General features: G+C 71.4%; 55 protein-coding genes and 1 pseudogene (1 of these 56 running past the window's edge). 31 read left to right on the forward strand and 25 right to left on the reverse strand.

Annotated elements, in window-relative coordinates; genetic code table 11:
• Positions 1-343 (reverse strand): annotated as a pseudogene (locus BLR04_RS18985) (histidine kinase); the annotation flags it as partial.
• 306 nt (positions 344-649) lie between these two features.
• On the opposite strand from BLR04_RS18985, the gene BLR04_RS18990 reads away from it, so the two are divergent.
• From BLR04_RS18990 to BLR04_RS19005, 5 genes are all read left to right on the forward strand, one after another.
• On the forward strand, positions 650-1,195 hold the full coding sequence (locus BLR04_RS18990; RefSeq protein WP_090766758.1) for a hypothetical protein: 546 nt from the start codon (positions 650-652) through the stop codon (positions 1,193-1,195).
• A gap of 33 nt (positions 1,196-1,228) precedes the next feature.
• Positions 1,229-2,128: a DUF4097 family beta strand repeat-containing protein gene (locus tag BLR04_RS18995; protein WP_090766761.1), complete on the forward strand. Its 900-nt coding sequence runs from the start codon at positions 1,229-1,231 to the stop codon at positions 2,126-2,128.
• A 20-nt stretch (positions 2,129-2,148) separates the two neighbouring features.
• Positions 2,149-2,292: a hypothetical protein gene (locus BLR04_RS40745; RefSeq protein WP_176903174.1), complete on the forward strand. Its 144-nt coding sequence runs from the start codon at positions 2,149-2,151 to the stop codon at positions 2,290-2,292.
• Positions 2,292-2,837, forward strand: coding sequence for a DUF1707 SHOCT-like domain-containing protein (locus tag BLR04_RS19000; RefSeq protein WP_090766764.1), 546 nt, complete (start codon positions 2,292-2,294; stop codon positions 2,835-2,837). The genes BLR04_RS40745 and BLR04_RS19000 overlap by 1 nt, the downstream gene beginning before the upstream one ends.
• 342 nt (positions 2,838-3,179) lie before the next feature.
• Complete coding sequence (locus BLR04_RS19005) at positions 3,180-4,805, forward strand: amidase family protein (protein ID WP_218129059.1); 1,626 nt, start codon at positions 3,180-3,182, stop codon at positions 4,803-4,805.
• 39 nt (positions 4,806-4,844) lie between these two features.
• Here the strand turns inward: BLR04_RS19005 and BLR04_RS41390 are convergent, their stop codons facing one another.
• The 7 genes from BLR04_RS41390 to BLR04_RS41405 all read right to left on the reverse strand — a co-directional run bounded on the left by BLR04_RS41390 (position 4,845) and on the right by BLR04_RS41405 (position 8,857).
• A complete protein-coding gene (locus BLR04_RS41390) occupies positions 4,845-5,177 on the reverse strand; it encodes an alpha/beta fold hydrolase (RefSeq protein ID WP_218129060.1) in 333 nt (110 codons plus the stop codon).
• Positions 5,177-5,590: an alpha/beta fold hydrolase gene (locus BLR04_RS41395; protein WP_218129061.1), complete on the reverse strand. Its 414-nt coding sequence runs from the start codon at positions 5,588-5,590 to the stop codon at positions 5,177-5,179. The genes BLR04_RS41390 and BLR04_RS41395 overlap by 1 nt, the downstream gene beginning before the upstream one ends.
• A 268-nt stretch (positions 5,591-5,858) precedes the next feature.
• Entirely contained in the window at positions 5,859-7,079 is a 1,221-nt protein-coding gene (locus BLR04_RS19015) for an RNA-guided endonuclease InsQ/TnpB family protein (protein ID WP_090766767.1), read from the reverse strand.
• Positions 7,076-7,645, reverse strand: a complete 570-nt coding sequence (locus BLR04_RS19020; protein WP_090766769.1) for an IS607 family transposase — start codon at positions 7,643-7,645, stop codon at positions 7,076-7,078. Before BLR04_RS19020 ends, BLR04_RS19015 begins: the two co-directional genes overlap by 4 nt.
• 56 nt (positions 7,646-7,701) lie before the next feature.
• The gene (locus BLR04_RS19025) at positions 7,702-8,061 is read right to left on the reverse strand and encodes a hypothetical protein (RefSeq protein WP_090766772.1); all 360 of its coding nucleotides are present in this window, start codon (positions 8,059-8,061) and stop codon (positions 7,702-7,704) included.
• A 50-nt stretch (positions 8,062-8,111) separates the two neighbouring features.
• Positions 8,112-8,378: an alpha/beta hydrolase family protein gene (locus BLR04_RS41400; RefSeq protein ID WP_090766776.1), complete on the reverse strand. Its 267-nt coding sequence runs from the start codon at positions 8,376-8,378 to the stop codon at positions 8,112-8,114.
• A gap of 218 nt (positions 8,379-8,596) precedes the next feature.
• On the reverse strand, positions 8,597-8,857 hold the full coding sequence (locus BLR04_RS41405; RefSeq protein WP_143022102.1) for an alpha/beta hydrolase family protein: 261 nt from the start codon (positions 8,855-8,857) through the stop codon (positions 8,597-8,599).
• Between the two features lie 294 nt (positions 8,858-9,151).
• Here BLR04_RS41405 and BLR04_RS19040 point away from each other — a divergent pair, with 294 nt between their 5' ends.
• From BLR04_RS19040 to BLR04_RS19065, 6 genes are all read left to right on the forward strand, one after another.
• Complete coding sequence (locus BLR04_RS19040) at positions 9,152-10,561, forward strand: MFS transporter (protein WP_245740335.1); 1,410 nt, start codon at positions 9,152-9,154, stop codon at positions 10,559-10,561.
• A 46-nt stretch (positions 10,562-10,607) separates the two neighbouring features.
• Complete coding sequence (locus BLR04_RS19045) at positions 10,608-11,213, forward strand: TetR/AcrR family transcriptional regulator (RefSeq protein WP_090766784.1); 606 nt, start codon at positions 10,608-10,610, stop codon at positions 11,211-11,213.
• A gap of 253 nt (positions 11,214-11,466) precedes the next feature.
• The gene (locus BLR04_RS19050; RefSeq protein WP_090766787.1) at positions 11,467-11,763 is read left to right on the forward strand and encodes a hypothetical protein; all 297 of its coding nucleotides are present in this window, start codon (positions 11,467-11,469) and stop codon (positions 11,761-11,763) included.
• Positions 11,764-11,973: 210 nt separating this feature from the next.
• Complete coding sequence (locus BLR04_RS19055) at positions 11,974-12,681, forward strand: ThuA domain-containing protein (RefSeq protein ID WP_090766790.1); 708 nt, start codon at positions 11,974-11,976, stop codon at positions 12,679-12,681.
• Positions 12,666-13,760, forward strand: coding sequence for a Gfo/Idh/MocA family protein (locus BLR04_RS19060; protein ID WP_090766793.1), 1,095 nt, complete (start codon positions 12,666-12,668; stop codon positions 13,758-13,760). The genes BLR04_RS19055 and BLR04_RS19060 overlap by 16 nt, the downstream gene beginning before the upstream one ends.
• Positions 13,761-13,866: 106 nt before the next feature.
• Positions 13,867-15,063 carry a cytochrome P450 gene (locus BLR04_RS19065; RefSeq protein ID WP_090766796.1) on the forward strand — a complete coding sequence of 399 codons (1,197 nt, stop codon included), beginning with the start codon at positions 13,867-13,869 and terminating at the stop codon, positions 15,061-15,063.
• A 3-nt stretch (positions 15,064-15,066) separates the two neighbouring features.
• On the opposite strand, the gene BLR04_RS19070 is transcribed toward BLR04_RS19065, so the two are convergent.
• A complete protein-coding gene (locus BLR04_RS19070) occupies positions 15,067-15,876 on the reverse strand; it encodes a peptidoglycan recognition protein family protein (protein ID WP_090767282.1) in 810 nt (269 codons plus the stop codon).
• A 315-nt stretch (positions 15,877-16,191) separates the two neighbouring features.
• On the opposite strand from BLR04_RS19070, the gene BLR04_RS19075 reads away from it, so the two are divergent.
• From BLR04_RS19075 to BLR04_RS19095, 5 genes are all read left to right on the forward strand, one after another.
• A complete protein-coding gene (locus tag BLR04_RS19075; RefSeq protein WP_176903175.1) occupies positions 16,192-17,298 on the forward strand; it encodes a sensor histidine kinase in 1,107 nt (368 codons plus the stop codon).
• Positions 17,295-17,954: a response regulator gene (locus BLR04_RS19080; RefSeq protein ID WP_090766804.1), complete on the forward strand. Its 660-nt coding sequence runs from the start codon at positions 17,295-17,297 to the stop codon at positions 17,952-17,954. The genes BLR04_RS19075 and BLR04_RS19080 overlap by 4 nt, the downstream gene beginning before the upstream one ends.
• A gap of 80 nt (positions 17,955-18,034) precedes the next feature.
• The gene (locus BLR04_RS19085) at positions 18,035-18,736 is read left to right on the forward strand and encodes an ABC transporter ATP-binding protein (RefSeq protein ID WP_090766807.1); all 702 of its coding nucleotides are present in this window, start codon (positions 18,035-18,037) and stop codon (positions 18,734-18,736) included.
• Positions 18,737-18,741: 5 nt separating this feature from the next.
• On the forward strand, positions 18,742-19,533 hold the full coding sequence (locus BLR04_RS19090) for an ABC transporter permease (protein WP_143022103.1): 792 nt from the start codon (positions 18,742-18,744) through the stop codon (positions 19,531-19,533).
• Positions 19,530-20,270, forward strand: a complete 741-nt coding sequence (locus BLR04_RS19095) for a hypothetical protein (protein ID WP_143022104.1) — start codon at positions 19,530-19,532, stop codon at positions 20,268-20,270. Before BLR04_RS19090 ends, BLR04_RS19095 begins: the two co-directional genes overlap by 4 nt.
• Before the next feature lie 79 nt (positions 20,271-20,349).
• On the opposite strand, the gene BLR04_RS19100 is transcribed toward BLR04_RS19095, so the two are convergent.
• The 6 genes from BLR04_RS19100 to BLR04_RS19125 all read right to left on the reverse strand — a co-directional run bounded on the left by BLR04_RS19100 (position 20,350) and on the right by BLR04_RS19125 (position 25,864).
• A complete protein-coding gene (locus BLR04_RS19100) occupies positions 20,350-21,654 on the reverse strand; it encodes a PP2C family protein-serine/threonine phosphatase (protein WP_245740336.1) in 1,305 nt (434 codons plus the stop codon).
• A gap of 89 nt (positions 21,655-21,743) precedes the next feature.
• On the reverse strand, positions 21,744-22,694 hold the full coding sequence (locus BLR04_RS19105; RefSeq protein WP_218129062.1) for an NAD(P)H-dependent flavin oxidoreductase: 951 nt from the start codon (positions 22,692-22,694) through the stop codon (positions 21,744-21,746).
• 16 nt (positions 22,695-22,710) lie between these two features.
• Entirely contained in the window at positions 22,711-22,947 is a 237-nt protein-coding gene (locus BLR04_RS19110; RefSeq protein WP_090766815.1) for a DUF2630 family protein, read from the reverse strand.
• A 182-nt stretch (positions 22,948-23,129) separates the two neighbouring features.
• Positions 23,130-23,933 carry an SAM-dependent methyltransferase gene (locus BLR04_RS19115; protein ID WP_090767291.1) on the reverse strand — a complete coding sequence of 268 codons (804 nt, stop codon included), beginning with the start codon at positions 23,931-23,933 and terminating at the stop codon, positions 23,130-23,132.
• 90 nt (positions 23,934-24,023) lie between these two features.
• The gene (locus BLR04_RS19120) at positions 24,024-25,007 is read right to left on the reverse strand and encodes an endonuclease/exonuclease/phosphatase family protein (RefSeq protein ID WP_090766817.1); all 984 of its coding nucleotides are present in this window, start codon (positions 25,005-25,007) and stop codon (positions 24,024-24,026) included.
• Positions 25,008-25,081: 74 nt separating this feature from the next.
• On the reverse strand, positions 25,082-25,864 hold the full coding sequence (locus tag BLR04_RS19125; RefSeq protein WP_218129063.1) for an SDR family NAD(P)-dependent oxidoreductase: 783 nt from the start codon (positions 25,862-25,864) through the stop codon (positions 25,082-25,084).
• Positions 25,865-26,282: 418 nt separating this feature from the next.
• On the opposite strand from BLR04_RS19125, the gene BLR04_RS19130 reads away from it, so the two are divergent.
• The 7 genes from BLR04_RS19130 (at position 26,283) to BLR04_RS19160 (ending at position 36,289) form a co-directional block, all read left to right on the forward strand.
• Positions 26,283-26,807: an RNA polymerase sigma factor gene (locus BLR04_RS19130; RefSeq protein ID WP_090766820.1), complete on the forward strand. Its 525-nt coding sequence runs from the start codon at positions 26,283-26,285 to the stop codon at positions 26,805-26,807.
• Positions 26,804-27,286 (forward strand): hypothetical protein, encoded by a 483-nt coding sequence (locus tag BLR04_RS19135; RefSeq protein WP_090766823.1) that lies wholly within the window; start codon positions 26,804-26,806, stop codon positions 27,284-27,286. Before BLR04_RS19130 ends, BLR04_RS19135 begins: the two co-directional genes overlap by 4 nt.
• Positions 27,283-28,026, forward strand: coding sequence for an ABC transporter ATP-binding protein (locus BLR04_RS19140; RefSeq protein WP_090766827.1), 744 nt, complete (start codon positions 27,283-27,285; stop codon positions 28,024-28,026). Before BLR04_RS19135 ends, BLR04_RS19140 begins: the two co-directional genes overlap by 4 nt.
• Positions 28,023-28,655 (forward strand): ABC transporter permease subunit, encoded by a 633-nt coding sequence (locus BLR04_RS19145; protein ID WP_090766830.1) that lies wholly within the window; start codon positions 28,023-28,025, stop codon positions 28,653-28,655. Before BLR04_RS19140 ends, BLR04_RS19145 begins: the two co-directional genes overlap by 4 nt.
• An 89-nt stretch (positions 28,656-28,744) precedes the next feature.
• Entirely contained in the window at positions 28,745-31,339 is a 2,595-nt protein-coding gene (locus tag BLR04_RS19150; protein WP_090766832.1) for a DUF6493 family protein, read from the forward strand.
• A gap of 242 nt (positions 31,340-31,581) precedes the next feature.
• The gene (locus BLR04_RS19155) at positions 31,582-33,666 is read left to right on the forward strand and encodes a prolyl oligopeptidase family serine peptidase (protein ID WP_090766835.1); all 2,085 of its coding nucleotides are present in this window, start codon (positions 31,582-31,584) and stop codon (positions 33,664-33,666) included.
• Between the two features lie 343 nt (positions 33,667-34,009).
• A complete protein-coding gene (locus tag BLR04_RS19160) occupies positions 34,010-36,289 on the forward strand; it encodes a HelD family protein (RefSeq protein ID WP_090766839.1) in 2,280 nt (759 codons plus the stop codon).
• Positions 36,290-36,394: 105 nt separating this feature from the next.
• Here BLR04_RS19160 and BLR04_RS19165 read toward each other — a convergent pair whose 3' ends face one another.
• Complete coding sequence (locus tag BLR04_RS19165) at positions 36,395-37,435, reverse strand: NAD(P)-dependent alcohol dehydrogenase (RefSeq protein WP_090766841.1); 1,041 nt, start codon at positions 37,433-37,435, stop codon at positions 36,395-36,397.
• A 379-nt stretch (positions 37,436-37,814) separates the two neighbouring features.
• A complete protein-coding gene (locus BLR04_RS19170; RefSeq protein WP_245740337.1) occupies positions 37,815-38,273 on the reverse strand; it encodes a MarR family winged helix-turn-helix transcriptional regulator in 459 nt (152 codons plus the stop codon).
• Between the two features lie 99 nt (positions 38,274-38,372).
• On the opposite strand from BLR04_RS19170, the gene BLR04_RS19175 reads away from it, so the two are divergent.
• Positions 38,373-41,597: an efflux RND transporter permease subunit gene (locus BLR04_RS19175; RefSeq protein WP_090766845.1), complete on the forward strand. Its 3,225-nt coding sequence runs from the start codon at positions 38,373-38,375 to the stop codon at positions 41,595-41,597.
• A gap of 185 nt (positions 41,598-41,782) precedes the next feature.
• Positions 41,783-42,391, forward strand: coding sequence for a flavin reductase family protein (locus BLR04_RS19180; RefSeq protein ID WP_090766848.1), 609 nt, complete (start codon positions 41,783-41,785; stop codon positions 42,389-42,391).
• Here BLR04_RS19180 and BLR04_RS19185 read toward each other — a convergent pair.
• The 4 genes from BLR04_RS19185 to BLR04_RS19200 all read right to left on the reverse strand — a co-directional run bounded on the left by BLR04_RS19185 (position 42,367) and on the right by BLR04_RS19200 (position 45,858).
• A complete protein-coding gene (locus BLR04_RS19185; RefSeq protein ID WP_090766851.1) occupies positions 42,367-43,782 on the reverse strand; it encodes a sensor histidine kinase in 1,416 nt (471 codons plus the stop codon). The genes BLR04_RS19180 and BLR04_RS19185 overlap by 25 nt on opposite strands.
• Positions 43,783-43,971: 189 nt before the next feature.
• Positions 43,972-44,520, reverse strand: a complete 549-nt coding sequence (locus BLR04_RS19190) for a YciI family protein (protein WP_090766854.1) — start codon at positions 44,518-44,520, stop codon at positions 43,972-43,974.
• Between the two features lie 75 nt (positions 44,521-44,595).
• A complete protein-coding gene (locus BLR04_RS19195) occupies positions 44,596-45,549 on the reverse strand; it encodes an aldo/keto reductase (RefSeq protein WP_090766857.1) in 954 nt (317 codons plus the stop codon).
• Positions 45,550-45,663: 114 nt separating this feature from the next.
• Positions 45,664-45,858 (reverse strand): DUF4236 domain-containing protein, encoded by a 195-nt coding sequence (locus BLR04_RS19200; protein WP_245740338.1) that lies wholly within the window; start codon positions 45,856-45,858, stop codon positions 45,664-45,666.
• 121 nt (positions 45,859-45,979) lie between these two features.
• Between BLR04_RS19200 and purB the strand changes: the two genes are divergently transcribed.
• From purB to BLR04_RS19215, 3 genes are all read left to right on the forward strand, one after another.
• Complete coding sequence (purB, locus tag BLR04_RS19205; RefSeq protein WP_090766863.1) at positions 45,980-47,410, forward strand: adenylosuccinate lyase; 1,431 nt, start codon at positions 45,980-45,982, stop codon at positions 47,408-47,410.
• Positions 47,407-48,141: a GNAT family N-acetyltransferase gene (locus BLR04_RS19210; RefSeq protein ID WP_090766866.1), complete on the forward strand. Its 735-nt coding sequence runs from the start codon at positions 47,407-47,409 to the stop codon at positions 48,139-48,141. The genes purB and BLR04_RS19210 overlap by 4 nt, the downstream gene beginning before the upstream one ends.
• 142 nt (positions 48,142-48,283) lie before the next feature.
• Positions 48,284-49,318: a DUF4037 domain-containing protein gene (locus tag BLR04_RS19215; RefSeq protein WP_090766870.1), complete on the forward strand. Its 1,035-nt coding sequence runs from the start codon at positions 48,284-48,286 to the stop codon at positions 49,316-49,318.
• Between the two features lie 111 nt (positions 49,319-49,429).
• Here the strand turns inward: BLR04_RS19215 and BLR04_RS19220 are convergent, their stop codons facing one another.
• The 3 genes from BLR04_RS19220 to BLR04_RS19230 are packed head-to-tail and all read right to left on the reverse strand — an operon-like array spanning position 49,430 to position 51,992.
• Positions 49,430-50,434, reverse strand: a complete 1,005-nt coding sequence (locus BLR04_RS19220) for an ABC transporter substrate-binding protein (RefSeq protein ID WP_090766873.1) — start codon at positions 50,432-50,434, stop codon at positions 49,430-49,432.
• Positions 50,431-51,237, reverse strand: a complete 807-nt coding sequence (locus BLR04_RS19225) for an ABC transporter permease (protein WP_090766876.1) — start codon at positions 51,235-51,237, stop codon at positions 50,431-50,433. Before BLR04_RS19225 ends, BLR04_RS19220 begins: the two co-directional genes overlap by 4 nt.
• Positions 51,234-51,992 (reverse strand): ABC transporter ATP-binding protein, encoded by a 759-nt coding sequence (locus BLR04_RS19230; protein ID WP_090766879.1) that lies wholly within the window; start codon positions 51,990-51,992, stop codon positions 51,234-51,236. The genes BLR04_RS19225 and BLR04_RS19230 overlap by 4 nt, the downstream gene beginning before the upstream one ends.
• Positions 51,993-52,534: 542 nt before the next feature.
• Between BLR04_RS19230 and BLR04_RS19235 the strand changes: the two genes are divergently transcribed.
• The gene (locus tag BLR04_RS19235) at positions 52,535-52,993 is read left to right on the forward strand and encodes a MarR family winged helix-turn-helix transcriptional regulator (RefSeq protein ID WP_090766882.1); all 459 of its coding nucleotides are present in this window, start codon (positions 52,535-52,537) and stop codon (positions 52,991-52,993) included.
• 28 nt (positions 52,994-53,021) lie between these two features.
• Here the strand turns inward: BLR04_RS19235 and BLR04_RS19240 are convergent, their stop codons facing one another.
• Complete coding sequence (locus tag BLR04_RS19240) at positions 53,022-53,783, reverse strand: MerR family transcriptional regulator (RefSeq protein ID WP_090766885.1); 762 nt, start codon at positions 53,781-53,783, stop codon at positions 53,022-53,024.
• A gap of 162 nt (positions 53,784-53,945) precedes the next feature.
• Between BLR04_RS19240 and BLR04_RS19245 the strand changes: the two genes are divergently transcribed.
• Complete coding sequence (locus BLR04_RS19245) at positions 53,946-54,494, forward strand: ATP-binding protein (protein WP_143022106.1); 549 nt, start codon at positions 53,946-53,948, stop codon at positions 54,492-54,494.
• A gap of 209 nt (positions 54,495-54,703) precedes the next feature.
• A protein-coding gene (locus BLR04_RS19250) for an ATP-binding protein (RefSeq protein ID WP_245740339.1) crosses the window boundary here: on the forward strand, positions 54,704-55,844 show its 5' portion. Its footprint extends 1,220 nt past the window's final position; 1,141 of the gene's 2,361 nt are visible here — the first part of the coding sequence; the start codon lies at positions 54,704-54,706; its stop codon lies off the right edge, out of view.

Consider the following 55,844-nt stretch of genomic DNA (forward strand, 5'->3'; position numbering starts at 1 on the left):
GCACCACGTCGTTGACCGACTCCAGATGCTGGATGTTGACCGTCGAGACGACATCGATCCCCGCCGCCAGGATGTCGTCGACGTCCTGCCACCGCCTGACGTTCACCGACCCCGGCACGTTCGTGTGCGCCAGCTCGTCGACCAGCACCACCCTCGGACGACGCGCGATCACCGCCGCCACGTCCAGCTCCCCGAACACCGCCCCACGATGAGACACCATCCGGCGCGGCACCACCTCCAGGCCCTCCAGCAGCGCCGCCGTCCGCTCCCGCCCGTGCGTCTCCACGAAACCCACGACCACGTCCCGGCCCCGCTCCCGAGCCCGCCGCCCCTCACACAACATCGCGTACGTCTTGCCCACCCCGGGCGCCGCGCCGAGGTAGACCCGCAGCCTTCCGCGCACCTCAGCCACCACCTCGCGCGAGGACGCGGGAACACCGGGACCGCACGTCGCTCACTCTCCTTCTCGGGCCGCCACGAGGGACGGCCGACATGGCCAGCCAACCGCACGCTTCGGCCCGGTTTCGTCCATTTGACGGCATCAATACTGCGCCGAACGGAACCTTGACATCACCTCCTCGCTCGCGTGACACCGTGTGGCGTCATTCAAGCCTTGCTGTGGCGTCATGAATGATGTCATAGTGACGTCATGGAGCTGGCACCCTATGTAGACAACCTCCGCCGCGAACTCGCGGTCGCCGCGGGCGCGGGCGGCGAGGAGGCGCGCGCGCTGGCCGAACGGCTCGCCGCCGCCCTCGACGCCGCCACCCGGCTCGCCCTGCTCGAGGCACTGTCCGCGGCTGCCGACGAGATCACCCGTGACCTCGCCCCCGGCTCGGTCGAGGTCCGCCTGCGCGGCCGCGACCCCGACTTCGTCGTGACGCCACCCCCGGCAGGACGGCCGTACGAGCCCGAGGCGGAACCCGCGCCGCCAGCGCCGTCGTCTCCGCCCGCGCCGCCGGACGGTGACGACGGCGGAACGGCACGGATCTCGCTGCGTGTCCCCGAACACCTCAAGCCGCGCATCGAGGAGGCCGCCGCCCGTGACGGGCTCTCGGTCAACGCCTGGCTCGTCCGCGCCGTCACCGCCGCGCTCGACCCCGCCTCCAACCCCACGTCCAACCCCGCCCCCGGCCGGTCCGACCGGCGCGGCACCCAGCAGAGCCGCAACCGCTACACCGGCTGGGTGCGCTAGATGAACGGCCGAACCCACCCGAAGGGAACCTCCATGCCCGCCTTCGACACCCCCGGCCCGATCGTCGCGCTGATCGACGTGCCGGCCGCCGACGTCCGCGTCGACGCGGGCGAGCGGGCCGACACGGTCGTCGAGATCGTCCCTCGCGACGAGCACGACGAGGCCGACGTCCAGCTCGCGCGGCAGATCCGGGTCGACTGCGCCGACGGCCGCCTCCTCGTCAAGGGGTCAGCAGGCGCGGCCGCGCGCCCCGGCGGCCTCTCGCTGGACCAGCTGATCGGATCGCCGGCGAGCTGGGTGCGCTCACTGCTCGGCAGCGGCGGCAGGGTCAAGGTGATCGTCAGCCTGCCGGCAGGCTCGCGCGTCGAGGGCGGCTCGGCGGCGAGCCTGCGCTGCCGGGGCCGCCTCGGCGACGTCCGGTTCACCACCTCCGACGGCGACATCCGGGTCGAGGAGGCCGGACGCCTGCGGGTGAAGAGCAGCAACGGCGACATCTCGGTCGGCCACGCCACCGGGCACTCCGATCTCACCACCACCCACGGCAGCATCACGGTCGGCGAGCTCGACGGCACGGCCGCCGTGAAGACCGCGCACGGCGAGGTGACCCTCGGCCGGGTGAGCGGCGAGCTGCGGATCAGCTCCGCGCACGGCGACGTCCGCGTGGACCACGCCCTCGCGGGCGTCGTCGCCAAGACCGCGTACGGCAGCCTCAGCGTCGGCGAGATCGTCTCCGGCACGTTCGTCATGGAGACCGCCGGCGGCGGGCTGGAGCTCGGCATCCACGACGGCACCACCGCGTGGCTGGACGTCAGCTCGCAGTACGGCACGGTCGACGTCTCCCTCGACGCCGCCGACGGGGCCGCGCCTGGGGCGCTCACCGCCGAGGTCCGCGCCCACACCGCCTACGGCGACATCGCCATCCACCGCTCCTGACCCCCGCAGAGGAGACCGCCATGACCGCCGCCATCCAGGCCGAGGGCCTGGTCAAGACGTACGGCGAGGTGACCGCCCCGGACGGCGTCGACCTGTCCGGGTGGAACCTCGTCCCCGTGTCCGTGCCGCCGGTGACGCGGCTGTACGGCAGGAGCGCCCGCTGATGGACGAGATCGCGACGAGGGTGCCAGAGGCCGAACGCGACCGGGCCGTCCAGCTCATCCAGGAGGCGTACGCGCAGGGGCGGCTCACCTCCGGCGAGCTGGAGCTGCGGCTGGAGGGCGCGCTGACGGCCACCGCGCGGGAGCAGCTGGAGCCGATCCTCGCCGACCTGCCGGGCGGGCCGCCCGAGGACGACACGGTGGAGCTCGGCTCGACGGGCGGCGCCATCGTCCGGACGGGTGACTGGCAGGTGCCGCGTCTGCTGCGGGTGCACTCCGGCTACGGCGGGGTACGGCTCGACCTGTCGCAGGCGTTCATCGCCCGGCCGCTGGTCGACATCGAGCTCCACCTCGCGTACGGCTCCGCCCTCATCATCCTGCCGCGCGACGCGAGCGCGGACGCCGACGGCGTGCGCACCGGCTGGGGAAGGGTCACCAGCAAGGTCCGCGCCTACGGGGGCCACCCCCACCTCCGCGTAACCGGCGAACTGGCCCACGGCACCCTCACCATCCGCCACCCCCGCACCTGGCGCACACCCCGCCACTGAGCCACCACCCGGCCGTCCGGGGAGATGGGGGATGGGGTGCGGGGCGGCCCGGCCCACCCACGGTCCCCCGGACCGGCCCCCGGCCCTCCGCCCCCCAGCACGGTGCTCAGGTGGCGGGGAGGTGAGGGATGGGGATGTGAGGCGGCCTGGCCGCCCTCGTCCCCGGCCTTGCCCCCAGCGCGCGCCGAGGCCGGTGGTTCGGCGGTGGGGGCGAGGGGGCGGACGAACGTAATGGATCCGCAATAATGGGACAACTTCCCCGTCGCACGCTTCCCGGGTGATCATCATGTGCCTCGTGCTTCCGGAGCCCGAGGTGACACCCACCGGAAGGACACGCACCCCATGAACCGTCCCGGTGTCCTGTCAGTGCGACGCCGTCTCACCACCCGCGCCACCGTCCACCTCGCCTCGTTCGCCACGCTCGCCGCCGCGGTGACAGTGGCGGCGATGTCCCCGACGCAGGCCGCCATCACCGGGAGCCGCCCCCACGTGAACCTCGAAACCGCCACGATCCCGCAACTGCAGGCCGCGCTGAGCAGCAGGAAGATCACCTCCGAGCAGCTCACCGCCGACTACATCGCCCGCATTCGCGCACTCAACACCAGCGGCCCCGGACTGAACGCCGTCCGCGTGCTCAACGACCGCGCCCTGGAGGAGGCCAAGCAGGCCGACAAGGAGCGCAAGAAAGGCACCGTGCGCGGCCCGCTGCACGGCATCCCCGTCCTGGTGAAGGACAACATCGACGTACGGCACCTGCCGACCACCGCTGGCTCGCTCGCCCTGGCCGACTCCCGCCCCGCGGGAGACGCCTTCCTCGTCGAACGGCTGCGCGCGGCCGGCGCCGTCATCCTCGGCAAGACCAACCTCACCGAGTTCGCGAACTTCACCACCTCCGGCATGCCGTCCGGCTACAGCAGCCTGGGCGGGCAGGTGCTGAACCCGTACGACGTGAGCCAGACCCCGAGCGGCTCCAGCTCGGGATCCGGCGTGGCGGCGGCGGCAGGCCTGGCCGCGGTCACGGTCGGCACCGAGACCTCGGGCTCGATCCTCAGCCCGTCGGTCGCCAACTCCCTGGTCGGCGTGAAGCCGACCGTGGGGCTGGTCAGCCGGACCGGCATCGTGCCGATCGCCGCCTCCCAGGACACCGCCGGCCCGATGGCCCGCTCGGTGTACGACGCCGCCGCGCTGCTGACCGCGATGACCGGCGTCGACCCCGAGGACCCCGCGACCGCGACCAGCAGGGACGTGGCCGGCACCGACTTCACGGTCGGGCTGCGCGAGGACGCGCTCAAGGGCGTGCGCATCGGCGTCGCGAGCGACCCGGCAGGCAACCAGGGCGCCGCGTTCGACCGGGCCCTCGACGTGCTGCGCGCGCAGGGCGCGACGCTCGTCGACGTCACGGTCGACACCGACGGACTGCCGCCGAGCATCCTCACGTACGAGTTCAAGCGCGACCTGAACGCCTACCTCGCGCGGCTGCCCCGCAACGCCCCGATGCGGACCCTCGACGACATCGTCGCCTACAACCTCGCGCACGCCGCCGAGGGCACCGTCAAGTTCGGGCAGACCCTCCTGGTGGAGTCGAACGAGATCGACCTCGACGACCCCGCCACGAAGGAGGCGTACGAGTCGGACCGCGACCGCGGCATGGCCACCGCACGCGAGCGCATCGACGGGGCGCTGACCGCCGCGGACGTCAGCGCGATCGTGTTCGCCGGCAACGGCTCGGCCGCGATCGGGGCGCGGGCGCAGTACCCGTCGGTCGCCCTGCCCATCGGCTACGACCCCGCCAACGGGCGGCCGTTCGGCATGACGTTCCTCGGGACCGCCTACACCGAGGCGGCGCTGCTGTCGTACGCGTACGCCTACGAGCAGGCCGCGCAGGAGTGGCGTCCGCCGTCGGCGGTCAACCCGTCGCTGTTCCGCTGCGCGAGCCCGGCCAGGCCGCAGCGCACCTGCGCGCCCTGACCGCCCGCCGCGCCGTCCCCTCCAGGGGCGGCGCGGCGCTCACCCGGCCGTGGCCCAGAAGCCCTCCAGGACGGACGCGACCTTCCCGGTCCTGTCGTACATCCACCAGTGGTTCATCCCGTCGAGGACCGCCACGCGCGCGCGGAGCCGGTCGGCCACCTGCCGGGACCTTTCCTCGTCGTCCACCCGGTCGTCGGCCGGCACCAGGATCAGCCCGGGGGCCGGCGTGGCAGCCTGGGCGAGGGCGCCCCAGCCGGCGTGGGCGTTCGGCACCGCCGAACGGTAGAGGCCGAGGATGCACGCGCTCATGACCTCGTCGAGCGCCGCGACCATCTCAGCGGCGGCCTCGGCGGGGACGCCGCTGCCGGTCATCAGCCTCCCGGCCTCCTCCCGGCCTCCTCCGGGCTGGACTCCCGCCGCAGCCGCAGCGTCTCCTCGCCCTGATCACTGATCAGCGCGGCCGCCCACGGATGCCAGGCGTAGTCCGGGTGGAACACGCCGCCCACGTCGCAGACCCAGCTTCGCAGTGGCACCTCCCCGGCGGTGGCCACCCGCAGCGTGAGCAACGCTCCCCAGTCGTGGCCGACCAGGTCGACGGGTTCCGGGAACTTCCTCAGCTCGTCCGTCAGCCACGCGGCGTACCGGTCCTTGGTGGGTGTGAAGCCCGGGGGCAGGGCGGTGCCGAAGCCCGGCAGCGTGAGCGCCTCCGAAGGGCCCTTCACGGCTTCCCGCAGGGGATTCCACACCACGGCGGTCTCCGGGACCCCGTGTACGAACACGCGCATGCCGTTCCTCTCCGACTGGATGTCCTGCAATCCCGAGTAAACCGGGTGAGCCGAGCCGATCTACAAGCGAGTCAGTCCGTACGTGCGGTGGCTCCGCGTCGCACCAGCACCGCGGTGAGTCCGCAGGCGACGCACAGGGCGATCAACCGTTCGGAGAATCTCAGTGATCCTCTTGCCTGATTCGCTGGCATCTGCCAGGCCGGAGCCTGGTCTTACGTCGCCTCCACAGGCGTTTATCGTCTCCGGGGAACTGCCCGGCGACGTGAAGCTAGGCCGCGTTCTGCTCGAGGTTCATCGCCTCGAGCAGGTTGCGGGCGGCGTTGACGTCCCGGTCGTGGACGAGTCCGCACCCGCACGTCCACACCCGATCGGCAAGGGTCAACTCCCGGTTGATGGTCCCGCAGCCGCCACACAGTCTCGAGGACGGGAACCAGCGGTCAGCCGCCCACACGCTCGACCCGTACCACTGGGCCTTGTACTCGAGTTGGCGGAAGAATTCGCCGAACCCGAGGTCGGAGATCGCTCGAGCGAGTCTGCGGTTGGCGACCATGCCGGTCACGTTCAGGGTTTCGACGGCGATGGCCCGCTTGGATCTCGCGAGCATCGTCGTCGTCTTGTGCAGGAAGTCCGCACGCCGGTTGGCCACCTCGAGATGAACCTTGGCGAGCCGCTTCACGGCCTTGGCTCGGTTGCTCGAGCCGCGCTGCTTCGCCGAGACCGACCTGCCCGCCCTGCGCAGCTTCCGCAGCGCGGCCTTGAGCGGCTTGGGGGCATGCAGTTCGGTGACGGTGCCGTCGTCGTCCACGATGGTGGCGAACGTCTTCACCCCGACGTCGATCCCACACGCTGGTGCATCACCCGGGACCGTACGGCGCTCGTTGATGTCGGCCCGGTCGATCTCAATCTGGAACGACACCCACCAGCGGCCCGCCTGCTCCCGGACGGTGGAGCCGATCACTCGGGCGTGCCCGTCCGCGATGCGGTCGGTCAGCCACGACATGTCCTCGAGGGTGCGCACCTTGCCCACACCGGGCATGCGCACCAACCGGGCCGCCTCGGGCCGGGCGCGGTCGGCGTCGTAGCGGAACCTCGATCCGTGCTTGCGCTTGCGCCAGTCCGGGAAGCCGACCTTGCGGCCCTTGCGCTTGCCGGACCTGGAGTCGAAGAAGTTCTTGAACCCGGCCGCCCGGACCCGGCACGCCTCCTTCGGCACTCTGGAGGACAAGCCTTCTTCGGTGAACCACCGATAGCGGTCGCGGTGCTCCAGGCGCCACATCCGCTCGAGTGCGGGGGCCGACCAGGGGATCGGAGTCAGGTCCTTCTCGGGGATGCCGTAGGTTTTCTCCGCCTCGCGCTGCTCGATCGCGGCCTTCACCTTCTCGAGGCAGAAGTTCTCCACCACCCGCGACAGGCCCGCGTGCCGGCCGAGACGGGTCCGCTGCTCGAGCGTGGGTGCCAGTTCAATGCGGAAGCCCTGACGGGAGGTCACACGACCTCCCGAGCGGCACAAAGGGCAGCTTTGGCGCGACGTGCTGCAGAGCGCCGCCCGTACAGGCGGGCGCAGAAAGAGGTGAGGACTTCGGTCATGTCCCGCACGAGGTCATCGTCCACTTCGGCGTCATCGATCACGACGATGCGGCGGCCGTTCGCTTCGAGTGCGGCAGACAGGTGCTCGAGCCCGAACCGGGCCAGCCGGTCGCGATGCTCAACCACGATCACCGAAACGGACGAGTCGCGCAGCAGCCTGGCCAGTTTTGGCTGCCTGCCGTTCAGTCCGGACCCGACCTCGGTGACCACATCCGCGATGGTCAACCCCATGCCTGTAGCGCCTGTGACGACCCGCCCGGCCTGCCGCTCGAGGTCGGCCTTCTGGTCGGCACTGGAGACGCGGCAGTACGCCACAGTCCTGCCGTCCCGGTCGGCAGCCTGCTCGAGCACCAGGTACCGGCCGGTCGCGGTTTTGACGACCGGGACCGGCATCGTCCCGTCCCGTGCCCACTTCCAGGCGGTCTGGTAGTGGACGCCGTTCCGCCGGGCCCATTCGGAGAGCTTCACACACAGATGCTCGCGGCTAAGGACTGAGGAACGCTGATGGTTTCGCTAGCAGCTAACTACCCCATGACGGCCGGGTTGACGAACGCGGGCACCAGATCGACCGTGCCGGTCTCGGAGTCGCACAGGGGATTGCTCAACGGCCACATGCTCGACGGCTGCCTGGCGAGCGGGGCATAGCCGTACCCTGCCTGCAGGCACGGATCCTCGGGGTCCTTGTAGAAGAAACCGCCGTAGAAGTAGCCGGCGCCGTAGACCGCCGCCGCCGCGCAGGCGGAAGCGGCGCTCATCCTCCACCAGATGCGCCGCGGCCGACCACGCCTCACGAGCGCGTGCACCACCAGACCGATCGCCAGGACGGCCAGGATCGGCCAGCCCAGGGACAGCCCGACGAGGAGGAGGAAGGCGATGGTGATCACTGTGCAGTGATACCAGGGGTGCTGGGGGCCGCGGGCGGGTTCGTGCCGGGTCAGACGAGCCGGCGGCGGAACCAGGCGACTGTGCGGCGGATCGTCTGGTCGTTGAACTCGGGCGACAGGAAATGCCCCACGCCGGGGTATTCGACGTAGCCAAGGCGTGCGGGGTCGGTGGTGTGGTGCGGCATGAGGAGATCGTGAAAGGCGCGAATGCCGGAAGTGGGGACGTACTCGTCGTTCTCGGCAGCCTGCGACAGGATGGCGACGGGGAAGAAGCGCTCCGGGTGCCGGTGCGGGCTCTCGGCCCGGGGAGTGCCCATTCCGGGCTGCCGACGATCGGCGTGGCGGCGCGGAGCCGAGGGTCGATCAGGACGGCGAGGTAGGAGATCTCGCCCCCTAGCGATCGCCCGCCGATACCCACGCGGTCCGGCCGCGCCCACCCGCGATCACAGAGCGCGTCGATGACGGACGGAACCTCGGCGGCGGTGCCCTGGACGACGCGGATGAAGGCCGACTCCGTGGCCTCGAAGCCGGCCTCTCAGCGCTCGTCGGAGAAGACTTCGTCGAAGTCGGGTCGTCGGCGCGCACCGTGCCCGACGGCGTCGAGCCCGATCGTCAGGAATCCGCCTTCTGCGATGCCGGTCAGGTAGCCGGTCATCCTCTCCTTGTGGCCGGAGAAGCCGTGGTAGAAGAGCACCGTGCCGCGCTCGGCGGCACGTTCCGGCTCGCCATGGAACCGGACCAGTGCGGGCACGCCCGCTATCTCGTCGACCTTCTCGCGCACTTCGCCAGGAGTCATATGGCGAGTCTTGATCACCGAAGTGACCACGGCAAAGGGTTATCGGCAGGCTCGGCGCAAGAGGAACTCGCGCATCCCGGCCTGCCACCGGTACGAGGTCGCGCCAGGTGGTGGTGGCCGTCCCGGTCAACCGGTGGGTCATGGTGTCGGTCATCGACGCCCAGGTGGGCGCGACCGCGATGACCAGGCCGATCGCCTCCAAGAAGCATGCTCCGCTCAAATCGAACACTGATGTTCGGGATAAAGATGTATGCTTCATCAAGCCGTACATGAATGTTCGACTTAAGGGGCCCAGTGATACACCCTTCTCTTGACGCGCGGCACGAAGCCGCTGCCGACCCGCGCCGCTGGCCGGCGCTGGTCCTGCTGTGCGTCGCGCAGTTCATGCTGATCCTGGACGTCACAGTGATCAACGTGGCGCTGCCCAGCGTCGGCTCGGCCCTGCAGCTCGACCGCGCCTTACTCACCTGGGCGGTCACCTCGTACACGTTGTGCTTCGGCGCGCTCATGCTCCTCGGCGGGCGACTGGGCGACGTGTACGGCACCCGTCGCATCCTGCTGACCGGCCTGTCGGTGTTCGTGGTCGCCTCGCTGGTCACCGGGCTGGCCACGAGTGGCCCGATGCTGATCGGCGGCCGGGTCGCCCAGGGAGTGGGCGCGGCGCTGCTGTCCCCGTCGGCGCTCGCCACCGTCACCCGGCTCTTCCACGGCGCCGAGCGGAACAAGGCACTCGGCGTCTGGGCCGCGCTCGGCGGAGCCGGGTTCGCGGCGGGCGCACTGCTGGGCGGCCTCCTGACCGCGGGACCCGGTTGGCGGTGGGTGTTCTTCGTGAACGTCCCGGTCGGCCTGGCCGTCCTGGTGCTGCTGCCGCGTACGATCGCCGCCGACCCGCCCGCGCACGCGCGGGGGGTGGACCTGCCGGGCGCGATCCTGGTCACCGCCTCGACCGCGGCCGCCATCTACGGCCTGGTCAACGCGGGAGACGCCGGGTGGGGATCGGCCGGCACCCTGCTCGCGCTGGGCGGCGCGCTGGTCGGCTACGCGGTCTTCGGCCTTGTGGAGCGAAGGTCCGCGGCGGCCCTGATGGACGTGCGGATCCTGACGCGCCGGCCGGTGGCCGTCGGCGCGTTCCTCATGCTGATCGGCACCGCGCTGCTGCTGGCCATGGTCTTTCTCGGCTCGTTGTACCTGCAGCGGGTGCAGGGACTGCCGGCGCTGGTCACGGGTGTCCTGTTCCTGCCGGTCGCCCTGGTGAGCGGGGTGGCAGGACACGGGGCGGGGCACCTGGTCGGCCGCCACGGCGCACGTGGCGCGGCGGTCACCGGACTGCTGCTCGCCGCTGTCGGCGTCACCCTGCCGGCCCTGCTGGACGGCACTGCCTGGACCATCACCGGTCTGGCGATCGGATCGGGCGGCGTCGTGCTGGCCCTCGTCTCGGCCACCACGACCGCGCTCGGCTTCATCTCCCACCACGAAGCCGGGCTCGCCTCGGGGATCGTCAACACCTTCCATGAGGTCGGCGGGTCGATCGGGGTGGCCGTCGTGTCCACCGTCGCCGCGACCGGCATCGAGAACGGCTCGTCGGCCGGATTCGGCGCCGCCTACGCCACCGCGGCGGTGGCCGCGGCCCTGGCTGCCCTGGCCTGTCTCGTCCTGGTCCCGGCGGGCAAGGCGGACATGCCCGCGGGCGTCCACGTCCACTGAGCCTCGCGTTCGAGGCCGGCCACCAGCCACCCGTAGGATCTCGACCATGGTTTCCGCAGGCGACGGCCGTACCCGGCAGGACAGGGGAACAACGCCACGGAGGGGGGACGCCGAGCGCAACATCGCCGCCATCCTCACCGCCGCGTTCGATGTGCTGAGCACCGACCCGGCCGCGACCATGGCGGACGTGGCCCGGGCCGCGGGCGTCGGCCGGGTCACCCTGTACGCGCACTTCTCCTCCCGTGCCGAACTGCTCCAGGCCCTCGTCCAGCAGGCGTTGGAGGAAACCAGGCAGCTCCTCGAGGACGCACTGGCCGTCGATCGGCCGGCCGACCAGGTCCTGGCCGGGATCATCCACACCTCCTGGCGCACGCTGGACCGCCACCGCAGGATCCGCAGGGTGGCCCTCGCCGAGCTCGGCTCCGAGTGGGTCGCCGGCCAGCACGATCAGGTGTTCCTCCGGCTCACCGATCTCCTCGCGCGTGGCCGTGATCAGGGCGTTTTCCGCAGTGACCTGCCGCTGTCCTGGATGACCACCACCGTGTACGGCCTTCTGCACGCGGCCGCCGACGAGGTGGACACCGGACGTGTCAGCTCAGCCGACGCCCCCCACCTGATCATCAGCAGCCTCCTCCCCGCTCTGGCGGGCTGAACGTCACCGGTCCGCGGCGGCGCCGACAAGCGCCTCCGCGCACACCGCCAAGCCGGAAGACGCCCTCTCGCGACCGGTGGTCGAGCGAACCAGGCGAGCCGCGTCAATGTACGAAGGGGGCAATGGGGGGCATACGCCGTGGGCGGTGATGCGGGGGAGTGATGGGGGCGGAACTCAACGGGGGGGATCAAGGCCGGCCTGGGGAGCGGCTGGGAAGCTTGCGGCGGGCGAGCGTCGTCGGCCGGCGTTCGGCGTGCTGTGGGTGCACGGGCCGGGCGGGGTGGGCAAGACCGCGTTGTGCGGCATGTTCGCCGAACGAGCACGCGCGGCGCGGCGTCCCGTACGCGTGTGCGACGCGCGGGACGCCGACCTGAGCCGCGAAGGGCTGAGGGCGCTGGGCGAGCCGGTGGCCGGCCAGCTCACGATCATCGAAACCTTCGAGCGGTGCGCGCCGGTCGAGTACGACGCGCTGTTCGCTCAGGCGGGACTACGCAGGACCCGGCCGGCCGAGGCGGGCAACATGGTGGCCATGGAGGCCGTGGCGCACTGAGCGGCCCGTGGTGACCGGGCTTCCCGGCGGTGGCGCGCCGCCGCCGGGAAGCCCGAGCTGACCTGGCGGTGCGCGCGGGTTCTGTCGCGGCCGAATTTTGCTCTGCGGTGACCTCTATGAGAGGTGTGGGGGGAGACGGCATGATTGTCCAGGCGTGCCGTTTTCTGTGGTAGCGGCGCGCCGGCGAGTTCCTCAAGTGATTGGGAGAGCATGGCAGGCGAACACAGGCGTACGGCCCTGGTGGTGCGAGGCGGCTGGGAAGGCCACGCACCGGTGGAGGCCACCGACCTTTTCGTGCCACATCTGGAGAAGCACGGATACGAGGTGCACCTGGCGGACAGCCCCGCCCCGTACGCGGACCCGGCGTTCATGGCCGGGGTCGACGTCATCGTGCAGTGCTACACGATGGGCACCATCGAGCGCGCCGAGCTGCAGGGCCTGCGGGCGGCGATCGAGGCGGGCACCGGCCTGGCCGGCTGGCACGGCGGCATCGCCGACTCCTTCCGCAATTCCTCCGACTACCTCCACCTCATCGGCGGCCAGTTCGCCTGCCACCCAGGCAAGCACCCGGCCGAGGAGGGCGCCGGCACCGAACAGCACAACTTCGTCCCGTACACGGTCAACATGCTCCCCGAGGCGGCCGACCACCCCATCACCGAGGGGATCGGCGACTTCGACCTCGTCACCGAGCAGTACTGGGTGCTCACCGACGAGTACATCGACGTGCTCGCGACCACGACGCAGAAGGTACGCCCCTGGGACCCCTGGCACCGCGAGGTCACCTCGCCGGCGATCTGGACCCGGCGCTGGGGCCAGGGCAAGATCTTCGTCGCCACGCCCGGCCACAGCGTCGACGTGCTGCAGCACGACAGCGTACGGACCGTCATCGAAAGGGGCATTCTGTGGGCCAGCCGCTGAACATCGGCATCGTCGGCTGCGGCGCCATCGTCGGGCAGTACCTCGCGACGATCGCGCGGCTCCCGCAGCTGCGCCTGGTCGCCGTCGCCGACCTCGACCTCGAACGGGCCAGGCAGGCGGTCAAGGACCACCCGGACGTCGCCGTGACGGACGTGGCGCAGCTGATGGCCGACCCGCGGATCGAGCTGGTGCTCAACCTCACCGTGCCCGCCGTCCACGCCGAGATCGCGCTGCTCGCCGTCGCCGCGGGCAAGCACGTCTACGGCGAGAAGCCCCTGGCCGCCACCTCGGCGGACGCGCAGCGGGTGCTGGAGGCGGCCGCCGCCGCCGGCGTGCGCGTGGGCTGCGCGCCCGACACCGTCCTCGGCACCGGTACGCAGACCGCCCGCATGGCGATCGACGACGGGCTGATCGGCGCGCCGATCGCGGCGACCGCGACGATGGTGACGCCCGGCCACGAACGCTGGCACCCCAACCCCGACTTCTACTACGCCCCAGGCGGCGGGCCCCTCCTCGACATGGGCCCGTACTACATCAGCAGCCTGATCACCATGCTCGGCCCCGTGACGAGCGTCATCGGGGCGGGCAGCCGGACGCGGGCCAAGCGCAGGATCGGGTCGGGGCCGCGTGAGGGAGAGGAGGTCCCCGTCACCGTGGACACCCACATCAGCGGCGTCCTCGTGCACGCGTCCGGGGTGCTGTCCACCCTGGTGATGAGCTTCGACGCGGTGGCGACCAGGGCCGCCAACATCGAGGTCCATGGGGAGAAGGGCTCGCTGGTCGTGCCCGACCCCAACCACTTCGACGGCGAGGTGCAGCTGTCCCGCCTGGGCGGGCCTGGCTGGACGCCGCTGCCGGTGTCGGCCGGCTACCAGGGGGCCGGCCGCGGCGTGGGCCTGGCCGACTTCGCCGCCACCCCGCCGGGACGTGAGCCCCGCGCGGGCGGGCAGCTGGCCTTCCACGTCCTCGACGTGATGGAGTCGCTGCTCGCCTCGGCGGGTTCCGGCCGCGCGGTCACCGTCGAGAGCACCTGCGAACGCCCCCGGCCCGTCCCGCTGACGGACGCCGCCACGGCGTGAGACCCGGCCCGGACGCCCCGCGCGGGGCGTCCGGGCGAAGGGTGCACAAGGGCGCAAGCTAGCATCGATTCGTGCGATGACCTGCGCGAACTCGATCGGGGATGACATGAGCGAATCACCCGCCCTGCCGCTGTACATGCGACGTTCCGCCTTCGACCCCGACCCGGCACTGGCCCGGGTCCGCGAGGGAGAGGGGGTGCGCAAGGTCCCCACGATGTTCGGCGTCGACGCCTGGATGGTCACCCGGTTCCCCGACGTCCGCGAGGTGCTCGGCGACCACGCCCGCTTCAGCAACGCCCACCGGGCCGTGCTGCGGTCACCCGACATGCCGGAGCTCACCGACGAGGAGCTCACCACACTGCAGGCCGGCAGCCTGCTCGCCTTCGACCCGCCCGAGCACACCCGGCTGCGCCGGATGCTGACGCCCGAGTTCACCATGCGGCGCATCCGCCGCCTCGAACCCCGTATCCAGGCCATCGTGGCCGAGCACCTCGACGCGATGGAGGCCGCCGGCCCGCCCGCCGACCTCGTGCGGGCCTTCGCCATGCCCGTCCCGTCGCTGGTGATCTGCGAACTGCTCGGCGTCCCGTACGGCGACCGCGACGACTTCCAGCGGCGCACCGCGCGGATGCTCGACCTGTCGGTGCCCGGACGGGAACGGCTGGCCGCCCAGATGGAGTCGCGCGCCTACATGAGCGAGCTGGTCGCCCGCGCCCGGATCGAACCGGGCGACGACCTGCTCGGCATGCTCGTCCGCGAGCACGGCCACGACCTGCGCGCCGACGAGCTCGCCGGCATCGGCTCGCTGCTCCTGCTGGCCGGGCACGAGACCACCGCCAACATGCTCGGCCTCGGCACACTGGCCCTGCTGCGCCACCCCGACCAGCTCAGCCTGCTCAGGCAGAAGCCCGAACTGATCGACGCGGCCGTCGAGGAGCTGATGCGCTGGCTCAGCATCGTGCACTCCGGCGCCGTCCGGCTGACCACCACCGAGGTCGAGGTGGCGGGCACCCGCATCCCCGAGGGGGAGCTGGTGGTGTGCGTGCTGCCCGCGGCCAACCGCGACCCCGAGCTCGTGCCCGATCCCGACCGGCTCGACATCAGCCGCGGCGACCTCGGGCACGTGGCCTTCGGCCATGGCGTGCACCACTGCCTCGGCGCGCCGCTGGCCAGGATGGAGATGCACGTCGCCTTCCCGGCGCTGTTCGAACGCTTCCCGCGGCTGCGCGAAGCCGGCCCGCCCGCCGAGTTCCGCTCCCACACCGTCGTGTACGGAGTGACGTCGCTGCCGGTCGCCTGGTAGCGCCTAGACGCGCAGCAGCGGCGCCCACGTCGTGGGCCCGACGAGCCCGTCGACCGGGATGCCCTCGGCCTGCTGGAACCGGCGTACCAGGTCCACCAGGCCGGGGTCGCACACCGTGGACTTCAGCCACCCCTCCAGCCCCTCGTCGGCCTGCGCGTATTCGGTGGGCGGCACGTGGCCGCGGGCGAACAGGCAGCCTCTGACGGTCTTGACGTCGAAGTTGTCGTCACCGGGCTTGACCAGCGGAAGTTCTCTCATGATCTCCTCTGTCCACGAGCCGGGCGGCGGGCCGTCGCTGATCAGCGCGGCGACCTGCGCCCGGAACTCGGTCATGTCGATGGAGTGCGGATCGGGCTTGGAGGTGTTGACCTCGCGGTGCGCCCGTACGCGGGAGGCCGGCAGCCCGTACTCGCGGCACAGTTCGGCGCACAGCCGGACGTAGGCGTCGCGCTGGGCCTGCGGCCACGGCTGCCGTCCGTCGTTCTCCGCCTCGATGCCGAGCGAGGTGGAGTTGGCGTGCCGCGGCGAGGTGGACGGCGCGTTGTGCCAGCAGCGGCCGGCCGCGATGACGTAGATGCGGCCAGACCTGCCGAGCCCGAAGTGCGACAGCGGGCCCTCCAGGTCGGGGCGGCCGTCGCGCACCACGGCGAGCGACGGGTAGTCGCCGCCGCCCGCGGGGCCCGCGGTGTGGTGGCAGACGACGCCCTGCACCTCGGGCTGCGGCCCGTGGCCGCGCCGCCGCCACCCGTCCACCTCGGTCACCGGGCAGCCGGTACGGCGGGCCACGTCGGCGAGCTCGGTCAGGTACGGCATCGGGGAACCTCCGGTGTGCGTCTCGACGGTGGGTGCCACTGTCTCGCTTGCCGGAAAGCGGCGGCCCTATGCGCGGTGAACGGTCACGCGAGGCCGTACGGACGCCGTGACGTGCACGGACGCGTTCAGGATCCGATCGGCGCGCGGCCCCGGGGGCGGGCAGTGCTGACAGTTTTCCAGCACGCCGCACGCCCAGGGAACGGCGGGTTTCCCGATTCGGCGCCGTTCCGGCGCAACGGCGCCCACGTCCTGCGCCGGTCGCTAGGGTGTCCGGAAAAGTACATGTTTCCGGACGGGAGCACGGGTGGCGTGTTGATGAACCCCCGTTCCAGCGGCCACGGCGCCATGCGGCGGTCGCTCATGGACGCGGCGGCGGCGTCCGCCGTCATCGGGGTGTTCTGGCTTCCTCCGATCATCGCGGTGGCCGGGTCCTGGCGCTCGGTCGCGGGGCCGGCGCTGGCCGCCGTCGCGGTGGCCGCGATGCTGCTGCGCCGGCGTCTGCCGATGGCGGCGACGACGGCAGCGGGCGTCGTGACGGTGGTGGCGAGCGTGCTGGGTATCTGTCAGGATCCGATGCTCGCCACGGCCTGGTGTCTGTACACGGTGGCGCTGACGCGCGCATCGCGGGTTCGCATGTCCGTCCTCGTTCTGGTCGGTGCCGTCGCCGTCCTGGCGAGCGTGACAGGTGTCCCGGAAGGATGGGGGCAGCGTGTGGTGCTCGCGGCCGCGGCCTTGAGCGTGTCGTGGCTGCTGGGGGTCGCCGTCGGGAGGAAGGCCGAGGCCGCCCGGGAGAGCGAACGCGCCCGGGCCGTCGAGCAGGCCGTTCGCGTGCAGCTCGACGTCGCTCGCGACGTGCATGACGTGGTGGGGCACGCCCTCGGCGTGATCAGCGCCGAGGCCGGGGTGACCCGGGGTCTCGCGGACGCGAGCGAGCAGGAGCTCCGTGACGCTCTCGCCGACATCGAGAACCACGCGCGGTCGGCGTTGGAGGACGTCCAGTCACTCGTCCGCTCGCTCCGGGCAGGCCCGGGCGTGCCGCCGGGCCCCGGCCTCTCGCGGCTGCCGTCACTTCTCGCCGCCGCGCGTGCCGCAGGGGTGCTCGTGGACGCGCGCATCACGGCGCCCGAGCAGGTCGACGAGGTCGTCGAGGCGGTCGCGTTCCGTGCCGTTCAGGAGGCGCTGAGCAACGTGGTACGGCACGCGCCGGGCGCTGCCTGCACCGTGGAAGTCCATGCGGACGCCGACGAGCTCGTCGTACGCGTCCGCGACGACGGCCCCGGCAAGGGGAACGGCGTGTCCGGGTTCGGGTTACGGGGCATGCGGGAGCGAGCGCGGCTGGCCGGCGGCACCGCCGGCTGGCGTGACCTGCCGGACCGAGGCTTCGAGGTCGAGGCGCGGCTGCCGCTGGGAGGCCCGCGATGACGCCGGTCAGTGTGTTCCTGGCGGATGACGACAGCCGGTTCCGTGCCGCGTACCGGAAGTTGTTCGAGCGCACCGAGGGTTTCCGTGTCGCAGGGGAGGCGGCCGACGGCGTGGAGGCAGCGCGGCTGATCCTCGCGCTCGCGCCCGACGTGGCCCTGCTCGACGTGCAGATGCCGGGCGGTAGCGGGCTGGACGCGGCCCGCCAGGTCCTCGCCACCGCGGCGAGCACCCGGGTGATCATGCTGACCACGTTCGACCTCGACGAGTATGTGCATGAGGCCCTGACCCTGGGCGCTTCGGGGTTCCTGCTGAAGAACGCGGCGCCGCCAGAGGTGCTCCATGCGGTTCGCACCGTGCACGCGGGCCACGCCATGCTCGCGCCGGAGGTCACCGCGAGGCTGATGCGCCAGTTCACGCCGAGGCGGCCGCGGCATCGGCACGCGTTCGCCGGCGCGCACCTCTCCGCGAGAGAGGTGCAGGTGATCCGCCTGGTCGCGCGCGGGCGCTCGAACCAGGAGATCGCCGACGAGCTGTTCCTGAGCCTGGAGACGGTACGCACCTATCTCAAGCGCATGTTCGCCAAACTGGGCGTGAACGACCGCACCCACCTGGCCGTACTCGCCTACGAGGCAGGACTGTTGCACGAGCCTCGCTGAGGAGTCCCCTTTCGGGGGACGCGGCCCGGCACCTCGCCACCGCAAGCTGGACGAAACCCTCCAGCGATCCAAGGTGTCCAGTGATCGAAGTTTCCGCACTCACCAAGCACTATCGGGGCAAGAAGGCAGTCGACGAGGTCACGTTCACGGCCAGGCCCGGCCGGGTCACCGGCTTCCTCGGCCCGAACGGCGCCGGCAAATCCAGCACGCTGCGCATCCTGCTCGGCCTGGACGCCGCCACCAGCGGACGAGCGCTGATCAACGGGAAGCGCTACCGAGACCTGACAGACCCACTGCGCTCGGTCGGCGCACTGCTGGACGGCGCGGGCCCGGTGCCAGAGCGCCGCGCCGTCGATCACCTGTCGTGGATGGCCCGATCCAACCGGATCCCTCGCCAACGGGTGCGGGAGGTGCTCGAACTCGTCGGCCTGGCGGACGCGGCGAAACAGCGGGTGAAGACGTACTCGCTCGGCATGAGGCAACGGCTCGGCATCGCCGCGGCACTGCTCGGCGAGCCCGAGATCCTCGTCCTCGACGAACCCGTGAACGGGCTGGACCCGGACGGCATCCGCTGGGTCCGTACCTTCCTCGGGGACTACGCGGCCGGCGGCCGCACCGTGCTGCTGTCGAGCCATCTCATGACAGAAACGGCCGACACCGCCCATGACGTGGTGATCATCAACCACGGCCGGGTCGTCACCCAGGGTTCGCTGGCCGAGGTCACGGCCGGCCATGCCTCGCTGGAGGCGGCGTTCTTCGCCCTCGCCGGAGCGCGGTGGTGAACGCGATGACGGCAGCGGTCCGAGCGGAACTGACCAAGATCATCACCCTGCCCGGCGTGTGGATCGTCACCGGCGTCATCCTCGCTCTTGACGTGCTGGTCCAGCTGCAACCCGCCGAGCTCTTCGCCGATGCCGTGGCCAAGATCACGCCTGACGGGAACATCGAAGTCTTCGTCGGGCAACCGCAGCCGGCGTCGGAGGCGATCCTCGGCCTGCTGGCCGGAGGGACGCTGCAGATGGGCCTGTTCCTGCCCGTGCTCGCAGCCGTGATCGCGGGGCAGGAGTTCCGCTCGCGGCAACTCGGCCTGACCGTGCTCGCCATGCCGCGCACCGTCCGCATGGTGACCTCGAAGCTCCTGGCCACGGCACTGTGCGTGCTGGTCGTCGCGGTTCTCATCGCGGCCGTCAACACCGCGTTCATGTACGGCGCCGTCAGAAACTGGAATCCGGGCCTGCTCGTCAGCGGTGAAGCCTTCGCCGGTCACGGCCGGTTCATTTCCTTCGCGGTCTTGTACTGCCTTGCCACCTGCGCCGTCACCACCGTCGCGCGCAGCACCCTGACCGGCGTCATCGTCACCCTGGCGCCGGCCGCTGTCACGATGAGCCAGGTTCTGGCGAGGACCGTCCCGGATCTGGACGCGCTGTTGCCGCTCAGCGCGGCCAGGAACCTCATGCTCGATCCCGGCGTCAACGACCTCACGGCCGGCCGGGTGCATGGCCTGCTCGTCCTGGTCGGCTGGGCCGCCGTGACCGCCGTCGCCGCGGCGGTCACGCTCAGCAGGCGGGACGCGCGATGAGCACCAGCCCGCTACCGGTGAGGACCGTCCGGTTCGGCGACGCGCTGGCCGCCGAGTGGGTCAAGATCACCACTCTGCCCGCCACCTGGATCGCTGCCCTCGTCGCGTTCGGCGTCAACACCGTGCTCGGCTTCATCGCAGGCACGGACGCCGTCCGTGTCGCCGGTCACGACGGTGCCGTGCCGATCGCCCGGCTCGGCATGCTCATGCTGGCGCCGGTCCACGTGTTCATCGCGATCGCGGTCTTCGCGGCAGGCAGCGAGTACCGCGGCGGCCAGCTGCGCGTCAGCCTCACCGCCGTCCCGGACCGCAACCGGCTGTTCGCCGCCAAACTGATCGTCAGCACGGTGCTCAGCCTGATCGCGTCGATACCGGTTGTCCTGCCGGGCTACGTCGTGCAGCACGCTGCGGCGATGCCCGCCGGTGAGATTGCGGTCCGTCTCACGGCTCTCCTGACGGCTTATCTGCTGCTCGGCCTCATCGGTCACGGTTTCGCCGTCATCGCCAGATCGATCACCACTCCGCTCGTCGTGCTCTTCATCACGCCTGTTCTCGTCGCCCCGACGCTTCGGGGTGCCGCGCCGTACCTGGTGACGTTCCTGCCGCACGAGGCGGCCATGAGCCTTGCCGGGATGCCCGCCGACCTCCACCCGGTCACGGGGCTGCTCGTGCTGGCGGGCTGGGCGGCTCTGCTGGTCTCCGCCGCCTGGACGGTCTTCCTGCATCGAGACAGCTAGGTGCAGGCGGCGAGGGCCTCCTCAGGTCGGTGCGGGTCCGGCGCCGTCGCGGATCAGCGGGCGGGGGCGGTACACGCGCTCACAGGGTGAGCCGGTGCCCGAGGGGGGCGCGCCAGCCCACGGTGAGCACGGTCGCGTCGTCCTGCAACCAGCCGCTCTGGTGTTCGAGGATGGTCTGGATGAGGCGCCGCAGCGTCTCCGGCGCCGACATCCCGCTGCTCTCCCACCGGACGACGAAGTCGATGAACCGTTCCAGCCCGAACCGCTCCCCGCCGGGGCTCTGCGCCTCGATGACGCCGTCGGTGTAGAAGAGCAGCCGGTCGCCCGGCTGGAGCTGGTAGCGCGACTGCCCCACCGGGGCATCCAGGCCCAGCCCCATCGGCGGATCGGGCACGCTCTCCAGCGTCGCCACCAGACGCCCCTCACGGAGCAGCAAAGGCGGGTGGTGGCCTCGGTTGACCCAGGTCAGCACGCCGCTGTCGAGGTCCAGCTCGGCCAGCACGCCGGTCGCGAACCGGGTGCTGAACTCCTGCTGGATCGCGGCGTCGACGGCCGCGGCGGCCTCCGGCAGGTTCATGCCGCGCCGGCGGCTGTTGCGGATGGAACCGATGGCGATGGTGGCGGTCAGCCCGGCCGAGGTGTCGTGGCCCATCGCGTCGAAGATCGCGACATTCAGCGTCCTGCCGTCCAGCGCGTAGTCGTAGGCGTCGCCGCCCATCTCGTACGCCGGTTCCAGGGCGGTGCTGACCACGACGTCCTCCGTGGCGAACGTGCCGGGCGGCAGCAGGTTCCACAGCACCTCGGCCGACAGCGTCAGCGGGCGGGAGCGGACGATCCTGGCATAGGAGTCGCTGTGCGGCCGCTTGCTCACGATCAGCAGCGCCACCAGGGACGCGAGATGTTTCACCCGCGTCTCGGTGACGTCGTCGTCGCACGGCACGGTCACGCCCAGCACGCCGAGCCGCTCGGTGCCGTCCAGCAAAGGAGCCCACAACCGCTGCGACCCGTCGCCCGGCGCCGCATCACCGGGGTCGTCCGCGCCGTGCTCCTCCGTGCCGTTCTCCTCCGGGGTCTCCTCGGGAGCTTCCGGCTCGGCGGGCGTGCCGTTCGCGCCCGCGCGCGTGCGGACGATCTCCATCCGGCGGTACGCGCGGCCCGCCACCGTGCCGTCGATCCGCATCGTCGCCGGCGGCTCGCCGTCCGGGCCCTCCTGGGCCGGCAGCGGCACGAGCAGCTGCTGCTGCAGGTCGGTCGTGTAGATCACGATCTCGGAGAAGCCGAGGTGCCGCGCGTGCGAGGCGATCTCGCGCGGCAGGTCCTCCATCCCGCTCATGTGCATGACCTGGAGCAGGCCGCCCAGGACCCGCTCACCGTCACTCCCCACGACCGCTCACCCCCCGGCGTTGACCATGTGCCCCACTCCTACCCATGACCGGGGGTTTCGCCCGAGGCGAGCGCGGGTGGAGGGGAGGGTCAGGTGATGGCGAAGCGGTGCAGCAGCTGCTCGGCCCTGGCGAACGCGGACACCACGTCGGCGGCGGTGCGTTCGCCGTCGACGAGGCCGACCGCCTGCCCGGCGTAGACGTAGGCCGTGTCGTAGTCGCCCGACTGGCGGGCGGCGCTCAGCTCGGCGCTCGCCGCGTCGTCCGCGGCCAGCTCATCCTCGTGGCCCTGCCAGCGGTCGAAGTACGCGTTGCGCAGCGCGCGCCCGCCGAACTCCGGGGGCCAGCCGAGCCGCTGCGCGACGTCGAAGACGCGCCCGTACGCGGTGCCGGTTTCCCCGGCCGTGACCACCCGCTGCCGGGCGCCCTCGGGGAGCGCGGACTCGGCGCAGCCGAGGAACGCCGTCCCGACCCACGCGCCCTGCGCTCCGGCCGCCAGCACGGCGGCGAGCCCGCGCGCGGTCGCGATGCCACCCGCGGCCAGCACCGGGACGTCCACCGCGTCGAGCACCCCCTGCAGCAGCGGCAGGGTGGCCACCTCGGCGCGGCCGTGGCCGCCGCCCTCGCCGCCGCGCGCGACGACGATGTCCGCGCCGGTCCTTGCGGCCTCCACCGCCTCCGCCGTGGTGCCCGCCTGGACGGCCACGGTGATCCCGGCCGCCCGCAGCCGCCGCACCGGGCCGGCGTAGTCGCCGAAGCTGACCGACACCAGGGCGGGCCGCGCCTCGATCACCGCGTCGAGCTGGGCGTCCGTCAGAGCCCATGCCATGAGCCCGATCCCGTACGAGCGTCCGCCCGCGCCCGCCGCGGCGGCCTGCTCGGCGATCCACTCGGGCGTCGAGGTGGGCGCCACGCCGAACGTGCCGAGTCCGCCCGCCGCGCAGACGGCGGCGGCCAGCCGCGCGTCGCCCGCGCCCACCATGGGCGCCGCGACCAGCGGGACGGTCAGCCGGAAGTGGTCAGTCAGCCAGGTGCGCAGCACGGTCGCTCCTTCGTCGTCACTGCAGGTACTTCTCGACCTGGGCCACCGGCGCCGCCTGCGCGTCGTCGGGGTCCATGCCGGCGGCCTGCCGGGCGCGGCGGCGGCGCAGCAGGTCCCAGCACTGGTCGAGGGTCTCCTCCAGGTGGGTGAGCCTGGCCTGCTGCTCCTGCCCGGCCGACTCGCGCTCGGCGCGCAGCCCGTGCTCCTCCTCGACGAGGTCGTGGATGCGCTGCAGGATCCGCTGTTCGTCCATGAACCTTCCTTCGTTCCCCGTGGCACGCGGGCGTCCGGCCCGCGGATCGGACCACCGTACAACCGGCCGATCGCTGCGCCTCGGGTGGCCCCCGCACCGCACAACAGCGTGAATCCCCACAAAAGGGGCGGGTCATGCCGGCGTGGGCGGGACACGGGGCCTGCACGGGCCTCCCGCGGGGGTCAGAGCTTGCGGCCCACCACGCCGTACGCGCCCGCGTCCTGCGGGTCACGGGAGACGGGGGCGTCGGGACGCCAGTCGAACACCGGGACGAGGCCAGGCTCCTCCAGCTCGTACCCGTCGAAGAAGCGCATGATCTGCTCGCCGGAACGCGGGGTGAACGCCAGCGCCTCGCTGTTGTAGGCGTCGGCGCTCGCGCCCACCAGCTTCGGCGCGAAGTCCGCGGTGACGTGCGAGATCGCCAGGTAGCTGCCGGGCGCGAGCGCCGCGCTGTAGCGGGCGACGAGGCCGAACGGGTCCTCGTGGTCCTTGATGAACATCAGCGTGCCGACGATGACGAGCCCGACCGGCTTGCTGAGGTCGATGGTCTCCAGCAGGTCGGGGTGCTTGAGGATGGTGTCGGGGTCGCGCAGGTCGGCCTCGATGTACGAAGTCCGTCCCTCGGGGGTGCCCTTGAGCAGCGCCCGCGCGTGCAGCATGACGATCGGGTCGTTGTCGGCGTAGACGACCCGCGCGGCCGGGTAGGCGTCCTGGGCCACCTCGTGCGTGTTGCCCTGCGTCGGGATGCCCGTCCCGATGTCGAGGAACTGGGTCACCCCCTGGGCGGCGATGTGGCGTACGGCGCGGCCGAGGAAGGCGCGATTGTCGCGCGCGCCCTGGACGACTCCGGGCGAGGCCTTCGCCGTGGCCTCCGCGACCGCGCGGTCCGCGGCGAAGTTGTCCTTCCCGCCCAGCCAGTAGTCGTAGACGCGCGCCGAGTGCGGGACGGACGTGTCGATCCGCGGGTGAGGGCTTTCCTCGCTCATGGGGGCCTCCTGGGGGATGACGGAGTACAAGAGATGATCATATGTCGCGAAAGATCGCCTGCGTGGGCCTATTTCCGCGTCGAGCAGGGGTCAGCCCGTCACCCGCAGGTCCGCGAACAGCGCACGATGGTCGGACCCCGGCACGTCGAACACCCGCACCGCCACCGCCCCCGCCCGCGCGTCCGTCAGGACATGGTCGATGGCCACCAGCGGCGGCAGCGAGCGGCCGTGCGGCCACGTCGGCACCAGCGCCTGCCCCGTGGAGTCGGCCGCGTCGGTGTAGCCGGTGGCGAGCAGCCGCCGGAAGACCGCGTGGTCGAGCGTGGCGTTGAAGTCGCCGGCCAGGACGCGCGGCGGCCCGGAGCCGGGCGCGGGCGGCAGCGAGGCGACGCCGTCGTGCCACTGCGGCACAGTCGTGGGCACGGGCGCCACCGGGTGCACGACGACCACCTCGACGGACGACCCGCCGGGCAGCGCCACCTCGGCCACCGGCATGTGGTGCCCTACCGGAAGGAACAGTCCCGTCCGCTCGCGCAGGGGGTGACGGCTGTAGACGCCGCTGCCCTCTGGCCCGCGCGACTCCGGCCTGGTGATCTGGTACGGCAGCAGGCTCTCCAGCCCGGCGGCCCTGAGCCGGTCGCGCGCCGACCAGGTCAGCTCCTGCAGCGACAGGACGTCCACGTCGAGCCTGCGGACGAGGTCGGCGATGACGGCGGCGTCGCCGCGGCCGCCGTTGAGGTTCGCGGTGAGCACCCGCAGCGGCCGCCCCCGGGTGGGCGGCTCGGCGGCGACGGTCCGCGGCAGCACGCACCAGGCCAGGCACAGGCACACCACCGCCATGACCGCGGTCGCGGCGCGCAGCCGCAGCGCGCCCATCACCACCAGCGCGACCAGCGCCGCGACGGCGAAGTAGGGGGTGAAGGCGACCAGCGGTACCAGCAGCACGCCGGTCTCCAGCCCGCCCACCCGCACGGCCGTACCGGCCGCGAACACCACCGCCACCGCGGCGGCGATCCGCCCTCGCCACACCCGGCGGGGGCGCGCCGCCGTCTTCGTCTTCTCACGTACGAGCACGGGCTCCCACGGTAGGCCCCTTTCCTGAGAAGCCGATGAGGAAGAAATCTACAATGTAAAGACGCGGGCTCGCCTCAGTGGACGGAGAAACCCCCGTCGACGAAGAGCATCTGCCCGGTCACGAACGCGGACGCGTCGCTCGCCAGGAAGACCGCCGCGCCCGCGAAGTCCTGCGGGACGCCGTTGCGCCCGGCCATGTGCCGCGCGGCGAGCGCCTCGACGCGGCCGGGGACGGCCTGCGCGGGGGCGGTGAGCGGGGTGAGCACGAACCCGGGCACGATCGTGTTGACGCACACCCCGTGCGCCGACCACGCCTCGGCCTGAGAGCGGGTGAGCCCGGCCAGGGCGGCCTTGGCGGTGCCGTAGACGCCGCTGTCGCCGAACGCGCTGATCGACTGCTGCGAGCCGACGTTGAGGATGCGGCCCCATCCACGCGCCGCCATCCGGGGCCCGTGGTGCTGCCCCAGCAGGTACGGCGCCGTCAGGTTGACCGCCAGCGTGCGTTCGTAGTCGTCGGCGGTGAGGTCGGCCATCGGCTTGCGGATGTTGTTGCCGGCGTCGTTGACCAGGATGTCGATGTCGCCGACAGTGTCGTCGACGGTGTCGCAGACACGCCGGAGGTCGTCGCGCCGGCCCAGGTCGGCGCTGATGGCATGGGCGGTGACACCGTGAGCGCGTAACCGTTCGACCGCCTCGTCCAGCGGGTTCTGCCTGCGCGCGACGATCACGACCTCGGCCCCGGCCCGCCCGATGGCCTCGGCCATGGCGTACCCGATGCCCGAACTGCCCCCGGTGACGAGCGCCCGGCGGCCCCGCAGGGAGAACAGCTGATCAAGATAGTCCGACGACATCGACATGGCCCGTCAACGTACACCCCTGGAGACTCGCGTGAACCTTTCCGGCTCCTCGCCCGACTGTGCAGGGTGACGGGAGGATGAGTTGACCTCCTCCCCCTCGTGAACGAGGGGGATTCCCACGGTCGCCCGTGAGGTTTCCTGCTTCACTGCCGGTTGCCCGCCCGAGAGGATTCTCGTTGAGGTCTTACACCAGCTCCACAGGCGTTTCAGCTCTCCGCCGGCCCGGCGGCGAGGGTGTTTGCGATCGTTCGTCCGGTGGCTTGGTTGTCGCCACCGTCGAACAGATTACCGAACCGTGTCGTGTCGCGTGGCGTTTTGACGCCGGTTCGCCTGACGGCGAATCGGCTGCCCCTGTCCTGTTCCGCAGGGGTCCGATTCCTCCCCCGCCTGAAGGCGGGGGTCTCCTCGGAGGCATGTGATGACCGATGAGGTACTGGTGGTGCGTGCTCAGCTGGGTGAGCGCGCGGCGCTGGCGGAGTTGCTGTCGCGGTGGCGGACGCCGGTGTGGGTCTATGTGCGCCGCATGCTGGACGCCGACCGGGCCGACGACGTGACGCAGGAGATCTGGCTGTCGGTGGTCCGCGGCCTGCCCCGGCTGCGCGACCCGGGCCGGTTCGCGCCGTGGTTGTTCACGATCGCCCGCAGGTCGATCACCGACCGGCTGCGCGGCGAGTACGCCCAGGCCGAGGAGACGCCCGTGGCGGGCGACGCGGTCGTCGACGACCCCGTCGAGGCGATGGTGGATCGTGCCGCCCTGGTGAGCGTGCTGTCGGAGCTGCCCGTCCTCGAGCGGGAGGTTCTCGTCCTGTTCTACCTGGAGGACCTGCCGGTGGACGTGTGCGCGGACATCTGCCGGGTTCCCGCCGGGACGGTCAAGTCCCGGCTCAACCGCGCCCGTCGCCTGCTGCGTGAGCACCTGGAGGAGAAGGGATACAGGCCATGACGGATGAGCCGCGCCTGTCGGCGCAGGAAATGATCGAACGGCTGGCGCCGACGCTGTCGCGCGCGACCCGGATCCGGGCGGTGACCGCGCTGCTGGCCGGCGTGGCGGGCGTCGTGTTCGTGGGCACGTTGTGGTGGTCGGAGCCGGGCCCGCTGCCCGGTCGTACGCATGTGGCGTTCGGGCTGTTCACCGTGATCTGCCTGGCCTGGGCCGCGTACGGCGGGTGGCTGCTGACGCGCAAGGTCGCGTTGTTCGCCACCGATCGGGTGGTGGCCGCCTGGATCGGCCTGGTCGCCTCGCTCGCCACCACGGCGGCCGTCGTCTTCGTGGCCGCGCAGCGCGGCGCGGGCGTGGGACTCCCCTTGGGGGCCGGGTTGCTGATCGTCGCGGTGGCGTCGGCGCTGGTGGTGCGCTCCCACGCCCGGCGGGCCGCGCTGCTGCGCCGCCTGCGCGAGCTGACCGGACGGGACGAGCGGTGAACGCGCTGGAGACCGTGGGGCTGGGCAAGCGGTACCGGCAGCGGTGGGCCCGGGAGAGGTGGGCCCGGGAGAGGTGGGCGCGGGAGAAGTGGGCGCTGCGCGACGCCGGCGTCGCGGTGCCCGCCGGGGCCAGGGCCGCGCTGGTCGGGCCGAACGGCGCGGGCAAGTCGACGCTGCTGAACCTGGTGTCTGGGCTGCTGAGGCCCACCAGCGGCCGGGTGGAGGTGTTCGGCCGGCCGCTGGAGCGGGCCGCGGTCGCGTTCGTGGCCCAGGACAAGCCGCTGTACCGCCGGTGGAGCGTCGACGACATGTTGCGCTTCGGCGCCGCCACCAACGCCCGCTGGGACCGCGCGGCCGCGCGGTCGCTGCTGGACGGGCACGACATCGGCCCGCGCGAGCGGGTGGACCGGTTGTCCGGCGGCCAGCGCACGCTGCTCGCGCTCGCGCTGGCCGTCGGCAAGCGCGCCGACCTGGTGGTGCTGGACGAGCCGCTGGCCGAGCTCGACCCGCTGGCCCGCGTCCAGGTGATGGGCGTGGTGCGTGAGCTGGAGGCGACCGTGCTGCTGTCGTCCCACATCCTGGCCGATCTGGCCGGGGTGTGTGACCACCTGATCCTGCTCGGCGGCGGCCGGGTCCGGCTGTGCGGCGGTTTCGCCGAGCTGCTGGGCGACCGTCCCGCCACCGGCCTCGAAGACCTGGTGCTGCACCACCTGCGCAATCTTCCTGAGGAGGCCCGATGACGGGGCTGCTGTGGGTCGCCTGGCGCGGGCAGCGCGCCCAGGCCGCCGCCATCGCCGCGCTGCTCCTGCTGTACGGCGCCGCCGTCGTGGCGGAGCGGCTGGAGCCGGGGCTGAGCGGGCTCACCTTCCAGCTGTCGGGCTTCCTGGCGGGCGCGATCTGCCTGATCTGGGGTGCTCCTCTCGTCGCGAGGGAGTTCGAGGCCGGCACGTACAAGCTGGCCTGGACGCAGGGCGTGTCGAGAGGCCGCTGGCTGGTCGCCGTCCTCGGGGTGGCGGCGGGCGGCGCCGTGGCCGCGGCGGCCGTTCTCGCCGCGGTGCTGGCGTGGGGCCTGCCGGACGCCGGGGGTGATTCTCTGGCCTGGGCGTACTACGAGAGCCATGGCGTGGTCCCGTTCGGCAGGGCGCTGTTCGCACTGGCGCTCGGCGTCGCGCTCGGCGCGGTCACCCGGCACACGCGGATCGCCATGCCGTTGTCGGTGCTCCTGGTCGGCGTCGCCCAACTCGCCGCCCGGGCCCTGCGCGCCCGGTTCGACATGCCGTTCTGGACCCTGCAGTGGACGGAGACGGCGGCCCACCTGCTCCTCGCCGTCGCCCTGACCGCTGCCGCCTACGTGGCGATCCGGCGCTGAGCGTGCCCCGGGGGATTGTCGGTGTCGATCCCTAGGCTGCGGCCCATGATCGAGATGAACTTACGCCTGGCCCGCATCGGAGCACCCGCGTGAACACCGCGCGAGAGGCGCTCGACCGCATCGAGACCAGTTCCGTGGCGAGCCTCGTGGCCTTCCTCGAGGGCCTCGGTGACGACGACAGGCGTCTGATCGCCTGGTGCCTGCCCGCTCACCTGAGCGAACGCAGGCGCGGCGGGTGGGAGGCCGAACAGCGGGTCAGGGAGCGGGCGCACCTCTACCGCGTGGCCGGGGCGTCCTGCATGGCCGGGGCGGCGCAGGTGGCGTCCTGGCTCGACCGGCGGGAGCTTCGCCAGGTGGAGGCCGAGGCCGACGCCGCACGCCTGATGTCCGTACTCGCGGACCGGCCGCTGGAGTGGCGCCGTGATCTCGCCGTCCGTCTGGTGCGGCGGCTGCGGCCGGGCACCGGTCCGATGTGGCGGCGCGGGCAGGCGCTGGGAAACTGGGATCTGGCCGCGGCTCTGGTCATCGACACGGGCGTCGAGCCGCCGGAGAACGACGCGTTCGTGTCCGGGTGGGTGCTGCGGACGGCCGATCGGCAGCAGAAGCACGGTGGCGCCGCGCTCGCCGACGACGGGCTGCTCGATCACATGCTGCCGCGCCTGTTCCAGGCGCAGGGCGTGGGAGTCCACGCAGACGGTGGCACCCTCGCCGGCGAGCTGGTCGCGCTGTCCCGTACGGGCCGGGTGCCGCGCCGGGCGCTGCTCGACGGCTGCATGAGCCGGTTCCTGACCGGGGTCGACGCCGCCGACGCCGGTTCGTTCGTCATGCTGTGGCGGGAGCTGCAGCCGGAGGCGGCCGAGATCCCGGTGGCCGACTTCGTCCGGGTGCTGCCGTCGGCGCCCTCACCCCTGCTTCAGCTCGCCGTGGAGGAACTGCACCGGGCGGAGTCCGCGGGAATGCTCGAGGCGGACCTGTTCGCCGAGGCGGTCCACACGCTGGCGTACCGGCCGGAGAAGAAGAACATGGCGGCCGCGGTGAAGTGGATCGCCGCCGCGCCCCCGGCCAGGGGCGGCGCCGCGGCGGCCGCGCTGGCGCCGGTGTTCGACATCGACACTCCCGGCCTGCGCGAGCGTGCGGTACGGGTCGCGGTCAAGCTCGCCCCGCACACGTCCGAACCCGGCAGGGAGGCGATCCGCGAGGCGGGTGCCCGGCTGCCCGCCGACCTGCGCCGGCGATTGGCCGCGGCCTATGGCGCGGTGGACGAGGTGCCGTCCGAGCCGGTGGTCGTTCCCGCGCTGACCGCGACGCCGCTACCCGCCCTGGCCCCGCCCATCGCCTCGGTGCCGGAACTGGCCGCGGAGCTGGACGAACCCCTCTGGCCGCAGGATCCGGCGCGGTTCGAGCGCATGCTCGCAGCGCTGGTCGAGCTGTCACACCGAGACCGCGATGCCGTCGTGGCGGGGTTGCAGTCGTGGTGGCGGACGAACTGGAGACACCCCTTCGACGTGAGCATCTACGCGTACGGGATTTCCGGCTTCGACGAAGAAATCGGTTCTCTGCTGTCGCGGTGCGCGCTGGCCATCGTGTCGCCCGCGGACAGCCGCGCTCTGACCAAGGAGCTGAACGGCAACGGTCGCCGGCCCGGCCCCGAGCCCGCTCCGCAGCGCTTCGTCCAGAAGCGTTTCCGCGAGGTCGTCTCCCTGCTCGAACGTGGGGAGACGATCCCCGTGCTGCTGGCCACGCCGACCTCGCCCACCGGGCACGTCGACGCGGCCACCCTGGTCACGCGCATGGAGCGGCTGGACGGCGCCGAGCCGCTCGAGTACGACTTCCTGCAGGCGTTGCTGCGGCTGCCGCGCCGGATCGATCCGGAAGTGGTCGTGCGGGCGGAGAGACTGCCGTCGCAGGCGGGCCGGCGGCTGGCGGCCCGCCTGCGCGACGGCGGGCTGCCTGACCCGGTCGTGACCTGGGAGGTCGGGGCGTTCGGCCGCCCCTCCTACTACCAGTCGCTGAAGGAGGCGCATGCCCGGCTGGCACCGCCCGAGGGCATGCCGGGGCCGCTCGCCGAGCTGTGGACGCTTGAGCCCGTGTCCGGCGGTCGCGGCTTCTCCCGGAACACGGTGTGGTGGCCGTCGGTCATGCCGTCGCATCGGGAGGCCGTGGCCGCGCACCTCCTCGAGGGCGCCCCGGGGTTCATGGACGTGGCGGCCGTGGCCGCCCTGGCGCACAACGACGGTCCGGTCGGTCTGGCGACGGCGAGCACGATCGTGGCGGGCATGAGCCATCCGGCGTCTGCCCAGCGGGCCCTGTCCGCCGACGCGATCCTCGCGCTGGCCGCGCACGGGGAACTGCCCGCGGCCGACCTCGGCCGGGCACTCGGCCACATGGTCCGATGTGAGCAGGTCAAGCTGAACCTGATCATCGGCGTCCTCGGCGAGCTCACGGCGCGCGGGGCACACGCCGAGGTGTGGACGGCTCTGGCTCAGGCGCTACCGCTGCTGCTGCCCGGCCCCGGCGAGAAGGCGAGAGCCGGGCTGGGCAACCTGCTCGCAGTCGCCACGCAGGCGGCGGAACTCACAAGAGCGCAGGACGATGTACCAGGACTGGCGGACCTGGCGGCTCGCAAGGGCTCAAGCCTGCTGATCCACGAGGCACGCCGCCTCCAGGAGACACTCTCCGCTTGACCCACCGCCCCCGGCAGCCGGGCACGTTCGTGTCACAGAAGGTTCCTCAAGCCCCCACCCCTGATCCCGGCCCCCTGAGCTCCCGAAGCTACGGCGAGGGGCAAAGTAGCTCGCCGGTGAGCGGCCCGAGCCGGCCGCTTGCCACGCCTTCCTGGCCCCCTCCGTCGGGCGAGCCCGGCGGAGGGGCGCGTTGCTCCAATGTCCGATAAGTCGCTTAATCTCCGGCATATGATCATGCGCCTATGAGGGACAGCACCGAACCCGCGATCGCCCGGGTGGACGTCGTGCGCGAGATGCTCCACGGCATCACACTCGAAGACCCCTACCGGTGGATGGAGACCGAAGGCGAGGAGTTCCACCACTGGCTGGCTGGCCAGGCCGGGCACGCCCGCGAGCACCTGGACGCCCTGCCGCACCGCGCCGGCCTGCTGACCCGGATCCGCGAACTGGGCAGCGCGCTCACGCAGTACCACGGCCTGGCGATGGCAGCCGACAAGGTCTTCGCCCTGGTGCGCGAGCCGGACGCCCGCGTGCCGGTGCTGACGGTGACCGAGTCCGACGAAGAGAGCAGGGTCTTGTTCGACCCCGACGTGGTGCCCGGCGACGGGCAAAACGTCATCGACTGGTACGTGCCCTCCCCCGACGGCCGCCACGTCGCCTGCGCCGTCTCCGACTCCGGGTCCGAGGACAGCTCCATCCACGTGATCGACGCCGACTCCGGTGCCCTCCTGGACACGATCCCTCCCACGACGCGTTTCGCCTTCCTGAGCTGGCTGGAGGACGGCCGGTCGTTCGTCTATCACCGCTACGCGGAGCAGCACCGCTTGGACAGCCGCTCCTTCCTGCATCGGCTCGGCGCCGACCCGGCGCAGGACACGGTGGTGCTGGCCCGCGGCCTCAACCCCCACGTCGAGCTGACCCCGCGGGATCGGCCTTTCCTGGTGGTGCCGCCAAACGGCGAGTGGATGCTGGCGATCGTCTCCCACAGCGCGCTCAGCCCCTGGCCCTGGACCAGCGAGCAGCTGAGCGACTGCACGATATACGTGGCGCCGCGCGCCGGGCTGGCCGACCCGGCCGCCTGCCCGTGGCGGAAGGTCGCGGGCGCGGCCGACGGCGTAACCGCCTTCGCCACCAGCCACGACACCCTCTACCTGGTCTCGTACCGGGACGCGCCGCGCTCCTGCGTGCTGGCCGTTCCGCTTGCCGCTCCCGATCTGTCCCGAGCCCGAGTGGTCGTACCCGCAGGTGAGCGGGTGGTGGAGTCGGTGCGGGTGGTGGGCGACCGGCTGCTGGTGCGCGATCTCGACGGTGGCGTCAGCCGGGTACGGCACGTGCCCCTGTCCGGCGGCGAGCCCGCCGACCTCCCGATGCCGGTCGACGGCGCCATCGTGGAGTGGACCGCCCACCCGACGAGGCCCGAGGCCCTGCTGCTGGTGGCCGGCTGGACCGACGCGCCACGGCTCTACCGCTACGACGGCCAGTCCCTCCGGGACACCGGGCTGGCGCCCCGCTCACCGGTGCACTTCGGCGACGTGCACGTCCGTACTCTGCACATGCCCGCGCGGGACGGGACGCCGATCCCGCTCACCGTCATCCACCACAAGGACCTGGAGCTGGACGGCGACAACCCGGCCGTGCTCAGCGGCTACGGCTCCCACGGGATGACCGACTGGCCGGAGTTCCGTCCCGAGATGCTCGCCTGGTACGAGCGTGGCGGTGTCTACGCCGTCGCGCACCTGCGCGGTGGCGGCGCCTACGGCCGGGAGTGGCACGAGGCCGGGCGCGGCGAGCGCAAGGAGGCCACCATCACGGACTTCATCGACTGCGCCGAGCATCTCGTCGCCCTCGGCTACACCCGTCCGGGGAGGCTGGCCGGGGAGGGCGTAAGCGCCGGCGGCATCCCCACCGGCGGCGCGTTGGTGCGCCGCCCCGATCTGTGGGCGGCCATGGCGATGCAGGCGCCGACGGTGAACGCCACGCGTAACGAGTTCACCGAGAGCGGGCCGGTCAACGTGCCGGAGTTCGGCAGCGTCACCACTGAGGAGGGCCTGCGTGCCCTGCGGATCATCGACGCCTACCTGCGGGTTCGGGACGGCGTGCCGTACCCGGCGGTGCTGCTGACCACCGGCCTGCGCGACGCGCGGGTGCCGCCGTGGCAGCCGGCCAAGCTGGCCGCCCGCCTGCAGGCGGCCACGGCCTCCGGCCGGCCGGTGCTGCTGCGCGTCGAGGAGCACGGCGGGCACGGCGCCGGCTCGACGCGGGACCAGGAGCAGGCACTGCTCGCCGATGTGCTGGCCTTCATCCTGCACGCGTCCGACAGATCATGATGACAACAAACATGTCGGGTACGGCACGCGCACGCCCCCTCAGCCACACCGCGGCCCGGTCGAGCCCAGGCTCTGATCACGGACCGTTGCTCCTGATCTCGGCCCCCAACGCCTCCAAAGACCCCTGCTCCTGATCACGTTCCCCTTCCTGATCAGGAGCAGGGGACAGGACAGTGGGGCGGGAGGGTGACGCCGAATTCCGGCCTGGCTCGTCGAGAGGGCGTGGGGGCCGAACCAGCGCTCAGTCGCGGAGGGTTTGCACGCGACGGGATGAGGGGAGTACTCTCTGACGCCCGCTATTTTCAGGGCTTTCACAGCACTCCCGACAGGAGTATACCACGGCATGTCGAATCGTCAAGATGGTCTGGCGGAAGCTCTTGACAGTGAGCAGCGCGCTGTGACGTGGTTCTACGGCTTGCTCGACGCCGCGCGGGAACGGACCGAGCGGTCCCTGCGCCAGGTGTACGCGGGCGGCGCGACGGCGACGAGCCGCCAGGCGCGGGTGGAGCGCGAGGTGACGGCGTCGGAGCGGGCGCGGCGGCTGGCGCAGCTCAACGCGGTCGAGCGAGGGCTGTGCTTCGGCCGCATCGACGACGCCACCGGCGCGAGCATGTACGTCGGCCGGATCGGGCTGCGCGACGACCGGCACGAGTCGGTGCTGATCGACTGGCGGGCGCCGGCGGCGCGGCCGTTCTACGTGGCCACGGCCACCGACCCCGGCGGGCTGGTACGGCGCCGCCACCTGCACCTGAAGGACCGTCAGGTGGTCGGCATCGACGACGAGGTGTTCGACCTGGAGGGCATGAGCGAGGGCGAGCGGCGCACGCTGGTCGGGGAGGCGGCGCTGCTGGCCGCGCTGCGCCGCGGCCGTACGGGACGAATGGGTGACGTGGTGGCCACCATCCAGACAGAACAGGATCGCGTGATCCGGGCCTCCCTCCAGGGCGCGCTGGTGGTGCAGGGCGGGCCGGGCACCGGCAAGACGGTGGCGGCGCTGCACCGGGCGGCGTACCTGCTCTACACCCACCGCGACACCCTGGAGCGGCGCGGGGTGCTGGTGGTGGGGCCGAACCCGATGTTCCTGCGCTACATCAGCCAGGTGCTGCCGGCGCTGGGTGAGACGCAGGTGGTGATGACCACGGTGGGGGAGATGTTCCCGGGCGTGCGGGCGGCCGCGACCGAGGCCCCGGCGACGGAGGCCGTCAAGGGCGACCTGCGGATGGCCGAGCTGGTGGCCGCGGCGGTGCGCGACCGTCAGCGCCTGCCCGACGGCGCCGAGCTGACGGTCGAGCTGGACGGGTTGCGGCTGCGCGTGCCGCGAGAGACGTGCCTGCGCCTGCGCGAGCGGGCGCGCGTGGTGCGGCTCCCGCACAACATGGCGCGCAAACTGTACGTCACCGAGCTGCTCAAGGAGCTGGCCAGGGCCGAGGCGCGGGCGCTGGAGGAGTCGCTGCACATCGACGAGCTCGACGTGGACGACCCGGAGCTGACCGAGCCGCTCGACCTGGAGGGCGACCTCGACGAGCTGGACCTGGAGCTGGCGTCGACGCGGCTGTGGGGCGAGCCGGCGGTGCGGCGCGCGGTCGACGAGCTGTGGCCGGAACTGACGCCGCGGCGGCTGGTCGCGGAGCTGCTGGCCGACCCCGAGACGCTGCGGGCGCTCGCGCCGGAGGGCCTGGCCTGGCAGGAGCTGGTGCGCCCGGCCGGCGCGCCGTGGACGGTGGGTGACGTGCCGCTGCTGGACGAGGCGGCCGAGTTGCTCGGCGAGGACGACTCGGCGCGCCGGGTGGCGGCCCGCCGCGCGGGCGAGGAGCAGGCGGAGTCGGAGCTGTACGCGCGCGAGGTCCTGACGGTCACGGGAGTGGCCGAGCAGGGCGTCTTCGAACGCGCCGACGTGCTGGCCGAGCGGCACGCCGACGACGGGCCGGGCCTGACCACGGCCGACAGGGCGGCGGCCGACCGGACATGGGCGTACGGACACGTGATCGTGGACGAGGCGCAGGAGCTGTCGCCGATGGCGTGGCGGATGGTGATGCGGCGGGTGCCGGCCAGATCGCTGACCGTGGTGGGCGACCTGGCGCAGACGGGGTCGGCGGCGGGCGCGCGCTCGTGGGGCGAGGTGCTCGACCCGTACGTGGGCGGGCGCCGCCGCGAGGAGCGGCTGCTGGTCAACTACCGTACGCCGGCGGAGATCATGCGGGTGGCGGCCGACGTGCTGCGGGCGTACGCGCCGGACGAGGAGCCGCCCGTGTCGGTGCGTGAAGGCGGGGCGGAACCGCGCGCGGTGCGGATGCCGGTGCAGGAGCTGCCAGGACTGGTGGCGCGGGAGCTGGAGGAGATCGGGGAGGGGCGGCTCGGCGTGGTGACGCCCGACGGGCGGCACGCGGAGGTGGCCCGGCTGTTCCCGCGCGGCGACCTGGACGCGCCCGTGGTGGTGCTGACGGTGACGCAGGTCAAGGGCCTGGAGTTCGACGCGGTCGTGGTGGTGGACCCGGCGGGCATCCTGGCCCAGTCGGAGAAGGGTGGCCAGGATCTCTACGTGGCGGTGACGCGGGCGACGCGGCGGCTGACGGTGACGTACGAGGGCGACCTGCCGCCGGTGCTGTCCCGGCTGGCTCCCTGATCGCGGACGTACGGGCGCGCGGCTGCCCGGCCCCGCCGGGCGACGTGCCCGGCGGACGGGGCGGAGGCGCCCACCGGCGCCTCCGCCCCGTGGCTGGTCAGCCGCTTACAGGGTCGCGGTGTCGATGACGAAGCGGTAGCGCACGTCGCTCGACATCACACGCTCGTACGCCTCGTTGATCTGGTCGGCCGAGATGAGCTCGGTCTCCGGCGCGACGCCGCGCTCGGCGCAGAAGTCGAGCATCTCCTGGGTCTCGGCGATGCCGCCGATGCTGGAACCCGCGTAGGAGCGGCGGTTGCCGAACAGCGTGAACATCGTGACGGGCAGCGGCTCGGGCGGCGCGCCGACGTTGACCATCGTGCCGTCCAGGCGCAGCAGCCGCAGGTACGCGTCCACGTCGAGGGGCGCGCTCACGGTGTTGATGATGAGGTCGAAGTGGTTCGCGAGCTTCTCGAACGTGGTGGCGTCGTCGGTCGAGAAGTACTCCTTCGCGCCGTAGGCGAGGCCGTCGTCCTGCTTGGCGAGCGTGCGCGACAGCACCGTGACCTCGGCGCCCATGGCGGCGGCGATCTTGACGGCCATGTGTCCGAGGCCGCCCATCCCGACGACCGCGACGCGCTTGCCCGGGCCGGCGTTCCAGTGCGCCAGCGGCGAGTACGTGGTGATGCCCGCGCAGAGCAGCGGGGCCGCGGCCTCGTACGGGATGGCCTCGGGGACGCGCAGGACGAAGTCCTGGTCCACGACGATGTGGGTGGAGTAGCCGCCCTGGGTGATGGTGCCGTCGCGGTCCACGCCGGCGTAGGTGCCGACGTTGCCGTTGAGGCAGTACTGCTCCAGGCCGGCGCGGCAGTTCTCGCACTCACGGCAGGAGTTGACCATGCAGCCGACGCCGACGCGGTCGCCGGCCTGGTACGTGGTGACGTCGGAACCGACCTCGACGACCTCACCGACGATCTCGTGGCCGACCACCTGCGGGTAGGTGATCGGACCCCACTCACCGCGGACGGTGTGGATGTCGGAGTGGCAGATGCCGGCGTAGCGAATGGCGATCAGGACGTCCTTCGGACCGACGTCCCGGCGCTCGATCGTGGCCGGCACGAGAGGTTCGGTCGCGGACGTCGCCGCATAGGCCTTGACAGTAGGCAATGGCTTTCCTTTTGAACTAGTGCGCAGGTGGTGTGGAAGCTCGACCGCCTTTGCGCCGATGCCCGCGCCGTCCCAGGGGCGTCAGCGAGCAGCGGCAGCGGGGGCGTGGGGCCCGCGAAGGCCCGTGTCGGTTCCCGTGGCCGGTTGAAGACTCCGGTCTGGCGACAGCGGAGTCGCGCCGCGCGTTCGAGTAACCGCAAGCTGCGTCGGTTCAGGCCGGGCGGGCGACAGTCATGACGCCGTTCACCAGAATACTGGCGACATTCGTGACTCCGACGGACGGGGTCGCTGCGGAACGTGTTGATCTACAAAGTAAAGGCGGCGGGCAGCTGCGGTTCCACCGCAGCACACGCACAACACCGGCAGCGAAGGGAAGGGTTCAGTCGTCGTCGCGGGCGAGTTTCTCGGCCACGGACCGCACGGTGCGGGTGACGTGGTCGAGGGCGCGCAGCGTCTCGGTGTCGAGGTGGTCCATAATGCGTCGGTAGTGCTCGATGCCGGTGTTGTTGATCTCTTCGATCAGGGCGGTCCCGGCGGGGGTGAGTTCGACGCGGCGGACGCGGCGGTCGTGCGGGTCCTCGTGCCGGCTGGCCAGGCCCTGGGCGACGAGGCGGTCGACGATGCCGGTGACGGTGCCGAGGCCGGCTCCGAGGTCGTGGGCGAGGTCCTGGCCGGAGGCCGAGCCGTGCACCGACAGGATCACGAGGGCCTTGAGCTGTCTCATGGTGAGGTTGGAGCGGAACAGGGGCGACTGATGGCGCGCGAGCAGCCGCCCCAGGCCGCGCTGCGTCTCGGTGATCCGGAGGATCAGCTCTTCGCGTTCGTGGTTCACGCTCACCTCTCGCTTCCTGAGAAGGTTATCAGGATTACTTGAGGCGTCTAAATATTCGTATGAGGCGAAGTGTTAGTCTTGGGCGAACTCTTTGGAGGGCCCCCTATGACCGCACTTGCCAGGTTGAGCCTGGTCAACCGCACCCTTGTGATCCTGGTGGCGGTGGTGCTCTGCGCGTTCGGCGCGTTCACGATCCCGCAGTTGAACCAGCAGTTGCTGCCATCGTTGTCGTTCCCTGGCGCGTTCGTGATCGCGCCGTATCCGGGAGCCTCGCCTGAGATCGTCGAGGAGCAGGTCACCCAGCCGATCGAGGACTCGTTCAAGGGTCTGGACGGCATGGAGCAGATGACGTCGACCTCCCGCGAGGGCATGGCGCAGATCCAGGTGGCCTTCGAGTACGGCACCGACATCGAGGCGTCGCTGAACAAGATGCAGCAGGCGGTCAGCCGGGTGCGGCTGCCGGACGGCGTCGACCCGCAGGTGACCGCGGGCAGCACCGACGACCTGCCGGTGATGGTGCTGGCGGTGGGCGACGGCGGCGACGAGCGGGCGATGGCCGACAAGCTGCGCCGCATCGCGGTGCCGGAGCTGCAGAGCGTCGAGGGAGTGCGCGAGGCGACGATCACGGGCACCCGTGACGAGGTCGTCACGATCGAGCCGGACGCCGGGAAGATGCTGCGGGCCGGGGTGTCGGCGGCGCAGATCCCCGAGGTGCTGAAGGCGAACGGAACGCCGATCCCGGCGGGTTCGCTGACCTCGAACGACCGGACGCTCACCGTGCAGGTGGGGTCGCGGGTCGACACGCTGACCAAGCTCAAGAACCTCTACCTGACGCCGGCCGCGCCGGCGCAGGCGGTCCCTCAGCAGGGCCGGCCCACGGCAGGCCAGCCGGGCCAGCCGGTCCAGCCGGGCGGGCTGCCGCCGAAGCCGCCGAAGCCGGTCAAGCTGGGTGACGTCGCGAAGATCACGCGTGGGTTCGCCGACGCGTCGGCGATCACGCGTACGGACGGGCAGAGCAGTCTCGGTGTGTCGGTGACGATGGTGCCGGGCGGCAACGCGGTGGCGATCTCGCACGCGATCACCGAGAAGCTGGGCGACCTGACGAAGGCGCTGGGCGACTCCTCGGAAACGGCGGTGTCGAAGGTGTTCGACCAGGCGCCGTACGTGGAGCAGTCGATCGAGAGCCTGACCACCGAGGGCGCGCTCGGGCTGGTGTTCGCCGTTCTGGTGATCCTGGTGTTCCTGTTGTCGGTGCGTTCGACGCTGGTGACGGCGGTGTCGATCCCGCTGTCGGTGGTGATCGCGCTGCTGGTGCTGTGGGCGGGCGACTACTCGCTCAACATGCTGACGCTGGGCGCGTTGACGATCGCGGTCGGCCGGGTCGTGGACGACTCGATCGTGGTGCTGGAGAACATCAAGCGGCATCTGGCCTACGGAGAGGCGAAGCTGCAGGCGATCCTGGCGGCCGTGCGGGAGGTGTCGGGCGCGGTCACCGCCTCGACGCTGACGACGGTGGCGGTGTTCCTGCCGATCGCCGTGGTGGGCGGCATGGTGGGCGAGCTGTTCAGCCCGTTCGCGGTGACGGTGACGGTGGCGTTGCTGGCTTCGCTGGTGGTGTCGCTGACGGTGGTGCCGGTGCTGGCGTACTGGTTCCTGAAGGCGCCGGATCTGACGCCGGAGCAGGCGCGGGCGCAGCGGGAGGAGGCCGAGGCCAGGGAGCTGCGGTCGCCGTTGCAGCGGGCGTACCTGCCGGTGCTGCGGTTCGCGACGCGGTTCAAGCTGGTGACGGTGCTGATCGGGGTGGCGGTGTTCGTCGCCACGATGGGCCTCACGGGGAGCCTGCAGACGAACTTCCTGGACGCGTCAGGGCAGAACACGCTGTCGCTGTCGCAGCGGATGCCGGTCGGCACGGATCTGAGGACGACCGACGCGGCCGCGAAGAAGGTCGAGAAGGTGCTGTCCGGTCTGGACAGCGTCGAGACGTACCAGGTGAACGTGGGCGGCGGGAACGCGCTGCGCGGCGGTGGCGGCGGCGCGGACCGTGCGTCGTACTCGGTGACGTTGAAGGAGGACGCCGACGCCGTCAAGGCCGAGCAGGAGCTGCGTGAGCAGATCGAGGGCCTGTCGGGGGTCGGCGAGGTCACGGTGGGCGGGGCCGGCGGCGCCGGTTTCGCGAGCGACTCGATCGAGGTGATCGTGCAGGCGCCGGACGTCGAGGCGCTGCGGTCGGCGACCGAGTCGGTGAAGTCCGCGATGGGCGAGGTCGCCGGGCTGCGCGATGTGTCGTCGAACCTGGAGGCGAGCGCGCCTCGGGTGGAGGTCGCGGTCGACCGCGAGAAGGCGGCTGAGCGTGGGCTGTCGGAGGCGCAGGTGGGCCAGGCGGTGGCGCAGGCCTTCCGTGGCGCGCCGCTGGGGCAGATCACGCTGGACGGCAGGACGAGTGATCTGGTGCTGCGCAGTGCGAGCGCGCCGGAGGACATCGACGCGATCGAGGATCTGAAGCTGCCGACGGCCGGTGGTCTGGTGTCGCTGTCGTCGGTGGCGAAGGTGCGTCAGGTGGACGGGCCGACGCAGGTGACGCGGATCGACGGTGAGCGTTCTGCGACGGTGTCGGCCAAGGCGGACGCCTCCGACCTGGGCGCGGTGACCCAGGAGCTGCGGACGAAGCTGGACGGGTTGTCGCTGGACGCGGGGGCGACGTACAGGATCGGTGGTGCGTCGGCCGATCAGGAGCAGGCGTTCTCGGATCTGGGGCTGGCGATGCTGGCGGCGATCGCGATCGTGTTCCTGATCATGGTGGCGACGTTCCACAGTTTCGTGCAGCCGTTGATCCTGTTGGTGTCGATCCCGTTCGCGGCGACGGGTGCGATCGGGTTGCTGGTGGTCACGGACACGGCGCTGGGTGTGCCGGCGTTGATCGGCATGCTGATGCTGATCGGCATCGTGGTGACGAACGCGATCGTGCTGATCGACCTGATCAACCAGTACCGCGAGCAGGGGATGGGCGTGGTCGAGGCGGTCATCGAGGGTGGCCGGCGACGGCTGCGGCCGATCCTGATGACGGCGGTGGCGACGATCTGCGCGCTGACGCCGATGGCGTTGGGTGTGACGGGTTCTGGCGGGTTCATCTCGCAGCCGCTGGCGATCGTGGTGATCGGTGGTCTGATCTCGTCGACGGTGCTGACGCTGGTGCTGGTGCCGACGCTGGTGGTGGCGGTGACGCCGAAGCGGGACCGGGGGCCGCGTACGGCTGCGCCGGTGGGCCGGGAGCCTGCGGGCGTTCCGGCCGAGGGCTCGGCCCGGGAGGACCTGGCCGGCCGCCCGGCGTGACGTCGCAGGCGTGATGGTCCGCCCGGTGGGGTCGAGAGCGACCCCACCGGGCGGTTTCGCGTGTCTGCTGGGGATTCCAGCAGCGACCCGGCCCCTCAGCGTGTCTGCTGGGGTCCGGTTCCGCAGCTCTCCGGCGTCCGCGTGGCTGCTGGGGGGCCGTGTGGTGGGGATGAATACTGAACGGCATGCGTGTCGACTTCGATCCCGAGGCCATGGGTGGGGCTGCCTTCTATCGCTTTCTGACCTCGGTGGTCGTTCCGCGGCCGATCGCGTGGGTGTCGACGTTGACGCCGGACGGTTCGGTGGAGAACCTCGCTCCGCACTCGTTCTTCAGCATCGCGAGCACTGATCCGCCGATCGTGCAGTTCACCTCGATCGGTCGCAAGGACTCGCTGCGCAATGTGGAGGACACCGGTGAGTTCGTGGTGAACTTCTCCGCCGAGCCGTTGCTGTACCAGATTCGTGACACGGCGACGGACGTGCCGCGCAGCATGAGCGAGTTCGACATGGTGGGCATCGAGCGGGAGGCGAGCCGGGTGGTGCGGCCGCCGCGGGTGGCGGCCGCGCCGGTGGTGCTGGAGTGTCGTTCGCACACGACGTTGCGGATGGGTAACTCGACGTTGGTGTTCGGGCGGGTGTTCCTGGCCTCGGTGCACGAGGAGTACCTCGTGGAGGGGCGGCCGGACGCCGAGCGGCTGCGTCCGTTGTCGAAGCTGGGCGGCGACCAGTGGGGGACGCTGGGCGAGGTTGTGCACCTGGCGCGCATTCCCTATGAGGAGCCGCGCGCGGAGTGAGCCGCTGATCGGGCGGTGATGTCGTCCTGCGCGTGGCACGGGAGGCGGAGGACGAAGCGGGCGCCTCGTGCGGAGTCCTCGATGCGCAGGGAGCCGCAGGCGGCTTCGGCGATCTGCCGGGCGATCGGGAGTCCGAGTCCGCTGCCTCCGGCGTCCTTGTTGCGGGCCTCGTCGAGGCGGGCGAAGCGCTGGAAGACGAATTCGCGTTTGCTCGGGTCGACGCCGGGTCCGTCGTCCTGCACCTCGAGGACGGCGATGCCGGCGGGGCGGTGGGAGTCCGGTTCGTGACGCACGGTGATGGTGATGGTGCTGTCGGCGTGGCGGTCGGCGTTGTCGAGGAGGTTGGTGAGCAGGCGGCCGAGGCGTTGGCGGTCGGCGCACACCTGGATGCCGCGTTCGAGGTGGCAGAGGAATTTCTTGGTGCCCTGGGGGCGCATCTGGCATTCCTCCTCCACCAGCGCGGCGAGGTCGACGGGGGCGTTCACGGCGGGTGCTCCGGCGTCGAGTTTGGTGATGGTGAGCAGGTCGCAGACGATCGCCTCCAGTCGTTTGACGCTGTTCATGATGGTGCTGGAGAGGCTGGAGACGCTGGTGTCCTGGGGTGCGAGGAGGGCGTCCTCCAGTTCGGCGTGGATGGCGGTGATGGGGCTTCTCAGGTCGTGGGAGGCGTCGGAGGCGAACTGGCGCTGTTGGGTCATGGCGGCGTCGAGGCGGGTCAGGGTGTGATTGATGGTGTCGGCGAGCTCGCGGATCTCGTCGCGGCGGGCGGGGACGGGCACGCGGCGCGCGATGTTGGAGGCGTTGATCTCGTCCAGTTCCCTGCGGATGGCGTTGACCGGGCGCAGGGCGGCGGTGACGATGCGGTTGCCGAGGTAGGTGATGGAGGTGATCAGGACGATCGCGCTGCCGCCGACCAGGGCGGCGAGCCCGGAGTCGACGTACATGGGGATGGCGGGGGAGGAGGAGTAGACGGTCCAGTATCCCTCCGGGCGGTGGGCTGACTGGGCGACCACGATGCTGCAGTTGCCCTCGCCGAAGACACCGCCGCACACCACTGCCTGTGTGGTGTTCTGGCGGTCGGCGGTGAACGTCGCCATCCGGGGCTTGCCGCGCAGGGCCGGGGTGGACTCGACGACGTTCCCCTGGTGGTCGACGACCTGGACGTTGCGTTGGGGCTGCTGGGCGAGCGGTCCTGGCACGTGGCCGCGGGTTTCGACGGTGGCGGCGACGCGGCCGCCGTCGGCGCGGGTCTCTGAGGCGAGTGCGCTGGAGGCGTAGCGGTGGACGGCGTTGAGCAGGATGATCGCCAGCAGGGTGCAGAGCAGGATCGACACCACCGCGCAGAACGCGGTGATGCGTCCGATGATCGAGTCGTTGCGATTGACCTTCATCCCGCGACCCCCTCAGCCGGTTCATACGAAGATCTGCTGATGTGCGGGGGATATGTCTGGACGGCACGCGGGGGACGTACCACTACGAAGTGACGTTAATCACGTTCCATGAAACCGTATGCGGTGGTCAAGCGGCAACTTGGGGTGGCGGCGGCCGGTCAGCGCCGGGTTTTCTGAGCTCGTGATGTCTCATCGCCGGCCGCCGAATTCCCAGTGGTGGACCTCGATGTCGGCGTACCGGTCGTGGGTCAGCAGGGCGCGTGCCGCGCCGGGGTGGGGCGCCCGTACGAGGAGGGCGGTGCCGAGCCAGGTGGTGCCGTCGTCGGACAGCAGCGGCCCGTAGGCGATGAGGTCGTCAAGGCCGGGCGGCGGGGTGGCGTCGGCGGCCGGGCCGGAGCCGAGACCGAGCACGAGGTAGCGGTTGCCGCCCTCGCGGCCGCCGGGGAAGTCCCACATGGTGCGCCCCAGCACGTTGCGCCATCGCCGCAGCAGCACGTCGCGGTACACCCCTGCCTGGTAGTTCGGCTCGTCGAAGGCGAACGCGCGCGCGGCGGTGGGGTCGGGCAGGTCGGCGATGTGCAGGCTGCCGGTGGCGGTGTCGCCGTCGGGGGTGAGGGTCGGGCCGCGGGCGATCAGCTGCGCCGCGTACCGGTCCATGTAGGACCAGTGCGCTTCGGTCAGTTCTTCGCGCAGCGCCGCGGAGTGCGGCCGGTCGCGGTGGTAGCAGAGGAATTCCATGGCGAGACTGTCTATCAGCGCTCGCGGCGGCCGGACAATCGGGTTTTCGCGGTGGCGTCGGGTGGGGCGGCTGGGTCACATGCCTTCGGGGCAGGGGCCGGTCAGGGGGGTGGTGCCGGTCATGATGCGGTCGATCTCGGCGAGGTCGTCGGGGCCGAGGGTCAGTTCGGCCGCCTCGAGGCTCTCCTCGAGGTGGAGCGGGTCGCGGGCGCCGACGATGGCGACGTGGACGGACGGGTGGGACAGCACCCACGCCACGGCGAGCTGTCCGATGGTGATGCCGAGGCATCCGGCGTAGCGGCGCAGTTCGGCGACGGCCTCGAGGTTGCGGCGGTAGGCGGGGCCGGCGAAGTCGGGGCTGTGGGAGCGCCAGTCGTCGCCGGGGAAGGTGGTGTGCTCGTCGAGCGCGCCGCCGAGCAGTCCGTGCGCGAGCGGGCCGTAGATGAGGACGCCGAGGTCGCGGTCGGCCGCGTACGGCAGCACGTCGGCCTCGACGTCGCGGCGGAACAGGTGGTAGGGCGGCTGGATCGTCTCCACGCCGGGGAAGGCGCGCAGCTGGTCGGTGTCGAAGTTGGAGACGCCGATGTGCCGGATGAGTCCTTCGGCGACGAGGTCCTGCAGCGCCTGGGCGGTGACGGCGAGCGGGGTGCGGGGGTCGGGCCAGTGCACCTGGTAGAGGTCGATGTGGTCGGTGCCGAGCGCTCGCAGGCTGGATTCGACGCCCTGCCGGAGCCAGGCGGGGCTGGAGTCGCGGACGAGGTCGTCGCCGTCCATGCGCAGGCCGCCCTTGGTGGCGATGACGACGCCGCGCAGGTCTCCGTCGAGGGCGCGGCCGAGGAGGCGTTCTGCGGTGCCGAAGCCGTAGCCCTGGGCGGTGTCGAAGAAGGTGACGCCGTGTTCACGGGCGTGCCGGATGGCGGCGATGGCCGCGGGTTCGTCGATCGCGCCCCAGTCGCCGCCGAACTGCCAGGTGCCGTGGCAGATGCGGCTGACCTGGAGGTCGGTGCGTCCCAGCCGTACCGTGTCCATGAGGTCGCCCCTGCCCAGGGGCGCTCACGGACGGGTCGGTGGGGGGCAAAAGGTAGGAATACGGCCGCCGGTGAACGGCGGCCGTATGTCCGTGCGGCGGTGTCAGCGGCGGTGTCAGCGGCGGGTCTTGCGCCAGTGGAAGCCGCCGGGCAGGTTGACTGAGATGGTGCGTCGGCCGTCGGCCGTGCGGGTGACGCGGAACAGCCGGTTGCCCCAGCTGTGTCCCACGCCGCCGCGGGACAGGTTCAGCCGGAAGGGGCCGAATTTGAGCGACTTGCGGTAGCTCCAGCCCATATCGCATTCCTCCATGGATGTACGGGAGAAACCTCCAGCTACCCCAATAGGGCGCGATATATCGGGTTAAGTCATGTTGGGGTAAAGCGGGGTGTGTGTCCGGACAGGCCTCGCCGGGTCCCTACACTTGTGGGACGTGACTTCCAAGCCGCGTATCCCGAATGTCCTGGCCGGCCGCTACGCCTCGCCGGACCTGGCCCGTCTGTGGTCGCCCGAGTACAAGATCGTCGCCGAGCGGAGGCTGTGGCTGGCGGTGCTGAGGGCGCAGGCCGAGCTCGGGATCGAGGTCCCCGAGGGCGCGATCGCCGACTACGACAAGGTGGTCGAGCAGGTCGACCTCGACTCCATCGCCGCCCGTGAGCGGGTCACCCGGCACGACGTCAAGGCCCGCATCGAGGAGTTCAACGCCCTGGCCGGGCACGAGCAGGTGCACAAGGGCATGACCTCGCGCGACCTGACGGAGAACGTCGAGCAGCTGCAGCTGCGCGACAGCCTGCTGCTCGTGCGCGACCGGGTGGTGGCGCTGCTGGCCCGCCTGGCCCGCCTGGCCGCCGAGCACGAGGCCACGGTGATGGCCGGACGTTCCCACAACGTCGCGGCGCAGGCCACGACGCTCGGCAAGCGGTTCGCCACGGCGGCCGACGAGCTGCTGGTGGCCTACCGGCGGCTGGAGGAGCTCATCGCCCGCTACCCGCTGCGCGGCATCAAGGGCCCGGTGGGCACCGCCCAGGACATGCTCGACCTGCTGGGCGGCGACCGCGGCAAGCTCGCCGAGCTGGAAGGACGGGTGGCCGCGCACCTGGGGTTCGAGCACCGGCTCACCAGCGTCGGTCAGGTCTACCCCCGTTCGCTCGACTTCGAGGTGGTCTCGGCGCTCGTGCAGCTGGCCGCGGCGCCGTCGTCGCTGGCCAAGACGATCCGGCTGATGGCCGGGCACGAACTGGTCACCGAGGGATTCAAGGAGGGCCAGGTCGGCTCCTCTGCGATGCCGCACAAGATGAACACCCGTTCCTGCGAGCGCGTCAACGGCCTGGCCGTGGTGCTGCGCGGTTACGCCTCGATGGTGGGCGAGCTGGCCGGCGACCAGTGGAACGAGGGCGACGTGTCGTGCTCGGTGGTGCGCCGCGTGGCGCTGCCGGACGCGTTCTTCGCCTTCGACGGCCTGGTGGAGACGATGCTGACGGTGCTGGACGAGTTCGGCGCCTTCCCCGCGGTGATCGCCACCGAGCTCGACCGCTACCTGCCGTTCCTTGGCACCACGAAGATGCTGATGGCGGCCGTGCGGGCCGGCGTCGGGCGCGAGCAGGCGCACGAGCTGATCAAGGAGCACGCGGTCGCGGCGGCGCTGGCGATGCGCTCGCGCGGCGCGGCCAACGAGCTGCTCGACCTGCTGGCGGCTGACCAGCGCTTCCCGCTCGACCGCGAACGCCTGGATGCGCTGCTGGCCGACCGGGTGTCGTTCACCGGGGCGGCGGCCGACCAGGTGCAGGAGGTCGTGCGCCAGGTCGAGGACGTCGTGGCCGCGCACCCCGAGGCGGCCGCGTACCGGCCCGGGGCGATCTTGTGATTCGTGAGCTGCGCGGCGAGGCCGAGCTGCGGGCGGCGTGCGGTGACGACGACCTGGTGATGTGGACGGCGCAGGGCCTGACCGGCGGCGCGCGCGCCTGGGCGCTCGGCGACGCGGTCGTGGCGGCCGCCCGGCAGGTGTCCCGCCACGACCGGATGGCGGTGTGGGGCGACGCGTCCTGCGCCGTCGACCTGGTGCGGCACGCGCGGCAGGAGCTGGGGCCGCGGTTCCGGCCGTTCGGTGAGCGGGGGCTGATGCAGGAGGTGACCGCGAAGCTGGACGGCGACGTCCTGTCGAGCGGGACGTTCTCCTGGATGAGCCTGCCCGCCGGTGCGCTGGCTGCGGCGCCCGACGACGGCGTCGGCTGGCTGGAGGGCGCGGAGGCGGAGGTCGCCGCGTTGTTGGCGGCGGACGCGCCCGACTCGTACGCGAGGCCGGGGGAGCCCGGCGTGCGCCGGTGGGCCGGGCTGCGCGACGGTGAGGTGCTGGTGGCGGTCGCGGCGGACGCGTGGCCGGCGCCGACGGTCGGCCTGCTGGCCGGAGTGGCGACCCGGGCCACACACCGCGGCCTGGGCCTGGCAGAGCGGGTCTGCCGGTGGGTGTCGGCCGAGCTGGTGGCGGCGTACGGGCGGGCGTCCCTGATGGTGGACGACGCCAACGCCGCGGCCCTGACGGTGTACGAACGCATCGGCTACCGCCGCCTGCCGGTGATGGCGGCCGGTCTCGCCTGATCGGGTGCCTGATCGGGTGCCGGCATCTGGTCGCAGGCCGGTGTCCGATCAGGGCCCGACCCCTCTCCGGGGCGGCGGCTGGTTCGGGGCGCGGGAAAACCTGGTGAGGTTCGGCGGCCGCTCGTGCAGAGTTGTCGGCGTGATGTCCGACTTTGTGCCTGGTATTGAGCTGTCGCGTGCCTTCTACGGTGAGGTGGTGGCGCCGCTGGTGTCGGGCGTGCAGCACAGCGCCGCGCTGATCGGGCCCGGGTCGGAGGTGCTGGCGTTCGACACTCCGCGCTCCACCGACCACGACTGGGGCCCGCGGGTGCTGGTGTTCGTCGCGGCCGAACGGGTCGCGGAGGTCGAGGCGGCGGTGACGGACGGGTTGCCGGACCGTTTCCGCGGCCTGCCGACCGTCTTCGCCTACCACGAGCGGGTACGGCCCGGCGTGACGGTGACGGACCTGGGCTCGTGGCTGGTGGGCGAACTCGGGTTCGACCCGCGGGCGGGGGTGTCCCTGCTCGACTGGCTGGCGGCGCCGTGGCAGCGGCTGGCCGAGGTGACCCAGGGCGAGGTGTTCCACGACGGCCTGCCGGGTGAGAGCCTGGGCGAGGTCCGGGCGGCGTTGCAGTGGTATCCGCGTGACGTGTGGCGGTACGTGCTGGCCTGCCAGTGGCGGCGGCTGGCGCAGGAGGAGCCGTTCGCTGGGCGTTGCGCGGAGGTGGGCGACGAGCTCGGGTCGGCCGTGCTGGCGGCGCGGCTGGCGCGGGAGGTGATGCGCCTGGCGCTGCTGCTGCGCCGGCGCTATCCGCCGTACGGCAAGTGGCTGGGCAGCGCGCTGACCCGGCTGCCGGGGGCGGCGGAGCTGGAGGAGGCCCTGCGTCGGGCGGTGGTCGCACGGTCGTGGCCGGAGCGTGAGGCGGGCCTGGTGACGGCCTACGGGCGGCTGGCGGCGGTGCAGAACCGGGTGGGGCTGGCCGGGTGGGTCGACGAGGGCGTGCGGGGGTTCCACGACCGGCCGTTCCAGGTGATCGGCGGCGACCGGTTCGCCGAGGCGCTGATGGCGGCGGTGGACGATCCGGTGGTGCGGGAGCTGCCGCTGGTGGGGTGCGCGGATCAGCTGGCGGACTCGACGGATCTGCTGATGGTGCCCGCACGGGTCAGGGCGATGACGTCCGCCGTGCTCGGCCTGTAGAAATCTACTTTGTAAAGGTGCCGGGTTGGTGCGCTGCGCCCGTACCGACCCCGAAAACTCAGCAGCGACAAACAGGTCACGCACTGACCCACAGTGCGTGACCTGCTTGTGCTACTTGGTGATGTACTCGTTGGTGTAGTACGTGGCGGGCGGCAGGACCTCGTCGAGCTGGCCGGCGTCCTTGAGCGCCTGGCCGAGTTCGGTCCACTGGGCGTCGGTGGCGGTGAAGAGCTCGTCCTTGGAGCCTTTCAGGAGCGGGATGGTGGCCTGCCACTGCGCGAGGTCGTTGGCGTAGTCGGCGGGCTTGAGCTTGTGGAAGCTCTGGTACGCCTTGACGGCCTCTTCGGGGTGTTCGATCGCCCATTCGGTGGCCTTGGCGGTCGCGGTCAGCCAGGTGCGGGCGAGGTCGGGCTTCTCCTGGAGCCACTGCTTGTTGGCGGTGTAGTTCCAGATGGGGATGTCGGGTGCGCCGGCGTCGGTGGCGAGCAGCGTCTCGGGCTGTTTGCCGGTCTGCTGGGCGTACTGGGGCGCGGCGAAGTTCGTGGTGTTGGTGGCGACGTCGATCTTGTCGGCGATGAGCAGCGGGACGTTGCCGTCGGTGGCGGTGATGGGCTGGATGTCGTTGTCGGTCAGGCCGGCTTTCTTCAGGACGACGCCGAGCATGGCCTTGGTCCATGCGTCGTCGAAGACGCCGACGCGCAGGCCCTTGAGCTGGGCGGCGGTGATTTTCTTGCCGGTGGGGGCGAAGAAGCCCCAGTTGTTGGTCTGTGACAGGTTCGCGATGGAGATGACGGGGAGCTGCTCCTTGGCGGCGAACATCTGGTCGGTGGTGGTGGTCTCGGCGATGTCGGCCTGCCGGGTGGCGACGATCTTGACGGAGGAGGCGTTGTCGGGTGGGGGGACGAGGGTGACGGACAGTCCTGCGTCCTTGTAGAAGCCGTTGGTGATGCCGACGGTGTAGGGGATCCAGGTGATGTCGGGGGCGATCCAGCTGGGTGCGACCTTGACCTCGGTGAGGCCGTCGGCGGTCTGGGTGGTGTCGCCGGTGCCGCAGGCGGCGGTGAGGGTGAGCGGGAGGAGCAGGGTGGCGACGGCCCATCGGGCGGGAGTTCTCATCGTGGGTCTTTCGGGTCGGAGGTTGTGCTGGGGCGGAGTCGTCGGCGGGCGGTTCCGCGGGTGCGCCAGGGGGTGGCGAGGCGTTCGAGGAGGGTCATGAGGAGGAAGCCGCCGAGTCCGATGGCGGTGAGGACGAGGACGTCGGCGTAGACGCCGGCGGTGTCGAGTCGGGAGTTCTTGAGGAGGAGGTCCTTGCCGAGGCCGGGGGTGATGGAGGCGGTCCATTCTCCGATGACGGCGCCGGTGACGGCGTAGGCGGCGCCGAGTTTGAGTGCGGAGAACAGGGGGGTGAGGGTGGCGGGCAGGCGGATGAGCAGGAAGATCTTGGCGGGGCCGGCGCCCATGGAGCGGGCGAGGTTGACCATGCCGGTGTCGATGCCGGCGAGGCCGTCGAGGACGTTGACGACGACGGGGAAGAAGACGATGAGGCTGACGATGACGAGTTTGGGGGCCAGGCCGTAGCCGAGGAGGATGACGAGGGGTGCGGCGATGGCGACGATGGGGACGGCCTGGGTGGCGATGAGGATGGGGTAGAGGATGCGGTGGGTGGCCTTGAGGTGGGCCATGGTGACGGCGAGGAGGAAGCCGACGGCGGTGCCGGTGAGGAAGCCGACGATGGTCTCGTAGAGGGTGTGGCCGGCGAGGGTGCTGATGTTGGGCCAGTCGTCGAGCAGGGCTTGCCAGGTCTTGCCGGGGCTGGGCAGCACGTACGGGGGGATGTGCAGGAGGGTGACGGCGAGCTGCCAGATGGCGAGGACGAGCAGGACGGCGAGCAGGGGTGTGGCCAGGCGGAGGGTTCTCACTGGTCGTCCTTGTGGTAGAGGCCGGACAGCACCTGGCTCTTGAGGTTCATGAAGTCGGGGGTCATGAGGGTGTCGACGGTGCGTGGTCGTGGCAGGGGTACGTGGTGGACGGCTTGGATGCGTCCGGGTCGGGGGGACATGACGACGACGCGGTCGGCGAGGAAGACGGCTTCGTCGACGTCGTGGGTGATGAACAGGATGGTGCGTCCTGAGTCGGCCCAGACGTCGAGGAGCCACTGTTGCATGTCGAGGCGGGTTTGGGCGTCGAGGGCGCCGAAGGGTTCGTCGAGGAGCAGGACGTCTTTGTGGAAGGCGAGGGTGCGCATGAGGGCGACGCGTTGGCGCATGCCGCCGGAGAGGGCGTGGGGGTAGTGGTCGACGAAGTCGCCGAGGCCGTAGCGGGTGGCGAGTTCGCGGGCGGCTGCGCGGTCGGCTTTGGTGGCGCGGCCGGTGAGGGCGGCGCCGAGGACGATGTTGCCGGTGACGGTGCGCCAGGGGATCAGGTGGTCTTTTTGGAACATGTATCCGGCGTGGCCGGGTTTGCCGGTGATGTCGGTGCCGTCCATGATGACGCGGCCGGTGGTGGGGGCTTGGAGTCCGGCGATGACGTTCATGAGGGTGGTCTTGCCGCAGCCGGAGGGGCCGACGAGGGTGATGAATTCGCCGTCTTTGACGTCGAGGTGGGTTTCCGCCAGGGCCACGGTGTGGCCGTAGGTGACACCGGCGCCGTCGATGGTGAGTTTGGTGTCGGTCATGACGGGGGGTTCTCCAGGCGGGGCGGGTGCGCTCATGAGGGTGCTCCGTGTGGTCGATCGGGTGGTGTCGTGGCGTGCCCGATCGCGTTTGCTGGTTTGTCGGGTGGGTCGTCGCCGCGGGACGGGTGGTCGCGCGGTGCGCGGGGGGCTGGGCGTCCGGGGGGGGGTGGTGTCACGCGTGGGTGTTGGCGTGTGTGGACGTTCAGCGTGGTCTCGACGGCGTTCCCTCATCGATGGGAGGCATCTTGGGCGTCAGCCGGAGATGCTGTCAAGTTGGCTTGGTGGCGGGGTTCACCGGTGGTGGGTGGCGGGAGTGAGATAGGCCACAGGTGGGGTGGTTGCGGGGCTGCTCCGGAGTGTTGTGGAGGTTTCGGTACGGTTTCGACCTCTTGCGGTGTGAATTAATACGTGTTCGGATTAATTCCCGCGGGGCTCGATAGGCCGTTCCCTCCTCATCGTTGATGGTCCCGCGCGCCTGTTGGAGACGCCTGTGCTGTTCGTTGCCGCCGTACGTGCCGTGCCCTCCGGTTGAGGTGGCCGGCATGGATGCTGGGCCGCCGGTTCCGCCGGAGTTGCTGGCCGCGCCGGGTTATCAGGTGCGGCGTCTGTATCAGGCGTATCTCGCGATCTGGGGGCGCAGGGTCGATGCGACGCTGACGGGTCCGCAGTTCGCGTTGCTGACGGCGGTGCAGGCTCGTCCGGGCAGTGATCAGCGTTCGCTGGCTTCGGCGGTGGCGCTGGACAGTTCGACGATGACCGATGTCGCGCGGCGCCTGGAGGATCAGGGTTTGGTCGCGCGGGTGGCGTCGGCTGCTGATGCGCGTCGCAAGCTGCTGTATCTGACGGAGCGGGGCGCGGAGGTGCTGGCGGCTGCCGAGCGCCGGGTGCGTGCGCTGGATGATCTGCTGCTGGAGCCGTATCCGCCGGAGCGGCGGGCGGAGCTGGTGGGGTTGCTGTCGGCGTTGGCCGCGCATTGGGAGGAGCTGGCGGCGGGCTCGTGAGGCGGCTCTGGCGCGGGTCAGGGGCGGGTCAGGCGCTGTGGCGGTCGGCGTTGGCGTGGATGGCGTGGCTGAGGTAGGTGGCCAGGCCGGGGGTGACGGCGTCGAGGGCGGCGGTGAAGCGGGGGTCGTCGACGTACGTGCGGGCCAGGCGGCGGTGCATGTCGTGGTCGCAGGTGTAGAACCAGCGGGTGATGTGGCCGCGGTGGCGTTCGGCGAGGTTCATGGCGTGGTCGCCGTCCGGGGGGAGTGCTGCTCGGCAGGCGGCGGCGAGGTCGTCGTTGAGGGTGGCGGCTTCGGTGGCGATCTGTTTCCAGTCGGCCACGGTGTAGGTGGCGACGCGGCGGCGGCTTTCTGCGTAGGCGGAGGTGTGTCCCCAGCGGCGTTCGACTTCGGGTTCGTGGTCTTCGGGGTGGAAGTCGCCGAAGAGTTCGAAGCGTTCGGCGGGGGTGAGGGTGATGCCGTCGGTGCGGGCTTGGATGGCGCGTTCGACGGCGGCGATGACGTGGTGGAGGTGTTGGGCTTGGCGGGTGAGGAGTTCGTGCTGGCGGCGTAGGTGGGTGAGTTCGTCGGCGGCGCCTTGGTCGAGGATGGCGGCGATCTCGTCGAGGGGGAAGCCGAGTTCGCGGTAGAGCAGGATGTGCTGCAGGCGGATGAGGTCGTGGTCGGTGTAGCGGCGGTAGCCGGCGGGGGTGCGGCGGCTGGGGGTGAGCAGGCCGATCTCGTCGTAGTGGTGCAGGGTGCGGACGGTGGTGCCGGCGAGCCGGGCGACTTGTCCGACGGAGAGGCTCATGGGGTCAGCTTGTCGTGTGACGTGGGGTGAGGGTCAAGTGGGCCGTCCACCTGGTTGAAATAGGTACCTGTACGGGGATTTATGGCCTCTTACGGGGGGTGGGGGTGGGGCACTCTGTCACCGTGAAGCGGTATGTGCCGAGCGGCAGCGAGGAGGACCCGCATGTCACGTGATGCTGTCTGCCCGGCCGGTGACGGTGGGGAGGTGGAGCGGCTGCGCGGGTGGAGAGCTCCCGACGGTGCCCGCGTGGCCGATGAGGTGACCGCGATCCTGGCCGGTAATGGTCTGGTCGGCAGCAGTATGGTCAGGGCGACCTGGACGCTGCCGTCGTGGCCGGTGTCGGTGACGTGGGCGCGCCATCTGGTGCGCGGTCAGTTGCTGCTGTGGAACATGGGTCATGCGTGTGACGTGGCCGAGTTGCTGGCCAGTGAGCTGGTGACGAACGCGGTGCGGCACGCGGCCGGGCTGGTGCTGCTGACGCTGTGGGTGGTCGACGGGGTGTTGCGCTGCGAGGTGGGTGACGGTTCGCAGCAGTTGCCGGTGCTGCACGCGGCGTCCGACGACGACGAGGGCTGGCGGGGTCTGGCGTTGGTGGAGGAGTTGTCGCAGGCGTGGGGCAGCGCGCGTACGCGGTGGGGCAAGGTCGTGTGGTTCGAGCTGGAGCTGCCGTGCGCGACCGGTCCTGGCCGGGAGGTGATCACGCTCGGGTAATGCTTCGTCCGCTGCCGTCTCATGACTGGGTCAAATCGGGCGCGGCTGTTTGACGTGCGACCCTCACGGTCCTGACCTGCACGTACTGTGGGGGTCACGACGGGGAACCGGCGTCCGTTGGGTGAGCCGCCGGCCGCGTCGGCCCGAGGATGATGGCAGCTTCGAAGCAGACCTCGCGGGGCCGCAACGACGGCAAACTCCCGGCTGAGGTGACGAGTTTTGTCGGGCGTCGGCACGAGGTGGCCGAGGTCCGGCAGTTGCTGTCCGCCTCCAGGATGGTGACGTTGACCGGCACGGGCGGGGTGGGCAAGACCCGGCTGGCGCTGCGGGTGGGGCAGGAGGTGCGGCGCGCCTTCCGCGACGGGGTGTGGCTGGTGGAGCTGGCGGCGCTGACGTGTCCTTCGTCGCTGGTGCCCGCGGTGGCCGAGGCGCTGGAGATCCGTGACGACTGCACGGCCTCGCGTCCGGCGGCGCTGGCGGAGCGGTTGCGCGGCAAGCAGGCGCTGATCATTCTGGACAACTGCGAGCACGTGCTGGACAGTTGCGCGGTGCTGGTGGAGACGGTGCTGCGTTCGGCGCCCGAGGTGCGGGTGCTGGCGACGAGCCGGCAGCCGCTCGCCATTCCCGGTGAGCAGACGGTGGCGGTGCCGCCGTTGTCGTTGCCGTGTCAGCAGGACGGGATCCGGTCGGTGAAGGAGCTGACGCAGGCCGAGGCGGTGCGGCTGTTCACCGAGCGGGCGCGGGCGGTGATTCCGTCGTTCGCGGTGACGGACGGCAACGGGGAGGTGGTGTGCGGGATCGTGCGCCGCCTCGACGGGTTGCCGCTGGCGATCGAGCTGGCGGCGGTGCGGTTGCGGGCTTTGTCGCCGCGGCAGCTGCTCGACCGCCTCGATGATCGTTTTCGTTTGTTGAACGGCGGGTCGAAGGCTGTGCTGCCCCGGCATCGTACGTTGCAGGCGTTGATCGACTGGAGTTACGCGCTGTGTTCGGACAAGGAGCGGTTGTTGTGGCAGCGGGCGTCGGTGTTCGCCGGTTGTCTGGATCTGGAGGCCGCCGAGGCGGTGTGCTGCGGCGACGGGATCGCCCGCGAGGAGGTCATCGACCTGGTGATCGGCCTGGTGGACAAGTCCGTGCTGATGCGCGAGGACCTGTGCGAGGGCGTGGTCCGTTATCGGATGCTGGACACGGTGCGCGCGTTCGGCTGGGAGCGCGTGGAGTCGGATCGCGGCCGGGAGGCGTTGCGGGCGCGGCACGGCGGCTACTACCGGCGGCTGGCTGCGCGGGCGCGCGCGAACATGTTCGGGCCGGAGCAGCTGGTGTGGTTCCGGCGGTTGCAGGGCGAGCACACGA

Origin of the sequence: Nonomuraea maritima (assembly GCF_900100395.1) — a bacterium.
Taxonomy (GTDB): Bacteria; Actinomycetota; Actinomycetes; order Streptosporangiales; family Streptosporangiaceae; genus Nonomuraea; species Nonomuraea maritima.

Excerpts from the sequence above, each read along its gene's own strand:
- BLR04_RS18990 (WP_090766758.1), top strand. The coding sequence starts at position 650 with ATGGAGCTGGCACCCTATGTAGACAACCTCCGCCGCGAACTCGCGGTC.
- BLR04_RS18995 (WP_090766761.1), top strand. The coding sequence starts at position 1,229 with ATGCCCGCCTTCGACACCCCCGGCCCGATCGTCGCGCTGATCGACGTG.
- BLR04_RS40745 (WP_176903174.1), top strand. The coding sequence starts at position 2,149 with ATGACCGCCGCCATCCAGGCCGAGGGCCTGGTCAAGACGTACGGCGAG.
- BLR04_RS19000 (WP_090766764.1), top strand. The coding sequence starts at position 2,292 with ATGGACGAGATCGCGACGAGGGTGCCAGAGGCCGAACGCGACCGGGCC.
- BLR04_RS19005 (WP_218129059.1), top strand. The coding sequence starts at position 3,180 with ATGAACCGTCCCGGTGTCCTGTCAGTGCGACGCCGTCTCACCACCCGC.
- BLR04_RS41390 (WP_218129060.1), bottom strand. The coding sequence starts at position 5,177 with ATGACCGGCAGCGGCGTCCCCGCCGAGGCCGCCGCTGAGATGGTCGCG.
- BLR04_RS41395 (WP_218129061.1), bottom strand. The coding sequence starts at position 5,590 with ATGCGCGTGTTCGTACACGGGGTCCCGGAGACCGCCGTGGTGTGGAAT.
- BLR04_RS41400 (WP_090766776.1), bottom strand. The coding sequence starts at position 8,378 with ATGGGCACTCCCCGGGCCGAGAGCCCGCACCGGCACCCGGAGCGCTTC.
- BLR04_RS41405 (WP_143022102.1), bottom strand. The coding sequence starts at position 8,857 with ATGACTCCTGGCGAAGTGCGCGAGAAGGTCGACGAGATAGCGGGCGTG.
- BLR04_RS19045 (WP_090766784.1), top strand. The coding sequence starts at position 10,608 with ATGGTTTCCGCAGGCGACGGCCGTACCCGGCAGGACAGGGGAACAACG.
- BLR04_RS19055 (WP_090766790.1), top strand. The coding sequence starts at position 11,974 with ATGGCAGGCGAACACAGGCGTACGGCCCTGGTGGTGCGAGGCGGCTGG.
- BLR04_RS19065 (WP_090766796.1), top strand. The coding sequence starts at position 13,867 with ATGAGCGAATCACCCGCCCTGCCGCTGTACATGCGACGTTCCGCCTTC.
- BLR04_RS19070 (WP_090767282.1), bottom strand. The coding sequence starts at position 15,876 with ATGCCGTACCTGACCGAGCTCGCCGACGTGGCCCGCCGTACCGGCTGC.
- BLR04_RS19075 (WP_176903175.1), top strand. The coding sequence starts at position 16,192 with ATGAACCCCCGTTCCAGCGGCCACGGCGCCATGCGGCGGTCGCTCATG.
- BLR04_RS19080 (WP_090766804.1), top strand. The coding sequence starts at position 17,295 with ATGACGCCGGTCAGTGTGTTCCTGGCGGATGACGACAGCCGGTTCCGT.
- BLR04_RS19090 (WP_143022103.1), top strand. The coding sequence starts at position 18,742 with ATGACGGCAGCGGTCCGAGCGGAACTGACCAAGATCATCACCCTGCCC.
- BLR04_RS19095 (WP_143022104.1), top strand. The coding sequence starts at position 19,530 with ATGAGCACCAGCCCGCTACCGGTGAGGACCGTCCGGTTCGGCGACGCG.
- BLR04_RS19110 (WP_090766815.1), bottom strand. The coding sequence starts at position 22,947 with ATGGACGAACAGCGGATCCTGCAGCGCATCCACGACCTCGTCGAGGAG.
- BLR04_RS19115 (WP_090767291.1), bottom strand. The coding sequence starts at position 23,933 with ATGAGCGAGGAAAGCCCTCACCCGCGGATCGACACGTCCGTCCCGCAC.
- BLR04_RS19125 (WP_218129063.1), bottom strand. The coding sequence starts at position 25,864 with ATGTCGATGTCGTCGGACTATCTTGATCAGCTGTTCTCCCTGCGGGGC.
- BLR04_RS19130 (WP_090766820.1), top strand. The coding sequence starts at position 26,283 with ATGACCGATGAGGTACTGGTGGTGCGTGCTCAGCTGGGTGAGCGCGCG.
- BLR04_RS19135 (WP_090766823.1), top strand. The coding sequence starts at position 26,804 with ATGACGGATGAGCCGCGCCTGTCGGCGCAGGAAATGATCGAACGGCTG.
- BLR04_RS19145 (WP_090766830.1), top strand. The coding sequence starts at position 28,023 with ATGACGGGGCTGCTGTGGGTCGCCTGGCGCGGGCAGCGCGCCCAGGCC.
- BLR04_RS19155 (WP_090766835.1), top strand. The coding sequence starts at position 31,582 with ATGAGGGACAGCACCGAACCCGCGATCGCCCGGGTGGACGTCGTGCGC.
- BLR04_RS19160 (WP_090766839.1), top strand. The coding sequence starts at position 34,010 with ATGTCGAATCGTCAAGATGGTCTGGCGGAAGCTCTTGACAGTGAGCAG.
- BLR04_RS19175 (WP_090766845.1), top strand. The coding sequence starts at position 38,373 with ATGACCGCACTTGCCAGGTTGAGCCTGGTCAACCGCACCCTTGTGATC.
- BLR04_RS19180 (WP_090766848.1), top strand. The coding sequence starts at position 41,783 with ATGCGTGTCGACTTCGATCCCGAGGCCATGGGTGGGGCTGCCTTCTAT.
- BLR04_RS19185 (WP_090766851.1), bottom strand. The coding sequence starts at position 43,782 with ATGAAGGTCAATCGCAACGACTCGATCATCGGACGCATCACCGCGTTC.
- BLR04_RS19190 (WP_090766854.1), bottom strand. The coding sequence starts at position 44,520 with ATGGAATTCCTCTGCTACCACCGCGACCGGCCGCACTCCGCGGCGCTG.
- BLR04_RS19195 (WP_090766857.1), bottom strand. The coding sequence starts at position 45,549 with ATGGACACGGTACGGCTGGGACGCACCGACCTCCAGGTCAGCCGCATC.
- BLR04_RS19200 (WP_245740338.1), bottom strand. The coding sequence starts at position 45,858 with ATGGAGGAATGCGATATGGGCTGGAGCTACCGCAAGTCGCTCAAATTC.
- BLR04_RS19215 (WP_090766870.1), top strand. The coding sequence starts at position 48,284 with ATGTCCGACTTTGTGCCTGGTATTGAGCTGTCGCGTGCCTTCTACGGT.
- BLR04_RS19220 (WP_090766873.1), bottom strand. The coding sequence starts at position 50,434 with ATGAGAACTCCCGCCCGATGGGCCGTCGCCACCCTGCTCCTCCCGCTC.
- BLR04_RS19230 (WP_090766879.1), bottom strand. The coding sequence starts at position 51,992 with ATGACCGACACCAAACTCACCATCGACGGCGCCGGTGTCACCTACGGC.
- BLR04_RS19235 (WP_090766882.1), top strand. The coding sequence starts at position 52,535 with ATGGATGCTGGGCCGCCGGTTCCGCCGGAGTTGCTGGCCGCGCCGGGT.
- BLR04_RS19240 (WP_090766885.1), bottom strand. The coding sequence starts at position 53,783 with ATGAGCCTCTCCGTCGGACAAGTCGCCCGGCTCGCCGGCACCACCGTC.
- BLR04_RS19245 (WP_143022106.1), top strand. The coding sequence starts at position 53,946 with ATGTCACGTGATGCTGTCTGCCCGGCCGGTGACGGTGGGGAGGTGGAG.